The organism is uncultured Ruminococcus sp., from assembly GCA_902785355.1.
Classification (GTDB): Bacteria; Bacillota; Clostridia; order Oscillospirales; family Acutalibacteraceae; genus Ruminococcoides.
Genome location: CACZYF010000006.1, coordinates 1 through 53444, shown reverse-complemented (window position 1 = coordinate 53444; position 53444 = coordinate 1). Strand labels below are relative to the sequence as shown.

Annotated in this window: 48 protein-coding genes and 2 tRNA genes; 11 read left to right on the top strand and 39 right to left on the bottom strand. The window is 50.3% G+C overall.

Annotated features, from left to right (window positions below):
- Window positions 1–173 precede the first annotated feature (173 nt).
- The 23 genes from R2I50_RS02345 to R2I50_RS02235 form a co-directional block, all read right to left on the bottom strand.
- Entirely contained in the window at window positions 174–3461 is a 3288-nt protein-coding gene (locus R2I50_RS02345) for an alpha-amylase family glycosyl hydrolase (protein WP_316607492.1), read from the bottom strand.
- A 34-nt stretch (window positions 3462–3495) separates the two neighbouring features.
- The gene (locus R2I50_RS02340) at window positions 3496–4740 is read right to left on the bottom strand and encodes an AI-2E family transporter (protein ID WP_316607491.1); all 1245 of its coding nucleotides are present in this window, start codon (window positions 4738–4740) and stop codon (window positions 3496–3498) included.
- Between the two features lie 110 nt (window positions 4741–4850).
- Entirely contained in the window at window positions 4851–9197 is a 4347-nt protein-coding gene (locus R2I50_RS02335) for a PolC-type DNA polymerase III (RefSeq protein WP_316607490.1), read from the bottom strand.
- Between the two features lie 62 nt (window positions 9198–9259).
- Window positions 9260–10303: a flavodoxin-dependent (E)-4-hydroxy-3-methylbut-2-enyl-diphosphate synthase gene (ispG, locus tag R2I50_RS02330; RefSeq protein ID WP_316607489.1), complete on the bottom strand. Its 1044-nt coding sequence runs from the start codon at window positions 10301–10303 to the stop codon at window positions 9260–9262.
- A gap of 1 nt (window position 10304) precedes the next feature.
- Window positions 10305–11633 (bottom strand): RIP metalloprotease RseP, encoded by a 1329-nt coding sequence (gene rseP / locus R2I50_RS02325; protein WP_316607488.1) that lies wholly within the window; start codon window positions 11631–11633, stop codon window positions 10305–10307.
- Window positions 11634–11687: 54 nt separating this feature from the next.
- The gene (locus tag R2I50_RS02320; RefSeq protein ID WP_316607487.1) at window positions 11688–12839 is read right to left on the bottom strand and encodes a 1-deoxy-D-xylulose-5-phosphate reductoisomerase; all 1152 of its coding nucleotides are present in this window, start codon (window positions 12837–12839) and stop codon (window positions 11688–11690) included.
- A gap of 8 nt (window positions 12840–12847) precedes the next feature.
- Window positions 12848–13663 carry a CDP-archaeol synthase gene (locus tag R2I50_RS02315; protein ID WP_316607486.1) on the bottom strand — a complete coding sequence of 272 codons (816 nt, stop codon included), beginning with the start codon at window positions 13661–13663 and terminating at the stop codon, window positions 12848–12850.
- A gap of 85 nt (window positions 13664–13748) precedes the next feature.
- Window positions 13749–14495: an isoprenyl transferase gene (locus R2I50_RS02310; RefSeq protein ID WP_316607484.1), complete on the bottom strand. Its 747-nt coding sequence runs from the start codon at window positions 14493–14495 to the stop codon at window positions 13749–13751.
- 1 nt (window position 14496) lies between these two features.
- Window positions 14497–15051 (bottom strand): ribosome recycling factor, encoded by a 555-nt coding sequence (frr, locus tag R2I50_RS02305; RefSeq protein WP_316607483.1) that lies wholly within the window; start codon window positions 15049–15051, stop codon window positions 14497–14499.
- 54 nt (window positions 15052–15105) lie between these two features.
- A complete protein-coding gene (gene pyrH / locus R2I50_RS02300) occupies window positions 15106–15813 on the bottom strand; it encodes a UMP kinase (protein ID WP_316607481.1) in 708 nt (235 codons plus the stop codon).
- Between the two features lie 301 nt (window positions 15814–16114).
- Complete coding sequence (gene tsf / locus R2I50_RS02295; RefSeq protein WP_316607480.1) at window positions 16115–17038, bottom strand: translation elongation factor Ts; 924 nt, start codon at window positions 17036–17038, stop codon at window positions 16115–16117.
- Between the two features lie 81 nt (window positions 17039–17119).
- Window positions 17120–17854: a 30S ribosomal protein S2 gene (rpsB, locus tag R2I50_RS02290; protein ID WP_316607479.1), complete on the bottom strand. Its 735-nt coding sequence runs from the start codon at window positions 17852–17854 to the stop codon at window positions 17120–17122.
- Between the two features lie 195 nt (window positions 17855–18049).
- Complete coding sequence (locus R2I50_RS02285; RefSeq protein WP_316607478.1) at window positions 18050–18730, bottom strand: hypothetical protein; 681 nt, start codon at window positions 18728–18730, stop codon at window positions 18050–18052.
- 420 nt (window positions 18731–19150) lie between these two features.
- Window positions 19151–19456 (bottom strand): YlmC/YmxH family sporulation protein, encoded by a 306-nt coding sequence (locus tag R2I50_RS02280; RefSeq protein WP_316607477.1) that lies wholly within the window; start codon window positions 19454–19456, stop codon window positions 19151–19153.
- Between the two features lie 95 nt (window positions 19457–19551).
- Window positions 19552–20199 (bottom strand): V-type ATP synthase subunit D, encoded by a 648-nt coding sequence (locus R2I50_RS02275; protein WP_316607476.1) that lies wholly within the window; start codon window positions 20197–20199, stop codon window positions 19552–19554.
- 64 nt (window positions 20200–20263) lie between these two features.
- Window positions 20264–21634: a V-type ATP synthase subunit B gene (locus R2I50_RS02270; protein ID WP_316607475.1), complete on the bottom strand. Its 1371-nt coding sequence runs from the start codon at window positions 21632–21634 to the stop codon at window positions 20264–20266.
- Window position 21635: 1 nt separating this feature from the next.
- A complete protein-coding gene (locus R2I50_RS02265; RefSeq protein ID WP_316607474.1) occupies window positions 21636–23405 on the bottom strand; it encodes a V-type ATP synthase subunit A in 1770 nt (589 codons plus the stop codon).
- A 97-nt stretch (window positions 23406–23502) separates the two neighbouring features.
- Window positions 23503–23823 (bottom strand): V-type ATP synthase subunit F, encoded by a 321-nt coding sequence (locus tag R2I50_RS02260; protein ID WP_316607473.1) that lies wholly within the window; start codon window positions 23821–23823, stop codon window positions 23503–23505.
- Window positions 23816–24784: a V-type ATPase subunit gene (locus R2I50_RS02255; protein ID WP_316607472.1), complete on the bottom strand. Its 969-nt coding sequence runs from the start codon at window positions 24782–24784 to the stop codon at window positions 23816–23818. The genes R2I50_RS02260 and R2I50_RS02255 overlap by 8 nt, the downstream gene beginning before the upstream one ends.
- A 13-nt stretch (window positions 24785–24797) precedes the next feature.
- The gene (locus R2I50_RS02250) at window positions 24798–25379 is read right to left on the bottom strand and encodes a V-type ATP synthase subunit E family protein (protein ID WP_316607471.1); all 582 of its coding nucleotides are present in this window, start codon (window positions 25377–25379) and stop codon (window positions 24798–24800) included.
- A 12-nt stretch (window positions 25380–25391) separates the two neighbouring features.
- Entirely contained in the window at window positions 25392–25880 is a 489-nt protein-coding gene (locus R2I50_RS02245; RefSeq protein ID WP_316607470.1) for a V-type ATP synthase subunit K, read from the bottom strand.
- 1 nt (window position 25881) lies between these two features.
- Window positions 25882–27900, bottom strand: coding sequence for a V-type ATP synthase subunit I (locus R2I50_RS02240; RefSeq protein ID WP_316607469.1), 2019 nt, complete (start codon window positions 27898–27900; stop codon window positions 25882–25884).
- 32 nt (window positions 27901–27932) lie between these two features.
- Complete coding sequence (locus tag R2I50_RS02235; protein ID WP_316607468.1) at window positions 27933–28244, bottom strand: hypothetical protein; 312 nt, start codon at window positions 28242–28244, stop codon at window positions 27933–27935.
- 240 nt (window positions 28245–28484) lie between these two features.
- Here R2I50_RS02235 and R2I50_RS02230 point away from each other — a divergent pair, with 240 nt between their 5' ends.
- Together R2I50_RS02230 and sigE are read left to right on the top strand one after the other, a co-directional pair.
- Entirely contained in the window at window positions 28485–29267 is a 783-nt protein-coding gene (locus tag R2I50_RS02230) for a sigma-E processing peptidase SpoIIGA (RefSeq protein ID WP_316607467.1), read from the top strand.
- Window positions 29268–29273: 6 nt separating this feature from the next.
- Window positions 29274–29975, top strand: coding sequence for an RNA polymerase sporulation sigma factor SigE (gene sigE, locus R2I50_RS02225; RefSeq protein WP_316607466.1), 702 nt, complete (start codon window positions 29274–29276; stop codon window positions 29973–29975).
- 52 nt (window positions 29976–30027) lie between these two features.
- On the opposite strand, the gene R2I50_RS02220 is transcribed toward sigE, so the two are convergent.
- The 14 genes from R2I50_RS02220 to thyX all read right to left on the bottom strand — a co-directional run bounded on the left by R2I50_RS02220 (window position 30028) and on the right by thyX (window position 45429).
- Window positions 30028–30387, bottom strand: coding sequence for a hypothetical protein (locus tag R2I50_RS02220; protein WP_316607465.1), 360 nt, complete (start codon window positions 30385–30387; stop codon window positions 30028–30030).
- Window positions 30388–30465: 78 nt separating this feature from the next.
- Complete coding sequence (locus R2I50_RS02215) at window positions 30466–31827, bottom strand: hypothetical protein (RefSeq protein WP_316607464.1); 1362 nt, start codon at window positions 31825–31827, stop codon at window positions 30466–30468.
- A gap of 18 nt (window positions 31828–31845) precedes the next feature.
- Window positions 31846–32829, bottom strand: coding sequence for a 6-phosphofructokinase (gene pfkA, locus R2I50_RS02210; RefSeq protein ID WP_316607462.1), 984 nt, complete (start codon window positions 32827–32829; stop codon window positions 31846–31848).
- A 108-nt stretch (window positions 32830–32937) separates the two neighbouring features.
- Window positions 32938–36453 (bottom strand): DNA polymerase III subunit alpha, encoded by a 3516-nt coding sequence (locus tag R2I50_RS02205; RefSeq protein WP_316607461.1) that lies wholly within the window; start codon window positions 36451–36453, stop codon window positions 32938–32940.
- 16 nt (window positions 36454–36469) lie between these two features.
- Window positions 36470–37663, bottom strand: a complete 1194-nt coding sequence (xseA, locus tag R2I50_RS02200) for an exodeoxyribonuclease VII large subunit (RefSeq protein ID WP_316607459.1) — start codon at window positions 37661–37663, stop codon at window positions 36470–36472.
- A complete protein-coding gene (locus tag R2I50_RS02195; protein ID WP_316607458.1) occupies window positions 37660–38595 on the bottom strand; it encodes a peptidase M22 in 936 nt (311 codons plus the stop codon). The genes xseA and R2I50_RS02195 overlap by 4 nt, the downstream gene beginning before the upstream one ends.
- Window positions 38592–39026: a transcription antitermination factor NusB gene (gene nusB / locus R2I50_RS02190; protein ID WP_316607457.1), complete on the bottom strand. Its 435-nt coding sequence runs from the start codon at window positions 39024–39026 to the stop codon at window positions 38592–38594. The genes R2I50_RS02195 and nusB overlap by 4 nt, the downstream gene beginning before the upstream one ends.
- Before the next feature lie 111 nt (window positions 39027–39137).
- Entirely contained in the window at window positions 39138–40364 is a 1227-nt protein-coding gene (locus R2I50_RS02185; RefSeq protein ID WP_316607456.1) for a U32 family peptidase, read from the bottom strand.
- On the bottom strand, window positions 40357–41898 hold the full coding sequence (gene mltG / locus R2I50_RS02180) for an endolytic transglycosylase MltG (protein WP_316607455.1): 1542 nt from the start codon (window positions 41896–41898) through the stop codon (window positions 40357–40359). Before mltG ends, R2I50_RS02185 begins: the two co-directional genes overlap by 8 nt.
- 44 nt (window positions 41899–41942) lie before the next feature.
- On the bottom strand, window positions 41943–42530 hold the full coding sequence (locus tag R2I50_RS02175) for a 5-formyltetrahydrofolate cyclo-ligase (RefSeq protein ID WP_316607454.1): 588 nt from the start codon (window positions 42528–42530) through the stop codon (window positions 41943–41945).
- Window positions 42530–43069 carry a DJ-1 family glyoxalase III gene (locus tag R2I50_RS02170; protein WP_316607453.1) on the bottom strand — a complete coding sequence of 180 codons (540 nt, stop codon included), beginning with the start codon at window positions 43067–43069 and terminating at the stop codon, window positions 42530–42532. The genes R2I50_RS02175 and R2I50_RS02170 overlap by 1 nt, the downstream gene beginning before the upstream one ends.
- Window positions 43070–43102: 33 nt before the next feature.
- On the bottom strand, window positions 43103–43972 hold the full coding sequence (locus R2I50_RS02165) for a phosphatidylglycerol lysyltransferase domain-containing protein (protein ID WP_316607452.1): 870 nt from the start codon (window positions 43970–43972) through the stop codon (window positions 43103–43105).
- The gene (locus tag R2I50_RS02160) at window positions 43965–44645 is read right to left on the bottom strand and encodes a thymidylate kinase (protein ID WP_316607451.1); all 681 of its coding nucleotides are present in this window, start codon (window positions 44643–44645) and stop codon (window positions 43965–43967) included. Before R2I50_RS02160 ends, R2I50_RS02165 begins: the two co-directional genes overlap by 8 nt.
- Entirely contained in the window at window positions 44626–45429 is an 804-nt protein-coding gene (thyX, locus tag R2I50_RS02155) for an FAD-dependent thymidylate synthase (protein WP_316607493.1), read from the bottom strand. The genes R2I50_RS02160 and thyX overlap by 20 nt, the downstream gene beginning before the upstream one ends.
- Before the next feature lie 180 nt (window positions 45430–45609).
- Here thyX and R2I50_RS02150 point away from each other — a divergent pair.
- The 4 genes from R2I50_RS02150 (at window position 45610) to R2I50_RS02135 (ending at window position 47140) form a co-directional block, all read left to right on the top strand.
- Window positions 45610–45684, top strand: a tRNA-Gly gene (locus tag R2I50_RS02150).
- A gap of 57 nt (window positions 45685–45741) precedes the next feature.
- Window positions 45742–45990 carry a TIGR03905 family TSCPD domain-containing protein gene (locus R2I50_RS02145; protein ID WP_316607450.1) on the top strand — a complete coding sequence of 83 codons (249 nt, stop codon included), beginning with the start codon at window positions 45742–45744 and terminating at the stop codon, window positions 45988–45990.
- The gene (locus R2I50_RS02140) at window positions 45990–46766 is read left to right on the top strand and encodes a YdcF family protein (protein WP_316607449.1); all 777 of its coding nucleotides are present in this window, start codon (window positions 45990–45992) and stop codon (window positions 46764–46766) included. Before R2I50_RS02145 ends, R2I50_RS02140 begins: the two co-directional genes overlap by 1 nt.
- A gap of 149 nt (window positions 46767–46915) precedes the next feature.
- Complete coding sequence (locus R2I50_RS02135; RefSeq protein ID WP_316607448.1) at window positions 46916–47140, top strand: hypothetical protein; 225 nt, start codon at window positions 46916–46918, stop codon at window positions 47138–47140.
- 45 nt (window positions 47141–47185) lie between these two features.
- Here R2I50_RS02135 and prfB read toward each other — a convergent pair whose 3' ends face one another.
- Complete coding sequence (prfB, locus tag R2I50_RS02130; RefSeq protein WP_316607447.1) at window positions 47186–48304, bottom strand: peptide chain release factor 2; 1119 nt, start codon at window positions 48302–48304, stop codon at window positions 47186–47188.
- 192 nt (window positions 48305–48496) lie between these two features.
- Here prfB and R2I50_RS02125 point away from each other — a divergent pair, with 192 nt between their 5' ends.
- The 5 genes from R2I50_RS02125 (at window position 48497) to R2I50_RS02105 (ending at window position 53157) form a co-directional block, all read left to right on the top strand.
- Window positions 48497–49516 (top strand): RING finger protein, encoded by a 1020-nt coding sequence (locus R2I50_RS02125; protein WP_316607446.1) that lies wholly within the window; start codon window positions 48497–48499, stop codon window positions 49514–49516.
- A gap of 21 nt (window positions 49517–49537) precedes the next feature.
- On the top strand, window positions 49538–50410 hold the full coding sequence (locus R2I50_RS02120; RefSeq protein ID WP_316607444.1) for a UTP--glucose-1-phosphate uridylyltransferase: 873 nt from the start codon (window positions 49538–49540) through the stop codon (window positions 50408–50410).
- 172 nt (window positions 50411–50582) lie between these two features.
- Complete coding sequence (locus tag R2I50_RS02115; RefSeq protein ID WP_316607443.1) at window positions 50583–50852, top strand: ACT domain-containing protein; 270 nt, start codon at window positions 50583–50585, stop codon at window positions 50850–50852.
- 7 nt (window positions 50853–50859) lie between these two features.
- Entirely contained in the window at window positions 50860–52218 is a 1359-nt protein-coding gene (locus tag R2I50_RS02110; RefSeq protein ID WP_316607442.1) for a PFL family protein, read from the top strand.
- A gap of 102 nt (window positions 52219–52320) precedes the next feature.
- Window positions 52321–53157, top strand: coding sequence for a transglutaminase domain-containing protein (locus R2I50_RS02105; protein ID WP_316607441.1), 837 nt, complete (start codon window positions 52321–52323; stop codon window positions 53155–53157).
- A gap of 188 nt (window positions 53158–53345) precedes the next feature.
- On the opposite strand, the gene R2I50_RS02100 is transcribed toward R2I50_RS02105, so the two are convergent.
- A tRNA-Lys gene (locus R2I50_RS02100) sits at window positions 53346–53421 on the bottom strand.
- Between the last annotated feature and the right edge of the window lie 23 nt (window positions 53422–53444).

The window sequence follows — 53444 nt, the reverse complement described above, 5'->3', positions numbered from 1 at the left end:
GGCTCCTTGACAGGCGCCAGCCTGTCTGCGTCTCCCGTCGCGCTATCCGAAATATATCACTAATATCTGATTAAATCTTTTTATCAAGGATTAGTATTATAATAAAAAGTCAGGGGCAGAACGAAGTCTGCCCCTGTTTTGGTTATTAATCAAGCAATAGATGAATCAACAGATCAGTCCCAAGCGGTTACGATATAGTGACCTAAATCATTCTTAGAGCCATCCATCCAATAACCTGCATGGTTGAAGTCTTTGATATCTTCAGTCTGAGCACCGTTGCCGTTGTTCAGGATAACGCCGGTAGCACCTGCGGGAACGTGGCATAAGAACTGAGTCTCGCCGTACTCGTTAACCTGAGTTTCAGCCTGGGCGGAACCCGGCCATGCGCCGTTCATTTCGTTGCCGTCGTCGTCCCAAGCATAGACATAAGCCTTGCCCCAATTGAAGTTATCGGTCAGAAGGAAGGTGTGCTCGGTCTGGCTACCGCCCTGAGTGGGATCGGTGTTGCCGCCGGTACCGGGATCCTTATAATTGCCGTCATACTCTAAGGTGTAGGTGTCACCGGAAGCAGGCTGCAGATACAGAGTATGAGAGCCGGCAGGTACATACATCTTATCGAAGGTAGAGGTCAGGTTTGCCTGATTCACCAAAGTAGCGGGATTTGCGAAGTTAGACCAGCCGTCGGTGCAATACTGAACGCCGGTATTGTAGTTGCGGACAAACACATAGCTGTCGCCGGGGAAGTCATAGGTCAAACGACCGTAGGCATCCATCGCGACCTCTTTTGTTCTGTCAGCGTCGGAAGTACCGAATTCCTCACAGTAAATCAGAGCGACGAACTTGTTGGGCAGCTTGACCAGATCCTTTGCTTCACCGGAAGTAGTCGGCTCAACAATAGCCTGAGTCGGCTGAGGAGCGGTAGTAGGCTCTACGACCTCACCGCTGCCGGTGTAGAAGTACTCATTGACCTTATAGGGGTTACCAATACCCGCAAGATAGCGCTGGAGATAGGTAACATCGGGCATATCCAAACCGTCCACACCGTCGATATCAGCAGCAAGAACACCGTCTTCGGTCAGCTGAGAAATCTCAGCGATATGGCGCTGCATCAAAGTAGCGTCGAGGATGTTGACGTCACCGTCGAGGTCAGCATCACCGCGGAGCAGTTTCTTGCCGACAGGCTGAGTAGCGGGCTGAGTAGCAGGCTGAGTAGCGGGCTGTGTGGGAGGATTCGGATCGTCGCCGCCGCCCAGAGAGGTATCGGCAGCAGTCAGGGTAGCAGCCGGATAGTCGCCGTAGTCCTCGAAACGAAGGTCGCGCAGAATCATAGAGCCTACAAGCTCATAACCGCCGTTCTCACGGTTAGCAGCGCTGTTGGCAGTACCGTAGTTAACAACCGTCTCAGGCATGGTACGACCGCAATAGCCGCCGCACTCATTGAAAGTGTGGAACAGATGGCAACGTCCGTATGCGTCAACATGGGACTTGTCGGTATAGGTAGAAGCGATAAAGCCTTCATTAAATTTAACATAATTGGTGTTCGCGGGAACATCGAAGTAATACAGATCGGTCTGTCCGGAAACAGCGAGCATCTTGTTAGAATCATAGCTTCCGATTTTTGTGGACGCAGCAACACCGGTCTTGCAGAATACATAGATTCCGGGAGCGCCGGTAGAAGCGACAGGCCACTTCATAACGCTGTTGTCAAAATAGACTCTCTTAGCCTCGCTGGCATTTTTCTTCTTAATATTATAAGTACGGGAAACAGTCTTGGAGCCGTTGGTAGCAGTAACCGTTACATCAACGCTCTTGCCATAAGGAATGGTGCTGTTCAGGGTGAAGGTCTTACCGGCTGCGGGGATCTCAACGGGAGCCAGGTTAGAAACCTTTACGGTACCAGAGGTCGCGTTCTTGAGGTCAACCTTTACGGTAGCGGTAGCAGCGGTGTAACGGCTCAGAACCTCGGGAGTCAGCTCGGTGTTGTTCAGGGACAGAGTGATCTCGGGCGCAGAGTTCTCGGCTGTAGTGTTGTAAACAACAGCTACACCTGTAGCACCGACGGTACCGGTGATCTTGCCGCCGGATACCTGGAAGGTAGCGCCGGAAACCTGATCCTTATAGGAGCCTGCGGTCATTGAGCAGGACTGGCTGATAGAAGTAGAGGAGCCGTTCAGGTTAACGATAACCATACCGGTAGTGCCGCGCTGTACGAACAGGTTGGCGCCGGAAGCGGTGGTGGTCTCGTTCTGACCTACAAACGCATTCTTAAACTTATTGACAGCAACAACGGTGGGATCCTTCCAAAGATCAAGAGCACCGGGGGCACCCATCAGATCATCATACTTGATGAAGCCGGCGCTGTCGAGAGCCTCGTGCTTAGGACGAACGAAGAACAGAGCGGGAGCATCGGCACGGGAACCGACAACAGCCCAACCCAGGATCTGCTGAGTGTGCGACAGAGAAGTGGACTTGTTGTCGCAGAAGGTATCGTGAGACTCAACCCACAGAACGTTCTTGTTCTTTGCTGCTTTGCCTTCATAACCATAGTTGATAAGACTGGAAGCGTTCTTGGAATTCAAAGCGTTACGCACAGTATCGCCGAAGGAATAATCAGTGACATTCATGTACTGCGTGTAAGCGCTGATGTTAAACTTACCGGCGGAAGCGAGAACCTCACCGTAAATGAAAGCATTGGAATTCTTTGCTTTAATCGCGTTGGTTACGGTCGGCCAGTAATCGGAACCGCTGCTGTCGCTGGGAGTCTCGATGTGCTTAGCAGCATCGAAACGGAAGCCGTCGACACCGTTATCAGCCAACGGGTCAAGCAGGTTGCTGATAACATAATTCTGATAACCCTTTACACTGGTATCGATATCGGGAAGCTGTCCGCCCAGGTCCTTCTGAGTCTGATCCTCACGACTGCTGTCGCTGGAGGTGGTATTAGATGTCAGCGAGTGACGAGCGTAACCACCGGATTTAACGAGAGTTCTCAGAGGCTGCGCTACAAGATTCGCTTCAGCCTTGGTAGTGCAGTTCGCTACATGGTTGGTAACGACGTCGGCGATAACCTTTATGCCGTACTTATGCAGCTCAGTGGTAGCAGCCTTCAGCTCCGCGGCGGTACCGAGAGCATTACCGACAGTCATGTCGATAGGCTGGTAGAACGACCACCAGTCAGTTGCGTAGGAACCGTCATTTGCGGTCACCTTTGTCTTCTGGATCGGAGATATCTGTACGGAAGTGTAACCGGCCTTAGCGATCTCGGGAGCGTACTTCACGAGATCACGCATGCGCCAGTTAAACGCGTGCAGAATATTACCGCTCTGGATGTTGGGTGCAAGAGCATAGTCCGATGCGCCGTCTGACGTCGCGGCAGTGTCTGAGGGAGCAGCCATACCGGGAATGACGCAGATGGTCAGCATCATAGCGATGACCATGATCAAGCTAACTACTTTTTTCATTTGCATCTTAAAACCTCCTAATTAAACAAATGATTTATTTGTTTTTGCCTTTATTTATCAGCTCGGACGCTTTCTCCAGAATCGGATTATCCTTGATCTTCAAACTCTTTTTAGGAGCCTTCGGAGGTTCCTCCGGTTCGGGAACAATATCGTCAGCTGAAATTTGCTTTTTACGTAATCTTTGCACAGCGCCTTCCTCTATCAGCGTATAGATCGCGGCAAAGAACGGAACGCCCAACAGCATACCGGGTACGCCGAACAGTCCGCCTCCGACGATGACCGAGATCATGATCCAGAAGCCGGAAATGCCAACCGTTTCGCCGAGGATCTTGGGTCCGAGGATATTTCCGTCGAACTGTTGCAGTATGATCAAAAATACGATGAAGCCCAGAGCCTCCATCGGGTTGATGATCAAAAGCAAGAACGCAGCAGGAACCGCGCCGATAACAGGTCCAAAGAACGGGATCAGGTTAAATACGCCGATGATAACGCTGATCAAAAGCGGATAATGGAAGCGGAAGATAGTCAAGCCGATAAAGCACATCACGCCGATGATCGACGAGTCAATGATCTTACCGACGATAAACTTACCGCATTTATTATTGAACACATCCGCAATCTTGAAGAATCGTTTGTGGAACTTTTCAGGCGTATATGCGACGATTGCGATCTTAAACTGGCGGATCAGTTTCTCCTTACCGGCCAAGAGGTAAATGGAGATAACGATTCCCAAGCCCCAGTTATACAGACCGTTACCGATACCCATGATGGTTGAGAACGCCGACGGAATGTAATTGGTTGCGATATTTTTGATGAATTCAGTCGTATCGTTACCGGTGATCAACGCAATCAAATTGCTGTATGTAGCAAACTCGTAGATGTTGTATCCTGTCCAGTGCTGAATAAAATCAGCAACACTGTCGGAGGCGGATTTAACCGCCTGCTCATACATGGGAATATTATCGATCAAGGTTGTTACGCTGGAAGAGAGCTCAGGGATCAGCGTGCTGATCAAAAAGCTTATTATACCAAATACTATAACATAAGATAGAATCAAAGACAAGGGGCTCCGTAGTTTTTTTAGCCACGCATGTTTGTTCCCCATCTTCTTGAAGGCATGATCCTTGAACGCTTTGTAGGGATAATTCAGCAGATAAGCAATCACCAAACCATACATCACAGGCGCCAGAACGGAGAAGATAAACTTCAATACCTTTGCCACGTCGCTGATGTGGATGAAAAAGAAAATTATCGCAACAGTATATAGGATTACTAACATTATATGCTTTAATTTTACATTTTTCAATATATCACCTCAAATTTTGGCAAAATCATATAGAATTTTGTGTGTTTTTTTGAAAAATAGAATTTGTCCAAAGGGTAATCAATTCAGAACAAACTCATCTGTGCAGAATCGGGTAAATCACCGAACGCTCCACATTCCTTAAGCGTTTCGATAACAGCCTTGGTGACCTTGGAGCGGGATACGACATCGTCAATACACAGATACTCGCCCTTTTTAGCGGCTTCTGCGAGCGAAATAGCCGCGTTCTCTCCAACGCCGGCAAGCGAGCAGAAAGGCAGACGAATCTTTCCGTCCTCGATAGCAAATTTCTTCGCCTCGCTTTTGTAGATATCTACCGGCAATACCTCGATTCCGCGAGCCAGCATTTCGTTCATGATCTGCAGCATCGGTATCTCGGCTTTATCTTTGGCAGACGCCTCAAAGCCCTTTTCCTCTATGCTCTTGATCTTACCCCTGACCGCCTCTCTTCCCTTTAAGAGGGTCGCGCCGTCAAAGTTATCGTTACGAACGGTAAAATATGCCGCGTAAAATGCCAGCGGCTTATGTACCTTATACCATCCGAGTCTGAGAGCAGAGATCATATACGCTGCCGCATGCGCTTTAGGAAACATGTACTTGATCTTCATACAGGAGTCGATGTACCACTGAGGAACGTTATGCTCCTTCATTGCGTTCAGGTGTTCCTCGGTGAGCAGCTTAGTTGACTTTCCCTTACGGACGATCTCCATAATCTTGAACGCCATAGAGGGATCGAGCCCCTTGTGCATAAGATATGTCATGATCGAATCTCGCGTACCGATAACCTCGGATATCGTGCAGGTACCGTCCTTGATCAGATCGGCAGCGTTACCGATCCAAACATCGGTACCGTGCGACAATCCGGAGATCTGTAATAAGTCGGTGAAGGTCTTAGGCTTGGACTCAACAAGCATCTGACGTACAAATCCCGTACCCAGCTCCGGCAGAGCAAAGGTGCCGGTCTCGCTGTCGATATCCTCCGGTGTTACGCCTAATGCAGCAGGAGATGTAAAGAGGGACATCACATCGGGATCGCTCATGGAGACGTCCATGACCGGGATACCGGTATTTTCCTCAAGATAGTGATAGATTGTCGGAACATCATGACCGAGCTCGTCGAGCTTAGTGATGGTATCATGGATAGAATGGAAATCAAAGTGAGTCGTAATATTATCCGAATCACTCTTATCGGCAGGATGCTGAACGGGACAGAAGTCATAGACCTCCATACCGCGCGGAACAACGACCATTCCGCCGGGATGCTGACCCGTTGTGCGCTTTACGCCGGTACAGCCTGCCGCCAAACGATTCATTTCCGCCTTGCGTAAGGTGCGATTATGCTCCTCACAGAACTTCTTGACGTAACCGTAAGCGGTTTTATCGGCTACAGTCGAGATCGTGCCTGCCTTAAAGACGTTTTCACGGCCGAAGAGTTCTTCCGTATATCGGTGGGAGGCGCTCTGCTGTTCGCCGGAGAAGTTCAGGTCGATATCGGGAACCTTATCTCCCTTAAAGCCGAGGAAGGTCTCGAAGGGGATCTCATGCCCGTCGCGCTCCATCGGCGTGCCGCAGTCAGGACAATTCTTCGGCGGCATGTCAAAACCGGAGCCATATTCGCCGTGTTCAAAGAAAATACTCTTCTTACACTTAGGACACAGATAATGCGGACACAAAGGGTTGACCTCGGAGATACCGGACATCGTTGCGACAAAGGACGAACCGACGGATCCTCGTGAACCGACCAGATAGCCGTGCGCCTCACTGTCGGCGACCAATTTCTGCGCGGTCATGTACAGCACGGAAAAGCCGTATTTCGTGATAGAATTAAGCTCTTTATCCAATCTCGCCTTGACGATCTCAGGAAGCGGATCGCCGTACTTATCCTTTGCTCGCTGCCACGTAATGGAGGTCAGCTGTTCCTCAGCGCCTTCTATGAACGGCGGGAAGTTGCCCTCCGGAATCGGACGGACATACTCGCACATATCGGCGATCAGGTTGGTGTTATCGATGACAACCTCCTCCGCCCTGTCGCCCAGATACGCAAACTCTTCAAGCATCTCGGCGGTCGTTCGAAAATACAGCGGTGCCTGATCCTCAGCGTCGTCAAAGCCCTGAGCCGCCAAGAGGATCATGCGGTAATCCGCGTCATGCGGATCCATGAAGTGAACGTCACAGGTTGCGACAACCGGTTTACCCAGCTTATCTCCGAGTTCGACGATCCGACGGTTAACGCTCTGCAGATGCTCCTCATCACGGAACGCTCCCTCTCGCAACAGAAAACGGTTGTTGCCGGAGGGCTGGATCTCTAAATAGTCATAAAACGAAGCAATACGTTCGATCTCCTCATCACTGCTATTATGAAGAATCGCACGATAAAGCTCGCCTGCTTCGCAAGCCGAACCGATAATCAGACCCTCGCGATGCTTCATGAGCTCCGATTTCGGGATCCTCGGACGGCGGTGGAAATACTTCAAATGAGAATAGGAAATCAACTTGTACAGGTTCTTCAGACCTGTCTGATTTCTGACCAGAATAATCTGATGATAGGTCGGCAGCTTACGATAATCGCCGCCGATAATCTTCCTACGCATGTCGTCCAGATCGTGAACGTCATGATTCTTTTGTAGGAGACGGACCATATTTAAAAAGATATTTGTCAACATCTCGGCGTCATCTACCGCACGATGATGGTTAAACTTTCCGAGACGAAAATGCTTTGCTAAAGTATCCAGCTTGACGTTATTGATATCAGGTAGGATATTTCGCGCGATTGCAACAGTATCAATAGAGGTAAAGTCATATGTAAAGCCAAAATCCCGGCAAGCTTTGCGAATAAAGCCGGTATCAAAGGGCGCGTTGTGCGCGACTAATACAGAGCCTTCACAGAATTTTAAAAAGCTACTGACAGCCTCCCGCTGAGAAGGAGCATCCTTTACCATGCTGTCGGTGATTCCGGTCAGCTGAACAACCTTCGCGGGAATCGGGCGTTCGGGGTTGGCAAAAGTCGAAAACGTATCGATAATACTGCCGTTTTTGATCTTTACAGCGCCTATCTCGGTAATCTTATCATTCGTCGCGTATAAGCCGGTAGTCTCCAGATCGAAGCAAACGAAGGTACCGTCGAGCGGCTCGTTGCCGCTTCCGTCCACAGGAGTACACAGGTCATCAATAAAGTACGCTTCTGTTCCGTAAATGACCTTGATCTCCTTACCGTTGCGCTCCAGCCCCTCCGCAGCGTTCATAGCGTCGGGAAACGCCTGAGCGACGCCATGGTCGGTGATGGCGATCGCCTTATGTCCGAAGTCGGCGGCACGCTTGACAAGCTTACCCGCCTCGGTTACGGCGTCCATCTGGCTCATATTGGTATGCAGATGGAGCTCTACACGTTTCTTAGGCGCATCGTCAACGACCTCGACCTTCCTGACGGTCGATATCGACTTCGCGCTGATGATCGTATCGCCTGCAAACTTATCAAATTCTACGTCGCCGGATACAATGATAGTAGAGCCCTTGCGGATACCTTCGAGCACCGAACAGTTCTGTATGGAATCAAAGACCTTCACGGTAACGGAACCTGTGTAGTCGGTGATATCGATGTTGATAATGTTTTTATCACCCGAACGTGTGACCTTAGTCTCAACGGCAAACACATCGCCCCAGACCGTCGCCCGTCCGGTATCGTAAGCGATCTTCTCGATCGGAATCATCTTTCCCTTAGTGATTCTGCCATAGAGCGGTTTCACACTCTCGGGAAGGATCTGAGGATACAGGTATCGGTCTTTGCGTATCTCGATACTCGAAACACTTTTCTCGCTTTCTCTTTTAGTCGAGGAGCGTTCCTCGCCTTCAAAAAGCTGTGTGAGTTCTTCAAGCTTCTCACGCGCGATCTTCTTCTGCGCGTTGTCAATACTCTCGGTGAACTGCTTATCGTCGACGCCAAGCTCCGTCACACCGGAAAAGATTATTTCAAAGCTCAGTCCAAACTCGCGAAAGATCAAATCGGAAAGCAGAACATCAAACTCCTTGGACTTTAATAACGCCAAACCGCCGTGCGCCAATTCAACATTCAGCCTGTCCTCTCCCTCACGCTTCAAAACAGCGTCATTCAGGGTACCGTTAAGACTCGGATTGCGCTCCTTTAACGCGGCGATCAACTCGTCGAAATAGTCCGTATCAAAGGCAGAGGACGGAAAATGAGGATGGATAATCACCTTATCTACGCCGATCTCTGCTTTAGCGATCTGCTTTTGCGTTTCAAAGATCGCCTTGCGGGTCAATAATATATCGGAATATATATCAATATTCAGTATTCGTTTGTCTTTATTAACACGGATTTGATTCACCGTCGCGTCAGCCATCGTACTGTCAAGCGACACGAGATACGGCGAAAAAACCTCACCTAGTTTTATCATTCATACACCTTTATTCAAGATTCGTGACATCGGCCATAAAAATGCCGAAAATTAAATAATGATTATAGTTTTTCGATCTCCTGCATAAGACGGTCGATCAGTTCATCTTCAGAAACCTTGGCGATAATCTCGCCTTTCTTGAAGATCAAGCCTTCTCCGTCGCCGCCGGCAATACCGATATCTGCTTCTCTTGCTTCACCGGGACCGTTCACCACACAGCCCATCACGGCTACGGTAATATCCTTGGTACAGTTTCTCAGCCGATTTTCGGCTTCATTTGCAAGAGAGATCAAATCTATCTTGGTTCTGCCGCAGGTCGGACAGGAAACGAATTTGACGCCGCTGTCCCCCATTCCGAGTGATCTCAGAATATCCTTCGCGGCATAGACCTCCTCGACGGGGTTATCGGTCAACGAAACGCGAATAGTATCGCCGATACCGTCGACAAGTAACGCACCGATACCGACTGCCGACTTGATGATACCCATACGTCTGGTACCCGCCTCGGTCACGCCGAGGTGCAGCGGATAGTCACAGCGCTGCGCAGCGAGACGATACGCCTTGACCATCGTATTGACGTCCGACGACTTCATTGAAAGAACAATATCGTTAAAATCGAATTTTTCAAGTAACGAAGCATGATAGAGCGCGCTGTCACACAACGCATCGGCAGTAGGATGACCGTATTTTGCCAAAATATGCTTCTCGAGAGAGCCGGAGTTAACACCTATGCGGATCGGGATATTCTTTGCTTTACAAGCGTCGGCAACTGCCTTAACGCGGCTGTCATCTCCGATATTACCCGGGTTGATACGAATTTTATCCACACCCGCCGCAATCGACTCAAGCGCTAATTTATAATTGAAATGGATATCGGCGACGATCGGAACCCCTACAGCTTCTTTCAATGCCGCGATCAGCCTGACCGCTTCCATATTCGGAACAGCGACTCGGATGATCTCACAGCCCGCCGCCTCGAGTTCCTTAGCCTGTGCAACAGAGCCTTCAATATCCTCGGCGGGCTTATTAAGCATCGATTGTACCGATACCTTCGCGCCGCCGCCTATTTTTGTATTCAAAGCGGTTACATACCGTTTACTAGCCATATTAACCTCCGCTGAACAGCTTCCAGACATCCTTGACTGCAATTACAGCCGAAAGTCCCAAAAGCAAAATCAGACCGACAGTATTGATAATCTGTTCCACTCTGCGCGGTACCGGCTTACGGAAGATCCACTCGATCAGCAGCATCAGGAAGCGCCCGCCGTCAAGCGCCGGGAACGGCAGCATGTTGACAACGCCGAGGTTGACGGTAATGATCATCATGATATAAACGATGGAATTTACAGCGGCGCCGAAGCCGTTGGTCTTTAGTGACTCTCCGGCAACCTGCGTGATTGTGGAAGCTATACCGACAGGACCGGACATTTCATTCAGACTGAACTGTCCCTTTATTAATCCGATCAGGCTGCCCCAGACCATTCTGACTACCGAAACGGTGTTCGCAAAAGTTTGTTGTATCACGGTTCCGAAGTCCTTTTCCATCGGCTCGATATAGAAATCCACCTGGAGCTGCGGAGTGTCATCATCGGCGCTTTTCTTAAGCGTCAGCAGATCGACATTCTTAAGCTCGATCATTTCGCCGTCGCGGATGACCTTCATATTAGTACGAAAACGACTTCGGGTATCACGTATTTCAATAGTGGGGATCTTGTCTGACTTTTTCTTTCCGAGCGTCTCGGCAATCCTGTTATAATAATCGCCGAAAACAGCATAGGCTTCACCGTTCGACTTTGTATCAGACAGCCTGATCTGCGCTTCACCGAGAAGCTTGACAACCGCTTCGTTCTGCTCCTTGGTGGTGTTCTCATCGACCAGTTCAGTCGCACGGACGTATAGATCGAAGGCGCAATCCTCTTTATAGACGCTCAGTTCGTTACCGTCTACCTGAGTGACGGGCAGTGTATAAAGCGCAAAGGAAAAATCCGTGGAGGTATTGACCGCGTAATCATTGATCTCAACGATCTTATCACCGCTCTTGAGTCCGGTTACCGCCGTAAAGGACGAAACGGAAAACTCAGATACTGTCGTAGACGCAAAGCTTTCCTGCGGGAGCAGTGTGATCAACATCAACACCAGTCCGAACAGAATATTCATTACCGCTCCGGCGATAATGACAATCATGCGCTTCCATATTGCCGCATTATTAAAAGCGCGGGGATTATCGCTGTCCTCATCCTCACCCTCCATGGCGCAGTAGCCGCCTATCGGGAACAGTCGAAGCGAGTAAGTGGTCTCACCCTTGGTAAAACTGAATATCTTGGGACCCATACCCAATGCAAATTCATTTACCTTGATACCGCTTTTCTTAGCAGTTATGAAATGTCCGCCCTCATGTAAAAATATAATCAGTTCAAACAGCGCTACCGCAATCAATATCAGCGCTATCGTAGTCAGTACGGTGATAATACCATCTCCAAATTGTGTTATTTATAGTTTATGATAGTTTTCGTTTACAAATTCACGCGCCATCGCATCAGCCTCAAGCACGTCATCCAGACATGAAGCCTTACCGACGTTCAGCTCATCGACAGCGGCAGAAACCAACTCACCGATAGCGAGGAAGGAGATCTTCCTGTCACGGAACAAGCGGTTAGCGACCTCGTTCGCGCCGTTAGCAACTGCGGGATACAGTCCGCCCTTCTTCATCGCGCGCTTGCAAGCTGCAAGGCACTTGAATGTTTTATCGTCAGCGCTGAAAAAGGTCATCTGCGATAATGTTTTCCAGTCGATCTCAGGAACGAGAGACGGATAACGCTCGGGATATGTGATCGCATATTGGATCGGGATACGCATATCGGGCATACCCAGCTGCGCTAAAATCGAATGATCGGTAAATTCAATCATTGAGTGGATAATACTCTCACGATGAACAACAACCTCAATATCGTCGGGATCGATATCGAACAGCCAGGCAGCTTCTATGATCTCGAGCCCTTTATTCATCATAGTAGCGCTGTCGATAGTGATTTTTGCGCCCATATCCCAGTTAGGATGGTTGAGAGCCTGCTCGACGGTCACGCCGCGAAGTTCATCGGTTGTCATTCCGAAGAACGGGCCGCCTGACGCAGTGAGCAAAATCTTCTTCAGCGCTTTATGCGGCGGTGAAGCCTGCAGGCACTGGAAGATAGCGCTGTGCTCGCTGTCAACGGGAAGCAGCTTAACGCCGTTTTCCCTCACGGCGTTCATGACCAATTCGCCGCCGGCGACCAACGTTTCTTTATTTGCGAAAGCAATGTTTTTCTTCGCATTGATTGCTTCTAAGGTAGGAGCTAAACCAACCATACCGACAACCGAATTAACCAACAGTTCGGAATCGTCGTGACAAATCTCGAACAATCCGTCCATACCGCTTAGCACCCTGGTATCGGTATCGGCGATATTTATTTTCAGCTCCTCTGCCCTCTTCTCATCAAAAACGACAGCCAGAGCAGGCTTGAACTCGCGAATCTGTTCTTCCAATAAACCGATACTGCTGTGAGCAGACAGTGCCTTGACAGTCAAATTCAGCTTACGAACTACGTCGAGCGTCTGAGTGCCGATCGAACCCGTCGAGCCTAATATAGAAAGTGTTTGTACCATATCAAAAATTATAAGATAAAATAAAAATAAATCGAGAAGATGTAGAGAACGGGGATGCAGAATACGACGGAATCAAAGCGGTCGAGCATACCGCCGTGTCCGGGCATGATCGAACCGTAATCCTTGATCTTGCAATTGCGCTTGATGACGGAGAAGGTCAGATCGCCGAAAATGGAAACGATGGAATTGATAAAACCGACCATCAGGAGTACCCAGAAGTAAACGGTTACCTGACCGTAGATCAGCTTGAAAATCAAACCGATCAAAAGCGTTACGAGCGTACCGCCCAGTACGCCTGCTATCGCTCCTTCAACAGTCTTGTTGGGGCTGATCTCGGGACAAAGCTTGCGTTTACCGAACTTGACGCCGGCAAAATACGCGGCGGAATCAGCGATCCACGGAACTCCCAGCGCAAATACGATCCAGAACGCAGCATGCTCCTTATCGCTCCATACCAAGGCGTTTAACGCCGAGAGCGATACCGACAGCAGTACAACGCCGGTCATTGCAAACATCACGTCCTCTGTCTTGACGGTCTTATGAAAGACGACCGAAAGCACAAACATGCCAAAAACATAGACAAACAGCGGGATGAGCCACGCCTCAGTCATCGAAAGCATCGGGATCAAAAACGCACAGATCAAGCCGGGGATAAACAGCTTCATATCCTTATGAAGCTTCTTTGCAGAAAGATATTCCCCGCAGATCAGAACATTCACCAGCGAGAGCGCGATCGTCACTACGATCGTAGCGAACGAACCGATGACGATCAGTACGATCGCCAACGCCGCCCATATGCCGGCGGTTATCAATCTCGTTTTCATCTCCATCCTCCTCTAATCAACTATACTAGTTGAGAATGTCATGGGGTAAAACAGGAATTCACCCCAATAAACAAATAATCATTAATCATACGCCGCCGAAACGTCGGTTTCGCTTCGCGTATTCTATCAAAGCAGCATCAAGATCTTTTTCCTTAAAATCGGGCCAGAGCACATCCATGATGACATACTCGGCATAAGCGCTCTGCCATAAAAGGAAATTCGAGGTGCGGTTCTCACCGCTCGGGCGAATGATCAGGTCAGGATCGGGCTCACCTTTCGTATATAGGTGATCGGACACGACCTGTTCGTCGATCGAATCGGGATCAAGCGTGCCGTCAGCCGCTTCGCGCGCCATCTGACGCATCGCGGTGATCAGTTCCGCTCTTCCGCCGTAGTTCATGGCGATATTGAGCACCATGCCGTCCCTATCCTTGGATTCAGTCTCGTTTTCCTCCATCAGAGCGATCAGTTCGGGAGAGAAAGCCGAGCGGTCTCCGATGAATCGTAGGATGATGCTGTCATCCTTGAAATCCCTGATTGCTTCCTCCAAATAATCCTTGAACAGGCGCATCAGAGCGTCGACTTCGTCCTTGGGACGTTTCCAGTTCTCGGTGGAAAAGGCATAAACCGTCAGATAGCGGATGCCGATATTGCTGCAGTAGCGGGCGATCTTACGGAAAACCTGAGCGCCTGCGGTATGACCCGCCGAACGCGGCAAGCCGCGTTTCTTTGCCCAGCGACCGTTACCGTCCATGATGATACCGACATGCTCGGGCAGGATAATATCCTGCAGGCTGATCTCAGCCTCCGGCTTCTTTTTAAACAAAGCCATATCAGATCTCCATGATCTCTTTCTTCTTCTTATCGGTGATGCTGTCGATCTCCTTGATGAAGTTATCGGTCGACTTCTGAACCTTCTTCTCGCCTTCCTTGAGGTCGTCCTCAGTCAGCTCGCCGCTCTTCTTCATCGCCTTGAGCTTCTCCATAGTGTCACGGCGGACGTTACGGATCTGCACCTTGCTGTCTTCGGCGATATGCGCGATATCCTTCGCGATCTCTTTACGCTTATCCTCGGTAAGGGGCGGGAAGATCAGGCGGAGTACTTTGCCGTCATTCTGGGGATTAATACCGACATCGGACATCTGGATCGCCTTCTCAATGGAACGCAGAGAACTCGCGTCGTAAGGCTGGATCACAAGCGTTCTCGCCTCGGGAACAGAAATGGAAGAAAGCTGATTGATAGGAGTGGGAACGCCGTAGTAATCAACAGTGACCTTATCGAGCACGGCGGCATTCGCTCTGCCGGCACGAATCGACTTAAACTCATCGATCAGGTGGTTGATGCGGCGCTGCATACGCTCGTCATTCTTCTTTAATACTTCTTTCATGGTAAATCCTCCTTATGTTAAGTGTTAATAATAAACAAAACAAAACAAAGCAAATCAGTTCGTAACTAAGGTGCCGACCTTCGTGTCGCAAACCGCGTCGTAGATATTATCGGGATCAAGGATACTGAACACCATCAAACCGATGCTGTTGTCCTTACAGATCGCGGCAGCGGTGGAATCTATGACCTTCAGATCTTTTTCGAGAACCTCATGGAATGAAAGCTGTTCATATTTCACAGCGTCCGCATAGGTATTGGGATCTTTATCATAAACGCCGTCGACCAAGGTCGCCTTGAGGATGATCTCCGCTTCGATCTCTGCAGCTCTGAGTGCAGCGGCTGTATCGGTCGAGAAGAAGGGATTACCGGTACCGCAACCGAAGATCACGACTCTGCCCTTCTCCATGTGACGGATCGCGCGAGCACGAATATAAGGCTCAGCGACCTGACGCATGGTGATAGCAGTCTGGACGCGGACATCCACACCGATCGACTCAAGTGCATCGGCTACGCCGAGAGCATTGATGGCAGTCGCCAGCATACCCATGTGATCCGCGCGGGTGCGATCCATATCGCCGCTGGAACGGCCGCGCCAGAAGTTGCCGCCGCCGACAACGATCGCAACCTGCACGCCGTCGTCAACCAGTTTCTTGATAGGAATACAATACTTCTGCACGGTATCAAAATCAATACCGTGCTTCTCCGCTCCCGCAAGAGATTCACCGGATAATTTCAATAAAATTCGCTTGTATTTTGGTTTCATGCATATCACTCCACATTAAATTCATAATTATATATTATTTTACTACAAAGTGACATTTTTGTAAAGTCAATCTGCACAAATCTTGTTCGGATAAAGCAACAAATATTCATCCTTAAATTCTATGATAATACACAAAAGATTTTAACAGGTTATGAACAGTTTTCAGTCGTGCTAAATTCCATTCATTTTTGTTGCTTAGCCGCAAAAGAGCGGCAAAATAACTTTTCCATATGTGATACGGGCAATTTCTTATAAAGAAAAAACGGGAGCAGTTGCCTGCTCCCGCTTAATGGATGTTGAATTATTTTACCATGCTGGCAACTTCTGCAGCGAAGTCGTCCTGACGCTTCTCGATGCCCTCGCCCTTCTCAAAGCGGATGAACTTCTTGATAGCGATGGAGCCGCCGAGCTTCTTGGCGGTAGCGTCGGTGTACTTGCCGACGGTCAGGGTGTTGTCCTTGACGAACTCCTGATCGACCAGGCAGTTCTCCTTGTAGTACTTACCGAGCTTACCGGAAACGATCTTCTCCAGAACCTGCTGGGGCTTGTTAGCCATCTTGGGATCGTTCTTCATCTGCTCGACCATGATGCTCTTCTCATGCTCGATGACCTCAGCGGGAACCTCCGCCTCGTTCAGATAAGGAGTATTCAGTGCAGCGATCTGCATCGCGATATCCTTACCGTAGGCAACGAACTCGGGGCTTGCAGCGTCGATATCGGTATCGAAGTTAACGATAACGCCGATCTTGCCGCCCGCGTGAACGTAAGCAACGCAAGCGCCGTCAACCAGCTCGAAACGGCGGATCTGGATGTTCTCACCGATGGTGAGAACCTTCTCCTGCAGGAGCTCGGCAACGGTCATCTCGGAACCGACAGCCTTAGTAGCGAGGAGAGCCTCGACGTCAGCCGGGTTCTCTGCCATTACGGTCTGAGCACAGGTGTTTACAAAAGCCTGGAAATCAGCGTTCTTAGCTACGAAGTCGGTCTCAGCGTTGACCTCGATGACAACGCCCTTGGTATTGGTCTCGTTGGTGATCGCCAGAGCGATACCCTCTGCCGCGATGCGGTCAGCCTTCTTAGCCTGCTTAGCCAGACCCTGCTTTCTTAATACGTCAATAGCGGTGTCCATATCGCCGTTAGCCTCGGTCAGAGCCTTCTTGCAGTCCATCATACCGCAGCCGGTCTTCTCGCGAAGCGCCTTTACATCCTGAGCTGTAAATGCCATATATACCATTCCTTTCGTTATTATACTATAAGGTTAAGATTGTTACAGGGAACCTTTGTCCTTTGCGATAACAATCAAAAATTACTCTTCTACGATCTCCTCAGCCTCGGGCTCAGCAGCGGCAGCGCCCATCTGGCCTTCTTTACCCTCGATGATCGCGTTAGCCATCGCACCGGAGATCAGCTTAACGGCACGGATCGCGTCGTCGTTACCGGGGATGATGTAGTCGACATCATCGGGATCGCAGTTGGTATCAACGATCGCAACGATCGGAATACCGAGCTTCTTCGCCTCAGCTACGGCGATCTTCTCTTTTCTCGGGTCAACGATGAACAGAGCACCGGGCATCTCGGTCATATCCTTGATACCGCCGAGGAACTTCTCAAGCTTCTCGATCTCGAGGTTGAGCTTGATGACTTCCTTCTTGGGCAGAAGATCAAAGGTACCGTCGGTCTCCATGGTGCGCAGCTGCTTTAAGCGAGCGATTCTGCGACGAATGGTGGTGAAGTTAGTGAGCATGCCGCCCAGCCATCTTGCGTTTACATAGTAAGCGCCTGCACGGGTAGCCTCATCCTTAACAGACTCCATCGCCTGCTTCTTGGTACCGACGAAGAGAACGTTCTTACCCTCCATAGAGATCTCACGAACAAAGTTGTACGCTTCCTCGAGCTTAACAACGGTCTTCTGCAGGTCGATGATGTAGATACCGTTACGCTCAGTGAAGATGTAGGGAGCCATCTTAGGGTTCCATCTTCTAGTCTGGTGGCCGAAGTGTACGCCTGCCTCCAGAAGCTGTTTCATAGAAACTACTGCCATTTTGTTTTCCTCCTTAGGTTATAAACCTCCGTTGCGGCGGGTATTTTGACAGGAAAATCGCAGGAAAATCCGCTGCGACACCCGACTGTCAAGCCGTCAACGTGCGTAATGCCTGAATATTTTACCACAAATAAAAAAAGAAATCAAGCATTTTCAGAGGAAAAAGCTTGATTTCTCAAAGTTTTTATTCAACAATTACCACATATCGAAGTATCTGACGTAGCCGTAAGAGCAGACATACTGCTGAGACTCATGCCAGGGGCTGGAGCAAAGGTTGCTCGCGTAGAACACGCGGATGCTGTGCTGTACGGCAGAACCGCCCTGATCGAAGATGTAGTTGACAACTTCCTTAGCAGTCTGAGAAGGGGTGATCGAGGTAGAACCGTAGTAACCGTTCTGAACCAGGAGCTGCTTCATGCTGCTGTAGCTGCCGTTGACGTAAGTATCTCTGATACACTGTGCGACCAGCGCCATGCCGTCAAAGCCCTGGCTGCCTGCCTCACCCATCAGGATACGCTCGGTGATATCTCGGTCAGCGTCGTTGAGATATACCGTGCAACCCGTGTAATACGGGTCGGGGTTGTCGATGTCCATCAGAAATTGTGATGAACTTGATGCCGCCGGATATGAGCTCTCATAGGACTCATAATCCTCGTCATCGGATGTCGAGCTGTAGTCGGCGTATTCATCATCGGAGGAATAGGACTCAGAGGAAGAATCTGCGGCAGGCTTAGACGCCTTGCTGCTCTTCTTCGCGGTCTCCTTGGAAGCGGCTTCTGTAGCAGCCTCCTCGGCGGCCTTCTGGATCGCCAACTGTTCGGTGACGACCTCCTGAGCCTCTTTCTTTGCCTCGTCGATGGTGATGGCTCGCTTCATCAGGAGCGCATCCTCAGCCGACATTATATTTGCACTGTCTTTCGTAGCGGTTTCTGTTTTATTGGTATCACTTGCTGCTCCTACACCCGGCGCGAGAATCAGAGAGTATGACATGAGCATTGCTGCACACATACCTACGGAAGCTATCCGACGGAATAATCGAATCGTTTCTGTACTCATTTGAATCTCCTCCTTTCATAGAGTTATCGGTGATCCGATAAGTAAAATGTCGCGTAAATCCTAAGTTGTCGCTTCATTTCGAGTCTTATTTAACCACAAAATAACAAGAATTGCAAGTTTGTTACTTTTGCGTTTTAGTTCTTTTAAAGCACTATAAAACGCTTTTATTTCGATTTTCGAAGATTATTTTAGAAAAACTGTACATAATCAACAATATTATATAGTGCAATTTGCTAAGGTTCACAAAAATATTTGGTGACAAAACGTTACAAAAGTATGACGGTTTTTTGCTTTATTTACCTTTTTTTGCACACAATTTTCGACAAGGATCGCGTCCTCCCCTATCAGGCGGATATTCTCCCACTTGATCAGGCAGTCGTCAGACCTACCGAAAAGCCCGAAAAACTTCGGTCTGCCGTAAACGATCAACGCTACGACTTTTGCACAGGTCGTATCGACCTCCAAATCGTCCACAAAGCCTATACGGCACCCGCTTTTTGCGTTGATGACTTCCTTTTTTCTCAACTCTTGCAATCTGCAGGGCAAGAATCATCACCTCCCTGCATTATGATATTCATTATATAATAAAAAAATACACCCTCATGAAGAGGGTGTGAACAAATTATGAATTTTACGACCGATTAATATCCGTGAGCCTGCTGCAGCATCATATCCTTGACCTTCATCAGTCGGGTCTGGGTCGAGCGCTCGTTTTCATCCAGCTTACGGGTGATATAACGGATCTGCTCTCTGGTCTCGGGGATCATGACGTGCTCGAGAGCGTTGACGCGGCGGCGGGTCTTCTCGATCTCATCCGCCATCAGCTGACAGCTCTTCTCGATCTCGGCGAGTTTGATCAGGTCGGGCAGGATTTCGGAGAGCGACAGCACCGCGTCGTCAAGATCCGCAGAGGTGAACGCGAATCCGTAGGAATAGATATCGTTGGGGTCGGGCGTTCGCGTCTCGGTATCAAAGACGGGAATATCCACGCTCATAACGTTGCGGTAGGAGGTGCTGACATAGACCTCCTGCTTCGGCGCAAGCAGCGCAGCCTTCAGCGTTTCATCGCTCATGGCGGCTTTCGCGAGAACAAAGTTGCCGTTCGCCTTAGCGAGAGCCTGCTCGACCTTAACTCTGAGAGCACGGTTCTCGCGCACCATCTCCAGAAAGCGGCGCATCAGCTCGTCGCGCTTATCCTTGAGGAGCTTGTGTCCTCTGGTGGCCGTATTCAGTTTTTTCTTGAGCCTCGTGAGCTCCATACGGGTCGGATTGACCTGCTTGACAGCCATATATTATCACCTGAAATTCGGAAAATGGAAAATAGAGAAATCGGGTGCGGATAAAGTCCGCTCGTCACTTCTCGTAATAAATATCGAGGTACTTATCATCGATACGCTTGAGTTCGGATCTCGGGAGGATGCGTAAGAGCTCCCAGCCGAGATCGAGGGTCTCTTCGATCGAGCGATTTGTCTCATAGCCCTGAGAGACATATTCTTTCTCGAAGCGATCGGCAAACTGTGCGTACAGCTTGTCGATATCCGTCAGAGCGGACTCACCCAGAATGACCATCAGTTCCTTAGCGTCTTTACCGCGGGCATACGCGGAGAACAGCTGATTCATCGTGTTCGCGTGATCGGCACGGGTCTTTCCCTCGCCGATACCCTTATCCTTAAGTCGGGACAGGGACGGCAGAACGTCGATGGGCGGCGCGATATTCTTGCGGTACAGCTCACGGGAGAGGATGATCTGACCCTCGGTGATGTAACCGGTCAGATCAGGGATGGGATGGGTCTTGTCATCCTCGGGCATGGTCAAAATCGGGATCAGGGTGATTGAGCCCTTCTTACCCTTCTGTCGTCCGGCCCTCTCATAAAGCGTTGCAAGGTCGGTGTACATGTAGCCGGGATAACCGCGACGACCGGGGACTTCCTTACGCGCGGCGGAAACCTCACGCAAAGCGTCGGCGTAGTTTGTGATATCCGTCATGATGACGAGAACGTGCATATCGGCTTCAAAAGCGAGATATTCAGCGGCGGTCAGCGCCATACGGGGCGTAGAGATACGCTCGATCGCAGGGTCGTTCGCAAGGTTCACGAACATGACGGTACGGTCGATCGCGCCGGTCTCCTTAAAGCTTTCGATAAAGTAGTTACTCTCTTCAAAGGTGATACCCATCGCGGCAAAAACAACAGCGAACTGCTCATCGGTACCGCGAACACGCGCCTGACGGGCAATCTGAGCCGCCAACTGAGCATGCGGCAGACCGGATGCGGAGAAAATCGGAAGCTTCTGGCCTCTGACGAGCGTATTCAGTCCGTCGATCGCGGAAACACCCGTCTGGATGAACTCCTGAGGATAATTACGGGCATAGGGATTCATCGGCAGACCGTTGATATCCATGCGTTTGACAGGCAGGATATCGGGACCGCCGTCGATCGGCTTACCCATACCGTCGAATACACGAGAAAGCATATCGGTGGAAACACCGAGCTCCATCGACTTGCCTAAGAAACGGACTTTAGAATTGGAGAGGTTGATACCGGCGGCGGAGTCGAACAGCTGGACCAAAGCTTCCTCGCCGTTGATCTCAAGCACCTTACAGCGGCGAACTTCTCCGGAGGCGAGTTCGATCTCACCGAGGTCGTTATAGCTGACGTCACTGACGCCCTTGACAAGCATCAGAGGACCCGCTACCTCTTCGATAGTTCTGTACTCCTTCGGCATATCACTCATCCCCCTTCTTGATGATCTGATCGATATCGATATCGAGATTGTGGAGAATGTCATCATAGACAGTCTCGATCTCGTCTTCCTTTACATATTTGAAACGACCGATGCGCTCACGGATCGGCATGTTAATCAGCAGATCGAGCTGAGCACCCTTTGACAAAGCGGCAGTGCTCTTATCGTAGAACGCCATGACCAGCTGCATCATATGATACTGCTTCTTGAGCGTGGAATAGGTATCGGTCTCATGGAAAGCGTTCTGGTGGAGGAAGTCCTCGCGGATAGAACGAGCCGCCTCGAGCTTGATACGATCGGTATCTGACAGAGCATCCATACCGACGAGCTTAACGATCTCTTCAAGCTCACTCTCCTCCTGCAGCAGATGCATGATGCGCGCACGCAGATCCATCCAGTCAGACGCGACGTTCTCCTGATACCACTTCGCCATCGTATCGACATACAGCGAGTAGGAGGTCAGCCAGTTGACTGCCGGGAAATGGCGCTTATACGCCAGTCCCGCGTCGAGACCCCAGAACACCTTGACGATACGCAGGGTCGCCTGAGATACCGGCTCGGAGATATCACCGCCGGGAGGCGATACCGCACCAATAACGGACAGGGAACCTTCCTCTTCGTCAGAGCCGAGTGTGATAACGCGACCGGCACGCTCGTAGAACTGAGCAAGGCGGGAACCCAGATAAGCGGGATAGCCCTCTTCACCGGGCATTTCTTCCAGTCGACCGGACATCTCACGCAGCGCCTCAGCCCAGCGGGAGGTGGAATCCGCCATCAATGCGACGGAATAGCCCATATCGCGGAAGTACTCGGCTATGGTGATACCGGTGTAGATCGAAGCCTCACGTGCCGCAACGGGCATATCGGAGGTGTTGGCGATCAGTACGGTACGCTCCATCAGGCTGTGACCGGTCTTAGGATCAAGCAGCTCGGGAAATTCGTTCAGAACGTCTGTCATTTCGTTGCCGCGCTCGCCGCAGCCGATGTAGACGACGATATCAGCCTCAGCCCATTTCGCGAGCTGATGCTGTACGACGGTCTTACCCGAACCGAATGGACCGGGTACGGCAGCGACGCCGCCCTTAGCAATCGGGAACAGCGTATCAATGACGCGCTGACCGGTGATCAGGGGCATATCCGGCGAGAGCTTCTGCTTATAGGGTCTGCCGATACGGACAGGCCACTTCTGCATGAGAGTGAGTTCAAAGCGCTCGCCCTTCTCATTCTCCGTAATAGCTACGGTATCGGTGACATGATACTCACCGCTCTTGATCTCTTTAATCACACCGCCCATTCCGACGGGAACCATGATCTTGTGTAGGACGATCTCGGTCTCCTGGACGGTACCGATCACGTCGCCGGGCTCGACCTTATCGCCGACAGCCTTCTCAGCCTTGAACTGCCATACTCTGTCCCGCTTCAGAGCAGGCACAGAGACGCCGCGGCTGAGGTTGTTGCCGCTGACCTTCATGATATCGTCCAAGGGGCGCTGGATACCGTCGTAGATGCTTTCGATCAGTCCGGGACCGAGCTCAACGCTGAGCTGGTTGCCGGTCGACACCACGGGCTCTCCGGGACCTAAACCCGAAGTCTCCTCATAAACCTGGATAGAGGCGCGGTCGCCGTGCATCTCGATAACCTCGCCGATGAGGTTCATATTCGATACATGTACAACGTCGAACATATTACAGTCGCGCATACCGTCGGCGATGACCAACGGACCCGCTACCTTCTTAATTACACCTGTACTCATAAATATCAGTCCTTTATTAAAGTCAGAAGTGAAAAGCTGACGCTATCTGATCCAAAGCAGCGTCATTCCGTGCTGAATTCTGATTACCGACTTCTGACTAATCGTTAAATATATCACTGCCGACTGCCTTTTCGACAGAACGGCGAACCGCGCTGAGTCCTTCTCCGGTGTTACCCGACACGCCGGGTATCAGGATAATCGCGGGCGAAGGCGCGCTGCGGTACTTCTCTATTTCTTTATCAAGGGTCATGGCGGCTGCCTCGGTCACGTAGATGATGCTGTAGCTCTCGTTCTGGCAGAGCTTCTTGAACATCAAAGTTCCCTCTTCCCCTTCTTCATAGACATAGGGGTCGAGTCCAAGGGCAGCAAAGCCGTAGATGCTCTCTTTATCGCCGACAACGGCAATCCTGTTAGACATACATGCTCCTCAGTCTTTCTTTGACGGTTTCCTCAGAGAGGTTGTTAATCTTTGCCGAAAGGATCAAACGCACCGCCTTCATCTCATTTTCACGCGCTAGAATATAGGCAACGATAGGACCGATTCCGAATGGCTCCCATTTCTGGGAACGCATCACCTCGGTCAGATAATCGTCACACCACTTTTCAAAAGCGGACATTGAGGTGCGTATCGCCTCGACAGCGCCCTTATAATCGGTCAAGTTCAAATACGAGATGATCGCGTCAAAATCAAGCGCCGCGGCTGCGGAAAGCTTCTCAATATCAAGGGAGTCGCACTCCGCCATTGCTCTGAGGATAAAGTCATGAGATTTCTTGGTTTTCGCCGAGCGTACAGCGATCTTTATATCGCCCGAAGCCGCGAACAGCTCGCAGTACAGACGAATGATCTCATTATCGCTCTGCTTTCCGAGAGCGACAACATGCTCCATACACGCTTTGTCGATGATCATATCACAAAGCTGACCGTCGGAGGTCTGGAGCAGCACAGTCATCGCTTCACGGGCACAGTTCTGCAAAAACTCAGGCAGATGTTGATATTCACGCTTGCTGATACTGTCGAATATCTCTAACGGATCGCATACCGCGTTATAGAGAAGCATGCCGTCGGGCTTTTCATTTCGGGTCACGCACTTGATTGCGACCTTAAGGTTATGAAAATCACTCGGAACACGCAGAAAATCAAAAACTCTCTGCTCGGTGACAATTTCATCGATGAAATCCCAAAGCTTCTTCTCTTCGAGAGAAAGGAGTGCTTCGGAATCCTTGACGTCGTTATTATCGCCCCAGCCCTTATCGCGGAGCAAACGGATCGCAGACGGCGTATCCTTCGCGGAAAGAAGCGAAAGAAGATCGCCGTCATTCAGAAGCCTTGTCTCACGGAAGCGGATGCGCGCCACAGCATAAGTGTAGTCCTGCTGCATAGTCATCCTCCGATCAGAAAAGCAGCTTGCCCGCTCTGTCGGACAGCGACTCCGCCTCACCGGCGAAGATCGCGTCGAAAGAGCAGTTCTGCTCAATGCCGCCGTAACGCAGAATGAATCCCGCGTCGATCGGGGCACATTCATCGGAAAGTGCTAGCGAGCCCTTAGCGATACCCGAGAGCTTCTCCGGCAAGTCGGCCGGCATTCTCCTGCGATCCTTCTCACCGAAAAGTATCTCGCCGTTCTCAGGCATCGAGTACTTCTCGACCATCTTAGCGATCAGGTCGAAGTACTCGTCGTCGGGAAGCTGTTTTACAGCGCTGAGTCCTTCGTTGAGCATCGTTTGGATGATGCTCTGCTTGGTGTAGAGCATCACGCGCTTTTCTTCGAGGTCAGCGGCGGATTCGCCGCGCTTTTTGATATCAGCCACACGGGCGGCAGTTTTATCCTTACCGTCTGCGGCAATAGACTGAGCCTTTACCTGAGCCTCGGCGATGATCGCGTCAGCCTTCTTCTGCGCTTCGGCAATCACCTTATCACAGATATCCTTGGTATCAAGCTCGATCTGTTCGATTATCTTATCAATACCGGACATATTCTTCTCCGCTTACATGCCGGCGATGCCGATGATCGCAAGCATCGAGATCAGCAGTGCAAGGATCGCGTAAGTCTCGACCATTGCCGGCATCAGGATCGCTTTACCGAACTGATCGGGCTTTTTCGCTACCGTTCCGATACCCGCAACGGCACACTTGCTCTGATAGATTGCGGAATACAGTCCGCAGAATGCGATCGGCAGAGATGCCGCGAAATACAGCAGACCCTGCAGCGCAGTGACCTCCTTTGCACCGCCGATCAGGCCGACATTAGAAAGGATGAGGATACCGACAAGCAGGCCGTAAATACCCTGTGTAGCGGGCAGCAGCTGGAAGATCAGTACCTTACCGAAGAGCGAAGGCTCCTCAGCCAGTACGCCGGAAGCTGCAACGCCTGCTTTGCCTACGCCGATTGCGGAACCGATGCCCGCCATGAGTGTCGCAAAAGCTGCGCCTAAAAGTGCGAAGAATAAACCTGAATTCTGAAAAAACGCTGACATATTATTTGTCCTCCTTGACTGTATAATGCTTTGTATTGATTTTATACGGGTTGAAACCTCTTCCGCCGCCTGTATAGAACTTGCCGAAGAATTCAACAAACTGTAATCTGTTGGTGTGTACATACGCGCCGAGCGCGTTGATACCGATATTCACCGTATGTCCGATCAGGAACACGAGGATGAAGACGACCACGCCGATCGGGCTGTCTCCGAGAATCGTGCCGACCAGATTGAAGACCTGAGCAATGATACCGGTCGCCATGCCTAAAGCCAGTAATCGGCTGTAGGAAAGGATATCGCTCAGATAACCTGTAGCGCCGTACAGTCCGTAGACGCCTTTTAAAAGCCGGATGAACGGATTGGAACTTTCCCTTCCGGAGAACAGGACGATGATCACGGCTCCCACGGCAGCCATGATTCCGCCGATCTTTAGGTAGATACCCGGTAAAGTGAAGCCTGCGATATCCCCCATCATGTCGGTCGAAAGCAGCGCCAGAATCGCGCCTCCTACGAGAAGATACCAGCTGACCACATCATAGATGACCGCCGGGTAATTCTTGTTTCTGATATTGTTATATGCCATGATACCGAGACCCACAAACAGATGGATAATACCTAAGAGGAATGAAACCATCAGCACCTTCATGGGATCGGACACAGGGTTGAGCCACAGCGGTACGACCAAACCGGGGATAGCGGGAGGCTCGGTGTGGAAGAAGGTATTCGAAATGACCGGGATCGCGTCGCCGAAGAACGAGCCGAACATCAGTCCCCAGAACGTGGTGGAAACGCCGCACCAGAAGAACATCTTCATCGAGCGTTTGAGCCCCGGTTCCATTCCCTTGAACTTCAGCAGGCATATACCGCACGCGAGCGCCATCACAATACCGTAGCCTGCGTCGGAAAACATCATTCCGAAGAAAAGGTAATAGAAGATCGCCATGATCGAGGTCGGATCGGCTTCATGGTGATCGGGGTAGCTGTACGATGCGAGAACGCCTTCAACCGGCTCCGTAAATCTGTTGTTTTTCAACTTTACGGGAGCGTTATCGCCCGCTTCCTCCAGCTCGACCTCTGCATCGTAGGTAGTTTCGAGGTAATCCTTGAGCTTCTTTGCGTCGGGCTCGGGGATGTATCCCGTCATCACGAAGGTGTTGTTCGAGGTCGCGATATCGTCATAAGCCTTATACCGTTCGGACTTCATGGTGTAGTAGTCCTCGAGGAAGGCGAGCTTATCGTAGTACTTCTCGAGTGCCTTGATATTTTTTTCGTTCTCCAAGATCCTACCGTCACGGTTGCTGATATGGCGGTTGATCTCTTTCTCCCGCTTCTGCGGCGTAACGGTCGAGACATAAGGCGGGTATTCGAAGCCGATCCGCCTGAGCGCGTCGCCGACCGCATCCGAATCCTTCTTGGAGGTCAGGACAAACACACAGCTCTGGTTATTATCGCTGTACACGGTCTCGATATCAAACGCTTCATCGCCCGAAAGATACTCCGCAAGCTGCGTCGTAATCTGTTCACTCGTCTTCGGCGGAGCAAACTTACCGATAAAAGCTTTGGTCGTTGCGGTTCCGGAGAAGTTCATTGGCACATCGAGCGCCAGCCATGGCTTAATCATCTCGAGCTGCTGTTGATACTTGATCTTCTCCGCCTCATTCTGTTCAATATTCTTTTGATACGATAGGATATCGTAGGCTGCGCGAAGGATATCCGGCGCGTCGTCGGCAAGCTTATTATACTCCGCCCGGGTAAGTTGTTTTCGACCCTTGAAGGAATCGAGCAATCCCTTCTTCTGCGGCGCGTACTTCGCGAGGATCTCGCGCGCCTGCTTGGCGGTATTTGCTATGCCGTTATACTGTGCCTGAAAAGCGGAGGTATCGTCTTTATAAAAGACGCTGTCCTCGATATCGACGTTTTCGATCTCGATAACGCCTCGCCTTTGCAGGTCCTCCAGAATATCCTTGCAGTACTTGAGCAGCGCATACACGTTGACGCGCTGCATTCTGAGCATTGCCATTATGCCCTCCTTACTGCTTTAAGCTTATCAAATCAAACCAATGTTTCTCGGATAAGCTTATTGATCACATTCTGTTTATTCTTGATCGTTTTTTCTGTCAGAGCCTGAGCATCTGCCTCAGCCTGAGCCTTGCGTTCCTTTACGATCGCATCGGCGCGGTTCTTTGCCTCATCGGCAGCGCGGGTATCAAGCTCAGCTGCCTTGACCTTAGCCTGAGCAATCAGCTCGTCGGCGTGTCTCTCGGCGTCGGCGATCAACTGCTGCGCCCTGAGTTCCGCGTTTTCTCGGGCTTCATTTGCCTTCAGCTCCGCCTCTCTGACTCTATCTATTGTGGAACCAGCCATCTAATCACCACCATATAGCGTATTCTAGTTTATAATAACCTCTAAAGTCTGTTAAGTCAAATGTTTTTTCTGATTTTTGTACAAATTCTGCATATTGTCAATAAAATCAGCATGACTTTCCCGATCAAAACGGTATTATACGCAATCCAATCATATTATTACAAGAAAATGCAAAGGCGCTTTGACATGAACTGCAAATCTCCTGTGTCATAATAACTACAAACAATAACGGAGGTCGGCATGACAGTATATGTAGATGTTCTGTTATTTATCAATACCGTTTTCAACTACGCTGTGCTGATGACAGCGGACGCACTGCTCAAGCGGCGATGCCGCTTGTGGAGGCTGATTACGGGAGCGTTTATCGGGGCGCTGTTCTCGTTAAGTATCTTTTTGAATTTTGACAGTTTTTGGTTTCTGCTGTTGATCAGGAGCGTATCATCATGCGTGCTGACCGCGGTAACCTTCGGTTATCACGGAAAGGGAGCTTATCTCAGAGCGCTGCTGATGACCTTCTGTGTATCGATGGTTTACTGCGGCGCGGTGATATTATTCTATCAGATATTCAAGCCGCCGCGAATGCTGATCGTCAATGACGTTCCGTACTTTCAGGTCAATCCGCTTGTTCTCGTTCTTTTATCGGCAGTAATCTATCTAATCTTATTGTTATGTAACAAACTCTTTCGCGAAAGAATCAAATCAACCGTCGTACCGCTGTCATTTAAGGTAAACGGTCGAGACTATTTCTGTATCGGGAAGATCGACACGGGCTGCAACCTGATCGAGCCGTTTTCCAAAGCCCCCGTCATTATCGTTGACAGCACGGTCATGACCTTGTCCGAGGAGCTTCCGGCACGGATCGTTCCCTACTCTACCGTCGGCGGATCATCCTATCTGAGAGCAGTCAAAGCCGCTTGCGTAACCATCGACAAAGAATCCGTCGATCAGCAGGTCTACATCGCCTGTATCAGCGAACTGAACCATAACTTCCATGCAATTATCAATTCTGACATCATAAGGTGATACAACATGCAATTTATACGAAATCTGATCTTTAAGCTGCGTTTTCTCTTTCTCTCTAACAGCGTTTACTACATCAACAGCGCCGGCGCTCTCCCGCCGCCCCTTACCAAGAACGAAGAAGCGGTTATCCTAAAGCGAATCAGGGAAGGCGATGATAAAGCGCGAGAACCGCTGATCGTACACAACCTGAGGTTAGTCGTTTATATAGCGAAAAAGTTTGAGAACAGCAACGTCAATATCGAAGATCTGATCAGCATCGGGACGATCGGACTGATCAAGGCGGTCAACACTTTCTCACCCGACCGCAATATAAAGCTGGCGACCTACGCCTCACGCTGTATAGAAAACGAAATCCTCATGTTTCTGCGTAAAACTACCCAGAGCAAGTATGAGATTTCAATAGAAGAACCCCTTTCAACCGACTGGGACGGCAACGAACTTCTACTCAGCGACATTCTCGGATCAGAGAGTGATACCGTCAGCGCGGATATCGAACAGGAAGCGGAGCGCACACAATTACTGGAGGCTGTCAGTCGCCTGAATACCCGTGAAGCAATGATTATGGAACTGCGATTCGGACTTAACGGTAACCGAGAGCATACGCAAAAGCAGGTCGCCGACATGCTCGGCATCTCACAATCCTACATCTCCCGACTGGAAAAAAAAATCATCGGCAAGCTGAAAGCCGATCTGGAGAAGGTGGTATAAGCATATCGGCTGCCGTGATAAACGCGGCAGCCGATATCTTATGTGATTCTGCTTATTCGTTCTCGGAAGAAGCCTGATCCTGTGCATTCTCATCAATATTTCCGTCACCGTCACGGTTCTCCATATCTCCGACGTTACCGTCGCCATCCTCAACCTGACCGTCCTCGATCATGCTGTCGACAGCGTCTTCGATATTTTCACCCAAATCGCGCTCAGTCATATTCTCACCATCGGTGGAGGTGATCCTACGAGTACCGGGATCGTCTATCCCCATCTCGGTCGCGGCCTTCTTCAAACCGGAAGACGCCTCACTGGCGACCTCCTTGACCTTGTGCTCCGTCTCGGTCATGCAGCCGGATAACACCGTAGCCAGCATCAGAGCGGCACAGATCAAGCCTAGTAATCTTCTCATAATAATTCTCCTTACAGTAAAAAATTACCGTCGCTTATTACAGCGACGGTAATAGTATTTACTATAGATTACAAATTATTAAAAATCGAGTAAAGAAACGGTTTTTTCAGAGATTTTCTTACCTTCCCGATCATACTTGGTGATCAAAACGGTTTCATCGGGCAGATAATGCATCAGCACCGTCTTGCCGTCCTCGAGCACCTTGCAGACAAAGAGGATCTTACCGTCAGCCGTCATGCGGACGCCGTTGCCCTCGGGCTTATTGTTCTTCCAGTTGCCCATATGCATCGAGCCGTCGCGTGCGCTGACGCCGATACCGATACCGTGGCGGGCGTTCTGTGTCCAATCACCGCTGTAGCAGAGGGTACCGTCCTTATAAAAGTAAGCGCCTTTTCCGGAACGCTTATCATTGACGTAATTACCCACATATGCAACTTTGTCGAGATCGGTCATCGTTCTGCCGTAGCCGGAACGGTTGCCGTTATCATCAAGATTGCCGAAATAGCTGTACATCGCACCGTCAGCCATGATCATCTTATCGGGCTCAGCGGTCTTCTTATCCTCGGTCTCCTCAATCTCTTCCTCTTCGGGAGCGGTTTCTTCATCAGCTGAGATTTCAGGAACAGGCTCAGGCTCTGCGACGTTCCCGGACTCAGAAACAGGTTCGGGTTCAACTACAGGTGCTTCTGCCTCTTCAACAGGTGCTCCGAATACAGCCGCATGACTGATATCAAGCGAAGCGGAAAGATTACGTTTGACGTTGAAATCCTTGGCGTTGATCTTCTCGAACAGGGGCATATCATCGATAAAGCTCTCTTCACCCTCACTGTTCAGCTCCGCTTGAACCTCTCCCAATAATGCTTTGAAAGATGAAGTCTGCTGATCGGACAAGAAGTAAACGATACCCTCGTTGGTCGAAGCGACAGCGGAATAGTCGGTAAAGCGTTCTCTCATTCGCTCAGAAAGGATGGGATCGCTCACATCCGGTGCGGGAGACAGCACAAGCGGTTCCTTCAATTCCTTGCTCTCATAGAGCAGGCAAAGTCCACCCTGAACCTTTCGCGGTTCGATCGAGGCGCAGACAGTACCGTCGTCATCGGTATATTCCGCCTTTAAAAGCGTATGCAGGCGGCTGAACAGCAAGCGTTTGTACAGCTTTTGATCCCGGTAGAAGTACAGAAAATACTTCCCCTCGCCTGCCGGAATAACCTCCTGTAATACCGTACCGGAACTGTTTTTGACAGTCCAGCGCAGCAGCTTGTCCTTCTCGATCGCATAATCATAAAACAGCGGTTCATCCTCACTGCCGACGGTTATTTTGTCCCTGATACGGTCAAATCTGTCAAAGTAACGTTTTCTTACCGCAGAAAGGATATCGCCGCGCAAATCTGCGCGGTCGATATCGGAAATACAAAAGTTATAAAAATAATGAATACCCATTTTATCCGTAATAAAGCCTTAGATCGATACTTTCATCGCGACTTCATAGAGATGCTTATTGAACACACGCGGCATCTCGAGCGCTTCGGTGATATCATAATCGACGATCTTACCGTCTCTCCAACCGATGACACGATTGCCTACGGTACCGTCGGCGTTGCCCTTCTGGAGCAGTTCAACCGCCGCTACGCCCATGGTGGTCGCCATCAATCTGTCGCGCAGGGACGGAGAACCGCCGCGCTGAACATGGCCGAGGATGGTAGCGCGGGTCTCGATACCGGTACGGTGCTGAATATAATGAGAGATCTCCTGTGAACCGCCTACGCCCTCAGCGACGATGACGATGAAATGCTTCTTTCCGGTATCCTTCTGCTCATAAATACGAGAAATAACATCCTTTTCGAGATCATACTCTACCTCGGGAACGATGATAGAGGTAGCGCCGACAGCGATACCGGTCTCAAGCGCAATGTCGCCGCAGTGACGACCCATGACTTCGACGACAGAGCAACGATCGTGGCTCTGGGCGGTATCGCGAATCTTATCGATCATCTCGACCGCGGTATTCATCGCGGTATCGAAGCCGATGGTATAATCGGTACATGCAATATCGTTATCAATGGTACCGGGCAGCGCTACACAGGGAATGCCGGCGTTCGATAATGCACGAGCGCCGCGGAAAGAACCGTCGCCTCCGATAACGACAAGACCGACGATACCCAGTGAGCGGCAGAACTCAGCCGCCTGCTGCTGATACTCGAGCTGCATGAACTTTTTACTGCGAGCGGTATAAAGGATCGTACCGCCGCGGCTGAGGATATCGGAAACCGAGCGAAGATCCATCTTCTTGACGTCGCCGTTCAGCAGACCGTTGTAGCCCTTATATACGCCGTAAACGTCAAAACCGCTGTAGATACCCGCTCTAACGACCGCACGGACAGCCGCGTTCATACCCGGGGCATCGCCGCCGCTCGTTAATACTGCAATTGATTTATTAGCCATAATAAAACCTCCGTTCAAAGAGAAATGATAGTTAACCAATAATATTATACAACAAACCGTCGGTTATAATCAAGTATTTCAACAAATTTCATAAGAAAATTCGCAAGATTATTTCAGAATGACATTTCCGTCACCGAGCTGAAACCTGAGTTCATCCAACATAGTGGGATTAACCGACGTCCAGAGAGACTGCGGCGCGAGCATCTGCTGACGGGTCTCGCTCAGATAAAAAACCACCTTCGTCGTGCCGTGGAAGATCTCGAGGATGTTCTTTGCCTTATGATATTCCCGACAGTCAAGCGACGGAACCTTCAGATAGAGCTTCTGTTCACCTTGCGGCTTTCGCACTGTCTGTTGCTTCGGCGTCGTTTGCGTTTGAACAATGGACTGCTGATCGCGAATCGAAAGCTCCTTCGCGGGAGGTAACGCAGTGATCCTCTCCGCAATCACTCGGGGCGCTTCATCCTCCTTGTAGCTGAGCGTGCCTTCTATATCGAGCGCAGCGCCGACGTAAAGCGCCTCACGACATTCTTCGAGCACATTCGGAAACACGATCGCTTCACACGAACCGAAGCGGTCTTCTATCTCTGCAAAAGCCATCATCTTGTTATTCTTCGTGATCTGAGTACGGTTTTTTGTCAAAATCGCGATCAGACGCACTTTGGAACGGTCATGATAACGATTCTCCTCGGTGTTAAGGATATCGCTGATGCGATCGGCGTTCACCGCATTGCTGAAAGCGGCATATTCATCGAGAGGATGACCGCTCAGGTACATCCCCGCCATCTCTTTCTCCATGTTAAGAAGCTCGATCAGCGGGTATTCCTCCAATGTAGGAACGGCGATCTCCTCGGCGGACGAATCCACGCCGCCCATATCGAACAGCGAAATCTGACCTGCTCCGCCCTTACGACGCTCATAGTCGAGATCATCAAGGATGGTTTTGGATACTGCCAGCATCTGACGTCGGTTATAGCCGAGGTGATCGAGCGCGCCGCACTTGATCAAGCTCTCTAGCGATCGGGCGTTGAGTCCTCTGCCGTTGAGCCGCTTGCAAAAATCATAGAAGGAGCGATAAGACTTTAACCGACGTTCAAGGATGATCGCGTCGATAAAGCCGTAACCGAGATTACGTATAGCAGAAAGTCCGAAGCGTATATTGCCGTTATAGACTGTAAATTTGCTGTCGCTCTCGTTGACGCTGGGGGGCAATACGGCGATTCCGAGGCGATGACATTCGCCGATATACTCGGCAGTCTTGTTCTGGTTATCAATAACAGATGAAAGCAGCGCAGCCATATACTCGCGCTTGTAGCGACATTTCAAAAAAGCTGTTTGATATGATACCGCGGCATATGCAGCCGCGTGGCTTTTATTAAAGGCATAAGAAGCGAAGCTCTCCATCTCGGCAAAAATCGCGAGAGCGGTCTGCTCGTCAACACCGCGCCTGAGGCAACCCTCGACCTCCACTTCTCCGTTCTCGTTTAACAGTCCATGGACGAATATCTGCTTCTCACGCTCCATAACGTCATGCTTCTTCTTGCTCATGGCGCGGCGGACAATATCCGCACGACCGAATGAGTAGCCGGCGAGAGTTCGGAAAATTTGCATGACCTGCTCCTGATAGACGATACAGCCGTTTGTAACGTTCAGAATCGGTTCAAGCAAAGGGTGTTTATAAGTTATTAATCGAGGATTATGACGGTTACGGATATAGGTTGGGATAGAATCCATCGGACCCGGACGATAGAGGGAAATAACGGCGATCAGATCCTCAAAGCGTTCAGGCTTCAACTGAACGAGGACATTCTTCATACCTCCGCTCTCAAACTGGAACACACCGTCGGTCTTACCGGTCGCCATCATGGCATAGACCGCCTTGTCGGTATAGTCGATATCGTCGATATTGAAATCGGGCTCCAGTCGACGGATCATCTTCTCGGCGTCGTGAATAACGGTAAGGTTTCTGAGTCCGAGAAAGTCCATTTTAAGAAGTCCCAGTTCCTCAAGCGTTGTCATCGTGAACTGGGTCACAACGGTGTCGTCAGACTTAGCGAGAGGTACATAATCACTGACGGGACGATCGGTAATCACAACGCCCGCCGCGTGCATGGTCATGTGGCGCGGAATACCCTCCAGACCTCGTGCAATATCTAAAATCTGTTTGACAACGGGATCCTGATGATATGCGGAACGCAGTTCAGTCGAGAGCGTCAACGCCTTATCAACGGTCATATCAATACTGAACGGAATCATTTTCGCAATCTTATCAACCGTAGCATAAGGAACGTCCAAGACCCTGCCGACGTCGCGTACCGAACCGCGCGCTTGCATCGTACCGAATGCCACGATCTGAGCCACATGATCGGAGCCGTACTTACGGATTACATAATCGATGACCTCTCCTCTGCGTTCCTTGCAAAAATCAATATCAAAATCGGGCATACTGACACGCTCGGGGTTTAGAAATCGTTCAAACAGCAGGTTGTAACGAATCGGATCGATACCGGTGATACCGATGCAGTATGCGCACAGAGAGCCCGCTCCGGAGCCTCTTCCGGGTCCTACGGGGATATCCTGGCTTTTGGCGTAACGAACAAAATCATGCACGATCAAAAAGTAATCGACAAAGCCCATCCGCTTGATCACGGACAGTTCATATTCAAGCCGATCGATAAGCTCCCGGTCGGGGTTTTCGCCATAGCGTCGGTAGAGTCCCTCATAGCATTTATCGCGAAAAAAGGAATAGTGATCCTCTCCGTTCGGCGTTTTGAAATCGGGCAGCTTTCGCTTACCGAACTCGATCTCCACCTCACAGCGTTCGGCGATCTTCACTGTATTATCAAAGGCCTCATCAAGGTCGGGGAACAACTCGCGCAGTTCATCCTCGCTTTTCAAATAGAACTCCTCGGTCTCGAAGCCCATCTTCTTATCATTAACGGTCGAATTCGTCTGGATACACAGGAGGATATCATGGAGCTTATGATCCTCCTTATTGATATAATGGCAATCGTTGGACACGACAAGACCGGCGCCGATCTCGCGCGCGATGCGAATCAGCTGAGGATTGGTCTGCGCCTGCTCACGTAAGCCGTGGTTCTGTAACTCAATAAAGTAGTTATCAGCACCGAAAACATCTTGGTAGTACTTAGCGATTTCCAAAGCGCCGTCATAATCGTCCGAGAGCAATCGCTTCGGGACCTCTCCCGATAAACAAGCCGAGAGGCAGATCAAACCCTCATGATAGCGCTCCAACAGCTCGTGATCAACGCGCGGTTTGTTGTAAAACCCTTCGGTAAAACCAAGTGATACGAGTTTCATCAGATTACTGTAGCCCTGATTATTCTCACATAGGAGAATAAGATGGCTGTACTCGCGGTCGAGTTCAAAGGTCTTGTCAAAACGCGAGCGCGGGGAAACATATACTTCACAGCCTAAGATCGGCTTAATCCCCTGCTTCTTACATTCTTTGTAAAAATCAATCACACCGTACATGACGCCGTGATCTGTGATGGCAAGCGCGCTCTGACCCAGCTCCTTCGCCTTTTCGACAAGGCGGGAGATACGACAAACGCCGTCAAGCAAGCTGTATTCACTGTGTACATGCAGGTGTGTAAAAGACATGGTATATTATTCCTTATTATTGGATTTTGGCTTTGACTGAGCCGTCCTTGAAGATGATGTCGATAACATCGCCCTTCTTTAACATTTCGGAAGAGCATATCTGAATCTCTTCCCTCTTTACATATGCAAATCCGCGGTTCAATACCGCTACAGGGTTGAGAGCTTCAACCTTGGAGAACAGTTCCTGAGCTAATGCGGACGAGCGTTGCAAGGCACCTTCCGTCGCTTTCTTGGCACGAAACGAAAACTGATTAAGCAGCTGTAAGTGATTTTCAACGACAGGCATCGGTGAATGAGCCGAGATCAGACGAGAAATCTGATCGACTTGTTGATTCAGGCTGTCGTTCTTTGTGTTAAAAGCGTTAATACCGCGGCGATACATCGAAATCAAATTCGCATACAGATCAACTCGGTTCGGAACAGCAAGTTCGGCAGCAGCAGAAGGGGTCGGTGCACGTAGGTCGCTGACGAAGTCACAAATAGTCGTATCGGTCTCATGACCGACAGCAGAGATCACGGGGATCGGGCAGTCATAGATCGCTCTGGCAAGCCCTTCATCATTAAATGCCCACAGATCCTCCATCGAGCCGCCGCCGCGACCGATAATCAGAACATCGGCGGCATGATGCTCTGAGAACATCTTGACCGCACGGATCAGCTGTTCGGGAGCGCCGTCACCCTGAACAAGAACAGGCGCGAGTATAATCTCAACGCTCGGAAAGCGTCGTCCGATGATATCCATAATATCGCGTAACGCCGCACCGGTCGGAGAGGTGATAACGCCGACGGTCTCAGGGATCGCAGGGATCGGCTTCTTGTGTTCGGGATCAAATAGTCCCTGAGCGCCAAGCTTCTTTTTAAGCTGTTCAAGCTGCATGGCCAGGACTCCGACGCCGTCGGGCTGCATATCTTCAACGCGAAGCTGGTACTGACCGCCCGCTTCATAAACAGTCACCTGAGCACGCATGATGACCTTCATACCGTCCTCGGGCTTAAATCGCAAATTACGCACTGCCCAAGAAAACATTACCGCGCGTATCACACTGTCCTTATCCTTCAGCGAGAAGTACAAATGACCGCTTTTGAGATTCATATGAACATTGGAAAGCTCGCCCTCGATGAAAACAATCTGCAATTCCGGATCGGAGGCAATAAGCGCTCCGACACGCGCGTTGAGTTGTGTTACGGTATAGACCTTGGGAGTCATCATGATTCATTATCCTTTATATACGCGAGTACCGCTGTACCGGCAGCGTTATCGCATGAAAATTCAGGTTTTGCGAATAAGCAGTCGAAGCGGCTGCACAATTCTTCCCTTATGATCGAGTCAGACATAACGCCGCCCGCATAAACGAACGGCAGATCGCCGTAGGTTTCCCTGATACGTTCGCTCATTCCTACGATCGCTGAAGCGGCATATTCCATCGCAAAGCGCGCGAGATATGCAGGGCTTCTGCCTTCCTTTAGATACTTTTCGGCAATATTCTGACCGCCGCTGAGACAACAGTCCATCCCCTTTAAGGTAGGTCTGACCTTGATCTTTTCCTCGCAGGAAAGCGCAAGCCGCTCAAGCTCAGCACCGCACGGGAAATGCAGTCCGAGCATAACGCCGATACGGTCGATCAGCTGACCGGCATTCAAGTCGAGGGTCTTCGCAACGATATCGGTAGTTACAAAGCCATCTGCACCGTTGACCAACAGCGCTTCTGTTGTACCGCCGCTGACATGGAACGCGATATGCTTCTCATGTAACAGATCAAGTCGATCAATACTGTATAAAGCCGCGGCGATATGTCCCTGCTGATGCGAGAATTCATACAGCGGAACCTTCAACACACTTTGCAGTACCTTTGCGACCATCAGACCGACAGTAAAGCACGGCATATACGAGCCCTCGGCGGTACGAGGCGCATAAGAGACGCCGATCGCATTTATCTGAGCCTTAAAGCCGTCAAAAGCGGAATCAAACAGCTCGGAAAGCTGCTGTACATGGTGAAAGACCGCGTCACTCTGCCGAAGTCCGAGCTCACCGTCACGAACAGGCAGAAGCTTACGTCGGCTGATGACCTTGCCGCTCTCACTGTCATACAAACAGACGGATGTCGTATAATTGCTGGTGTCGATGCCCAGATATGCACTCATAGAGTCTTCGCCACCGCACCGAGCACGCCGTTGACAAAGGCGGCGTCATCCTCGGTGGTATATTTCTTGGATAGCTCGACCGCCTCGTTGATCGATACGGAAACGGGGATATCCTTCTCATATAACATCTCATATATCGCAAGACGCAGAAGTGCTAACGATACCTTCGAGATACGTGTGATCTTCCATCCTTCTTTCAGATTCGCACTGATTCTCTCATCGATGGTCACATTATTCGCCATCGTTCCGCGGGCGCGCTCTACGGCGATATCGCTGAGGATCTCATCACGCGCGTCACCGGCATTATCGGCAAGCTCATCGATATCGGTATCGGAAAACAGCGACTCAAAGCACAGGAAGAACGCCTGTTCACGAATCTTGTAACGCGATAGCTTCTTTGGATTTTCGGGGTTGATATCATTCTGACACATTAATATCCCTCGCTTTTACAGATTTATACATATTAAGTATAGCACATAATATCCACGATGTAAACAAAAATATCCGCCTGCGGCTGTACCGTAAGCGGATAATAAACATAGTCATATATTCTTTTTGCGAATGACAGAACCCTGCGGGATAGGGCGGTCGGTCGTCATAAACAGCCTCTGCATCGGATGCGGCGCAGAAGGTACATCCTCGCCGTCTGTATTCATCAGCCTAAGGCATTTCACCTCATAAGAAAAACCGTCAGGCGGAAGAATATCAAGCGTATCGCCGACCAAAAACTTGTTGCGCTGAGTCACGACAGCAACGTTACTGTCATTACTGCCCTCCACACAGACAGCGACCGCATTATAACGGCGAATATAACCGCCGTTAACGGTTTCCTGACCCGGCTCGCCACCAAAGAAAAAACCTGTCGAATAGGCGCGATGGCTGATCTTCTCAAGTTCCTCGACAATCCACGGGCTGACGTGATAATCGGGATCATCGAGATGATCAAAGTATTCATCGACCGCATGACGGTAAGCGTTTGTGGTCACACCGGTGTAATAGTAAGTCTTGGCTCTGCCCTCGATCTTCAAGCTGCTAACCCCCGCTTTAATCAACTCGGGGATATGCTCGATCATACAAAGATCGCGGGAGTTGTAGAGATAGGTACCTTTCTCGGTCTCCTCAATCGGAAAGAACTGCCCTTCCCTGCTCTCCTCCATCAGGTGATACTTCCAGCGGCAAGGCTGAGCACAGTCGCCGCGGTTCGCGTCACGTCCCGTCATGAAGGAAGAGATCAGACAGCGTCCGGAAAAGGACACACACATCGCACCGTGAACAAAACACTCGATCTCAAGCTCATCGGGGATCTTCGCTCTCAGCTCGGCGATCTCATCGAGCCGCATCTCACGCGCAAGCACCACACGCTTTGCACCCATATTATACCAAGCTACAGCGCTCTCGTAGTTCATTACTCCGCCCTGGGTGGAAATATGGCGCTCTACAGAGGGAGCATATCGCTTCGCCATCTCGAAAACACCGAGATCTGCTATGATGAAGGCATCCACACCGCATCTTTCTGCTTCACTCAGAAAATCGGGGATTGAAGGGATATCGGCATTACGCGGGAGAGTGTTGGTGGTAAGATAGACCTTCTTATGCAAGGCGTGTGCCTTTTCACATGCAATCTTTAATTCTTCATTAGAAAAATTTTTGGAAGCGGTACGCATACCGAAGCTTTTGCCGGCAAGATATACCGCGTCGGCGCCGAATCTCAGAGCAGTATCAAAGCTCTCCATATCGCCCGCGGGCGACAGTACCTCGGGTTTATTCATAATCGGAGTCAACATTCTCGCCGGTGTAGGTGCCGGAGGTATCCTGATTAGCCGCAAGGTTACTGTTCTTATTCGCCTCGATAACAGCGAGATTAGCTTCGTGCTCAGAGTTGGTGGTCGCGTAGTACGGAATCGAACCATTCTCCGGCGTGTCGTGACAGAAGAAGAGGAAATCACTCTCATAGGGACGAATCGCCGCCTTGATCGCCTCTGCTCCCGGATTGCAGATCGGACCTGCCGGCAGGCCCTCAAAGTCGTTTGTATTATAGGTGGAGTGGAAGGTCGCGCGCTCAGTCTCGGGAATGTTCTCCTGATTACGGTAGGGATAATACACGGTACAGTCGCAGTTTAGTTTTCCGACGCCCTGGGACGCACCGTATTTCAGACGGTTATGGATGATAGACGAAATGTAATACATGTCGTCACGGGAAGCCGCCTCAGCCTGAATGATCGAAGCAATCGTAAGGATCTCGTCGGTCGTGTAGCCTGTCGCCGCCGCTTCCTCCGCAAGCGTGGAACGCTTGGAATTGCTGAAATACTTCTCCTTATGTAACTCAACCTTATTATCGTAGTTGTTGAGGAACTTACTGATAACGGATTTGGGATTTTCACCGACATAGAAGTCGTAGGTATCGGGGAAAAGATAGCCTTCGAGCTTGTAATAGCGCTTATCTGAATTCTTGATGCTCTGCAGGAATTCGAAATCCTCATCAAAGTAGGTGCTGTTACACAAATCATAGAATTCATTGATATTATTCAAAACCTTTTTCTCAGTAAGGGTCTGAGCGATCTCCTGGATATTCATACCCTCGGTGATCTGTACCTTAACGATATCGGTACGGTTGACGTTACTCTGCAGGAAGTTAATGATCGCCTCATAGTCCTTATCGGTAGAGATCTCAAATTCACCCTGACGGAAATCCGACTCCGAGGAGGTAAAGCGCGCATAGAGCTTAAAGAAGGCAGGCTGCTTGATGACGCGGGACTTGTACAGGGTATCGGCGATGATATCCAGCGTGGGATTCTCGGGGATGCTGACATTCACCTTGGTTGCGTTCTCCTCGCGGGAAATACCGAGCAGATCGTTTACACCGACAAGCAGAAACTGAGACAGAACGATCGCTACAATCGCGATCATAGCGATCCAAACGATCTTGAAAATACGGCGATTGCGCTTCGCCTTTGTCTTCTCAATCTTCTTTTCTTCCTTCTTCTGCTGTTTAAGGGCCTTTTTAGAATCGCGTTCAATACGCTTCTTGGTATCGTCGTCAGAATAGGAATTGATCTCCATATTGCGTTTGCGGCGACGCTGGGAACGCTCCTCAACAGGCTGCAGGTTTTCTTCGGCAGGCTGTCTGAGTTCTTCTACAGGCTGTCCATGAACAGGCTCAGAAACAGGCTGTTCAGCTTTTCTCCCATCATATTCACCGCGGATCGCGTTCATATCGACAGAACGCCTGAACTCTTCCATCTTCTTACGGCGGGTCGCCTCGATAGAATCCTCGGGTATCCGGTTGCGTGAAGTATCACTCATATTATTACTCCTTAATCTTACTGACAGCAGGCGTCAGCCCGGTATCAGCATATCGTTCTGATGAAGCTGTCGGTCACAACAGCATTCATCGGAATATCATAGTCATCGCTTTCGATCACGGGCAGAACGCTGTCGCCGTAGCACAGCGCGACCTTTACGCCGATAAAATCCGTGAGAAAACGGTCGTAGTATCCTCCGCCGAAGCCAAGACGAACGCCGGTCATGTCGCAACATAAACTGGGACAAACGCAGAGCGTATGCCTGTCGGGGACGATCTCCTCGCTGTTTTGGGGCGGTTCGAGAATTCCGAAACGTCCGGGACGCAGTTCGGCAACCGAGGTGATCTTACGAAATATCATACGGCGATCATCTAGACAAACAGGCAAACCGACAGTCTTATTATTCGCTAAGGCGGCATAAATAATCATCGAGGTCGAAATCTCAAACGGACGCGCCATATAGACAAGCACCGTATCGGCAATACGATATGCGGAGCTGATAATCAGACGGGTTTGTATCTCGTCATCCAGCGCCGTTTTACAATCAAAATCTGCTGCAAGCTTTTTTCGCTTTTCAAGATAAAAATCGCGCAGATATGCCTTATCAAGAGAGGCGGGATTAGACAGATTCATCAGCACTGCATTGAGGCGGCGATACGCTCCGCCTTGACCTCTCCCTCGAGTTGTTCGACAATCTTAAAACCAAAGTCGAGCGCAACACCCGCGCCTTTCGCTGTAATGATCTTACCATCGACAACAACTTTATCGGCGCTGACCTTCGCGCTGAGCAGCTCATCCTCAAAGCCGGGATAACAGGTGGCACGCTTGTCCATCAGTACGCCCATACGTCCGAGAATAGAGGGCGCAGCGCAAATGGCGCAGACATACAGATTGCGGGATATACAGAAAGATACAGCATCCCTGACGCGTTCTTCAGCATACAGGTTCTTCACGCCGGGCATACCGCCGGGCAAGATCACACCGGTGATATTCTCGTCGATCTCAAAATCATCGATATGCATATCCGCCTGCACCTTGATATCATGGGTACCGCGGATCATGTCACCTCCGACGCCGACCGTAGTAACGGGAATATCGGCACGACGCAGAATATCGATAGTTGCCAGAGCTTCGATCTCTTCAAAGCCGTCGGCTAAAAAACAATAAAACATAAACAACCTCCAAATCAGAATGTTGAAACATAATCATTTGAATCTTGCGATACTTTTTGAATACAGGATATCGGGATGATAGCTGAGCTTTGCCTTACGGAGTCCCTCAAGTCCCATATCCTCTTCTCTGTTCACCAGCGTATATTGATCAAAACGCTTAGTAAATTCATTATTGATCACGGCATAAGCACCTTCAAAATCGAGCGCCTTCTCGAAATTCACATCACAGACACAGCAATTGAGTTCACTGGCGATACACATCGCGGCAGGTTCACCCTCCACATAGAGCGCCAGTCCGAACATCCCGAGCGCATCGAAATTCTCAAACGCTTCACGAATAATGGACAGCTCGCCGGTATCCTCGGCTCCCTGCTGCCAACGCTCCGCGATCAGCATCGCGTCGGAAAAGTTATCCGCACAAAGCTCCCTGATCTCATAATCCTCATAGGTACGCAAAAAGCGAGAAATATGATTGCGCTTTGCGTGGTATTTCTTGCCGGCAAGCTCTGCGAGGTGAGTACGCTCATAGATATAATCGGCAGCATCCCTGTCGTTCTCAATCATGACCTGCCCTGCGTAAAGATGACTCAGTCTCTCAGCGTTCGTATCATTCAACAGACCAATCAACGGCTTGATACCGCGTTCCTTCGCGTCAGCGAGGACTTTATCAACGGCGGTTCGAAGGTCGCCGCGCGTCATAGGCAGCGCATATCCGCTGACATTACCGTTCATACTGTAGCATTTATAATAGCTGTCACCGTCAAAAGCGATCTTGATATGATATTTATGCCGCCATAAAAAGGTATTTGCGAAGCTGACGTCACAACCGATCTGTCCGCTCTCACGGACAAAGCTGTCGATAATCTCCTTATCTGCTAGGGTCGGTGTTCTGAAATCAAGCATCCTGACCTTCCTTTATCTTCGCTATCAGCTCATCGTTGATATCCTCGATGGTACGCATCTCGCCGTTGCGGGAACAGCAGATCCTGAGCCAGCCGAGCTTCTCAATTGCGTAAAGAGCCGATTCACGGCAACGAAGTAGATAAGCCATGTTGCTCTCGTGGATATCCTTCTTGCTTTCATCACCCTTATATCGTTCTGCCATCAATCTCTGGCTGACGTCGGGATCGACGTCAAGGAAGAACACCATATCGGGCGCAGGGAGCGCCAAGCGATTATATTCGTAGTCAAAGAGCCATTCGGTATAGCTCTCGCGTTCATTTTCGGCAACCTTCGCCATCTGGTGAATGATGTTCGAGGTGGTGTAGCGGTCGGCGATGATATAATCGTACGCAACGTAATCCTTCCCCCACTCGTTGAGATAAGACACCACACGATCGACAGCATAAAAAGATGACGCGGCATAGGCGTTCACATCATCGGGACTGGTGCCGAGCTTTCCAGCCAGATACATTTTTACCAAGGCGGAGGAATCGCTCTCATAGTCGGGGAAGCTGACGGTACGCGCTTTGTATCCCTGCTGCTGTAATCTCTCGCAAAGCAGCTTCGTCTGAGTCGCTTTACCGGAACCGTCGAGACCGTCAATAACGATCAGCTTACTGTGATTTTGCGCCATATAATTCTCTCACTTCTTTCATTTTTCCGCAGGACATCTTCCCTTCGGGGCATGGACCCGTCAGACATGAGGGGCCGGAGTTTTTGAAGATGATCGGCGCAGCTTCACGACAGAGCATCAGCATCTGACGCGCCACCTCGCGAATCTCCCACTGAGCGCGGTTGCAGCAGCGTATGGCAAAGAAATGATTCAGCGTACGCGCGTTGAAGGTGCAGATGATCTTAGTAGTGCAGGCGTTCGGCAGAATAAAGCGAGCGTCCTCGTTCGCCTTTTTGATGAACTTATTATACATCGCCTTATCCTGTTCCTTAAACTGAGCGAGGATCTCGGCATCGGTGCCACTTAATTCTTCTGTAGAATATTCCTTCACATATCCTACAGCGAGTGCGTCACGAATCTCGCTGTAAGCCTCGCTCATCTTATCGATCAGATCATTATAGATACCGCTCGCTTTCTCGTTCTTCGCAATTTCGGGCGGAGTAACATATTCGAAACGGTTGCCGTCTACGTAGCGCTGGCTTTGCTGAGAATAGGAGGCGATACGGTGGCGCACCAGCTGATGGGAACATGCGCGGGAGATGCCCTCGATACCGAAGGTGAAGTTCGCATGCTCGATGGGGCTGGCATGACCCAGATCGGTCAGCATATTCAAAAATCGCTCGGTATTCTCCTCGTCGAGACCGTCACGGATGTGGTCGATATCGGTCGCCGAATAACACAGCTTCGCCGCCATTGCAACGGTCTGCTCCGGCATCGGCGTATAAGCCAGCAGCTCAACCTTAATAGCCATAATAATCCTCCCAAATGTCAAAAGCACAGACTTTTCTTTTTAATCTTATATATTGTATCACAAACATCATCAAGATTCAATAGCAAGTTTGTAACCAAGCAGCAAAGGTGAATGTAAAGAATTTGTTAAGTTCTTGACTTCACAGAAATATCGTACTATAATAAGTGCGTAAATGCGGATGTAGTTCAATGGTAGAGCGCGACCTTCCCAAGGTCGATGTTGCGGGTTCGAGCCCCGTTATCCGCTCCAAGGCTTGCTTTAGCAGGCCTTTTATTGTATCTGTATAAAAGGAAATGAGGAATGATTATGAAATATACTTATATCCCCCACGGGGTCTGCTCGCGTTTAATCGAGCTTGAGATCGAGGATGACGTAATCAAAAGCTGTCGATTCTTAGGCGGCTGTAACGGCAATCTGCAGGGTATCGGTAAGCTTGTAGCCGGAATGGAGGTCGACACGGCAATTGAAAAATTGCGGGGTATCGATTGCGCCGGCCGAGGTACCTCCTGCCCCGATCAGCTTGCAAACGCGCTGATCGCCGCACGTGAAGCGTGATGAAGCGTGTCGTGCATATCATCATTACGGTCGTTGCTGCGATCTTACTCATCTGGTTCATAGCTCCGCTGACCTATCGGATATTTAACCACGGCAACGCGCTGGGAATCACAATCTGTCTGGTTTTGATATTTCGCTTTGGTTTTTCAAAACACTATGATAAGCTCAAAGCGCTGATGCTCACAAACGGAATCGGTAAGACAATCATACGGATCATACAAATCGGAGCTTCTGCTTTTTTGATCTACGCTGTGATCATCTCGGGACTTATGGTCTATGCCATGGTAAAAAAGCCCGCTCCCGACAGCACCGCCGTCGTACTCGGCGCTCAGGTCAAGCCGTGGGGCGCAAGTGCCCTGCTGCGTCAGAGGATCGAAGCGGCACAACGCTATCTGGAGGATAATCCGTCTGCTGCAGCTGTCGTATCCGGCGGTCAGGGACCGGACGAGCCCATGAGTGAAGCGCAATGCATGTTTAACAACCTAACCGAAGCGGGAATCACAGCAGATCGCGTTATCATGGAGGATCGGGCAACCAACACCGACGAGAACATCCGTTACTCCCTATCCCTTATTCGTGAAAAAGAGTTGAATCCGGATATTGCTGTCGTCACAGACAGTTATCACCAGCTGAGGGCACGAATTATCCTCCATAAAACGGACAGTCAGGTAAAAGCGGGAGCAATCAACGCACGCAATAACCAAATCGGGCTTCTCGCATATCCGACCTATTTCGTCAGAGAATGGATCGCTATACCGGTAGAATTGATTAAATAAAACGCCCCTCCTGTCAAAGATAATTTGATGTTTTTAAAATTTTTTCAAATTCAATGCAACAGTTTCGGAAAAATCTGACACTATATGAGTGTAAAACATCAAAACAGTAAGGCAGCTGCAAAATCGCCTTACAGATCAAGGAGGAAATCATGATTTTTTACAAAGTTTATCCCAAGGCTCTCAGCGCAACACTCATCAGCGTGATCGCAGGCGCTCTGATCGGAGGCGGCATCGTCATTACCATCACCGCGTTTACGGGAGGCAGCGCAGAATCAATTCTTGCCGCAGTCATCATGGCCGGCGTCGGTATTCTGCTCAGAAAGCTTGCCGATAAACAGGCCGTGCGCGTTTGGCGAAAAAAGAACTTGATGTAATAGTTAAGGCTGTCGTTTTTAATTCGACAGCCTTTTTTCATGATATTAAGCTTGCAACTCGCCGAGCGACAGCGCTTTCAGATAAGCGTTGATAAAGCCGTCGAGGTCGCCGTCCATCACGGCGTTGATGTTGCCGGTCTCGTAGGAGGTGCGATGATCCTTAACGAGCGTATAAGGCATGAATACATAGGAACGAATCTGGGAACCCCATGTGATCTCCTTCTGCACGCCCTTGATATCCTCGATCTTCTCGAGGTGCTCACGCTCCTTGATCTCCATGAGCTTAGAAATCAGCATCTTCATCGCGACATCACGGTTCTGATACTGAGAACGCTCGACCTGAGAGGCAACGACGATACCCGTCGGAATATGGGTCAGACGAACAGCGGAAGAGGTCTTGTTGACCTTCTGACCGCCTGCGCCTGACGCACGGTACACATCCATTTTAATCTCCTCGGGCGGGATCTCAACCTTGATATCATCATTGATCTCCGGCATGACCTCTAACGAAGAGAAGCTCGTGTGACGCCTGCCCGCGGAATCGAACGGCGATACACGCACCAGACGGTGAACACCGGCTTCGCTTTTCAGGTAACCGTAAGCGTTCTCGCCTTCAATCAGGAGGACGGCGCTCTTGAGACCGGCTTCATCTCCGTCGAGGTAGTCGATCTCCTTAACGTTAAAGCCGTGAGCAGCTGCCCAGCGGGTGTACATGCGGTACAGCATCTCCGCCCAATCCTGAGCCTCGGTACCGCCGGAACCGGCGTGGAAGGTCAGAATGGCGTTGTTCTTATCATATTCACCGGTCAGAAGTGTTTCCAGTCGCTGGCGGTCGATATCGGCGCGGATGGCGTCGATCTCCCCCTGCGCTTCTTCGATCAGACTCTCGTCCTCGGCTTCATCACCGAGCTCGATCAACGCAAGAGTATCCTCATAGCGCGCCTCAAGTTTCTCATACTTCTCGACCTTGGCTTTCAGGTTGGAGGTGCGCTGGAGGATCTTCTGCGAATTGTCCATATCATCCCAGAAGCCCGGTTCGGCTGCGCGATTCTCCAGCTGCTGGATCTCCCGGCGCATCGACTCGAGTCCGAGCGCGGAAGCCAGATCAACGATCTCGGGCTTCATACCCTCCAGCTTAAGTTTTAGTTCTTCAAATTGCAGCATAATTATCCCTCATTAGAAATTCATACTGTACTATTATAATACATCTCTTCGATTCTGTAAAGAAGAAATCTTGCATAATTGCGCTCTTTGGGCGGAATCACATATTATGCAAATTTGTTCACAAAAATTTTGGTTGCATAAAACATTCTTTTTTGTTATACTATATAAGATAATATAAGTAGGAGTATGCATATGGATTATATCGGTCATATTTGCCCCGTATGTGATAAGCGCTTTCACGCTGACGATGACGTTGTGGTATGCCCCGAGTGCGGTACGCCGCATCACCGTGAGTGCTATGAGAGCTTAGGTCACTGCGCGAACAACGATCGTCACAGCGAGGGCTATGATTATACAGCTGAACAGCACGAGCTGCCGAAGATCAAGAAATGCCCGTCCTGCGGCAAGGAAAACGACGAGAACAGCTTCTTCTGCAAATATTGCGGCGCTTCCCTGACCACGGGTCAACAACGATCGGAACAGGAACAGCAGCAAGGCAAAACAGGAATCCCCTTCGGTCCGTGGAGCGTTCAAGCCTCGACTGAGTATCAAGACGAAAACGGTCAAACCGTCCCCTTCCTTGATCCCTTGGCAGGCGTGCCGAGGGACGCCGACTTCGGTGACGGCGTGAACGCGGGAGAAGCGGCGAAGTACGTCAAGCAGAATACGCCTTACTTCATCCGTGTATTCTCGAACATCTGCTCCTTTAACCGCAGTAAGTTCAACTTTTCGGCTGCACTTCTGACCAGCGCTTACCTGCTGTACCGAAAGATGTACAAGGTCGGCGCGGCACTGTTCACCTTACAGCTCGCGATTTTCTCGATCGTGCTGTACTTTACGATCGTCTACCGCTCGGTATTCGAGAATTTCACGAGCAACGTCATGGGACAGGATCAAGACTACATGACCATGGTCAACAACTACAGCGTCTATCTCTCGAAGCTGTCCTCTACCGACCTAATGATCCTGTATCTCCCCGTTATCGCCATGCTGGTGTTTTTTGTGATCAAGATCGTAGTGGGCGCATGCTTCAACAGGCTGTACATGAAGCACTGCAAGCAGCAGATCACACAGATCAAAAATCAGGCAACCGAAGGTGAGAACCCGGAGACACTACTGCAGACCAAGGGCGGCGTCAACATGGCGCTTGCCGCGTCGGTCTTCGGCTCCGCCATGATCATCTATTACTTTACAAACATACTCATCATCTAATGAACGAAAGGGTTTATTAACATGAAAATCACAAAAGCCGTTATCCCTGCTGCGGGTCTGGGCACCCGCGTACTCCCGGCGACCAAATCAATGCCCAAGGAAATGCTCCCCATCGTGGACAAGCCCGCGATCCAGTACATTGTCGAAGAGGCTGTCGCCTCCGGCATCACCGATATCCTCATCATCACCAACCGCGGCAAGGGCGTTATCGAAGATCACTTCGATATCTCCGTCAGCCTCGAGGAGATCTTAAAGAGAGCCGGTAAGACCGAACAGCTCGACTCCATCAAGGATATCCACAAGCTTGCGAACATCCACTATATCCGCCAGATCGAAACCAAGGGCTTAGGTCACGCGGTATCCAGAGCGCGCACCTTCATCGGTGATGAGCCTTTCGTCGTCATGTACGGCGACGACGTAATCATCGGCGATATCCCCGCGACCAAGGAGCTGATCGACGCCTACGGCACCTTCGGAAAGGGCGTTCTGGGTATCAAACCTGTATCTGAGGAAGCGATCAAGAAGTACAGCTCTCTCAAGGTCGAGAACATCCACGACAATGTATTCAAGTGTACCGACATGATCGAGAAGCCGCAGAGAAGGGAAGATATCTTCTCTCTGTACTCGATTTTAGGCAGATGCGTTCTGCCTCCCGATATCTTTGAGATCCTCGACCATACCGAGCCCGGAGCAGGCGGGGAAATCCAGCTGACCGACGCGATGGCGGAGCTTGCCCGCAAAGACGGTATGACCGCTGTCGAGTTCACCTCGAAGCGTTACGACATGGGCAACAAGCTCGGCATTCTGCAGGCGAACATCGAGGTTGGCTTGAAGCACAAGGAAGTCGGCGAAGGACTCAGAGAGTACATCAAGGAGCTTGCAAAGACCTTATAATCACGAAAAAGTTTAAAAGCAAGGAGCGGTTCGTCCGCTCCTTTCCATTTGGTTACAAAAATATCATCTTTTAATTCCCGACAATTAATATATACGGAGCTTATAGTAGTATAATAATGTGGATAATGAGGGCAGTATGCAGAATTCTGCCCGAACTTAACGGGAGGTTAATATGAAAGCAGTCATCACCGTACTAGGTAAAGACAGCGTCGGCATCCTCAGCAAGGTCAGCACCGCCTGTGCCGAGGTCGGCGTCAACATCATCGAGGTCACCCAGAGCGTTCTGCAGGATATGTTCGCCATGATCATGCTGGCGGATATCGGCGGCGCTACCGTAGCTTTTGACCAACTCCAAAAGAATCTGGAGAAGGTCGGTGAGGATAACAACCTGAAGATCCACGTCATGCACGAGGACATCTTCAACAGTATGCACAAGATCTGAGGTACCTATGCTGGAAACGAAAGATATACTCGAAACCATCAATATGATAGATAACGAGAACCTGGACGTGCGCACCATCACGATGGGTATCTCGCTGATCGACTGTATCGACAGTGATATCGATAAAGCATGTGATAAGATCTACGATAAGATCTGCCGCTACGCGAAGGATCTCGTGAAAACCGGCGAGGATATCACACGAGAATACGGTATCCCGATCATCAACAAGCGCATCTCGGTCACCCCGATCTCGATCATCGCGGGCGTATGCCAGACGCAGAAGATCCTGAAATTCGCGAAGGCGCTCGACCGCGCGGCGGATACCCTCGGCGTCAACTTCATCGGCGGCTACTCGGCGCTGGTGGAAAAAGGCTTTGCCGCGGGCGATTACGCGCTGATCGAGAGCATCCCCGAGGCGCTCTCCGTCACTGAAAAGGTTTGTTCCTCTGTCAATATCGGCTCGACGAAGGCGGGACTGAACATGGACGCGGTACGGATGATGGGTAAGGCGGTAGTCGACTCAGCGAAGCTGACCGCCGACCGCAACTGCATCGGCGCAGCGAAGCTCGTCACCTTCTGCAACGCGGTACAGGATAATCCCTTCATGGCGGGTGCGTTCCACGGCGTAGGTGAAGCGGACTGCGTCATCAACGTCGGCGTTTCCGGTCCGGGCGTTGTCAGGGCGGCTCTTGAGAAAGCGAACTGTAAGGACATCACCGAGGTAGCCGACCTCGTCAAGAAAACTGCCTTCAAGATCACCCGTATGGGTCAGCTGGTAGCGAAGCAGGCGTCTCAGAGGCTCTCCGTGCCCTTCGGTATCGTCGACCTCTCCCTCGCCCCCACTCCCGCTGTCGGCGACTCCGTTGCGCATATTCTTGAAGAGATGGGACTTGAAATATGCGGCTGTCACGGTACGACCGCAGCATTAGCTCTGCTGAACGACGCGGTCAAAAAAGGGGGCGTCATGGCGTCGTCGCATGTAGGCGGACTGTCGGGCGCGTTCATCCCCGTATCCGAGGATCACGGCATGATCAACGCCGTCAAGCAGGGCGCGCTGGATATCACGAAGCTCGAGGCGATGACCGCCGTATGCTCCGTGGGTCTCGATATGCTGGTTATCCCCGGCGACGTTACACCCGAAACGGTCTCTGCGATCATTGCGGATGAGGCGGCGATCGGTATGGTCAACAGCAAAACCACTGCTGTTCGCGTGATCCCCGCGATCGGAAGGAAAGCGGGCGATGAACTTAACTTCGGCGGACTCTTAGGCGCAGGTCCGGTCATGCCGCTGCGTAAAGGAAGTGCCGAAAAGTTCATCAACCTCGGCGGCAGACTTCCCGCGCCGCTTCAATCCTTAAAAAACTGATCGATCACTTGCCCGAAGCGAGAGGCTTCGGGCGTTTTCTTTTATTGACAAATTCCGCTATATCCGTTACAATTTTACTATACCGATCAGAAGGAGGTAATGATGGATAAACGATATAAAACGCTCTTGATCCTCCTCTACCTCCTCCTGATACCCGCGATCATATTTATCTGGGTCAAGCCTCCTACGCCATACATCTCGGGCGCTTCTGCCGATGAAAAGACTAAACCGACAGAAAAAACAGGCTTTTTTACCGAGGGTGGTAAGCTCTATTATTATGCGAACGGTATAAAACAGAAGTGCGGTATCGTCGGACCCGCTACGCCCGATATGAACCTTGCAGATGAAAAAGGCGTTTGCTGCACGAGCGAAGAAATACGCCTCGCAGCAAATTACGTTGAAGAATACGGCGAGGGAAATACTGCCGAGGAGAAACTGGCATCATGCTTTACACAGCTCTCCTACTGTGATTACGAGCGCGATCACTTTCATCCATCTCAAGCGGAGGATATTCCCTCTCAGGCGATCAGCATGTTCAAGTCGAATGCCGGAAACTGCTATAAGTTTGCCGCGTGCTTTGCTTGTATTGCAAGGGTCCTTGGTTATCCCTCTCGAGTCATCATCGGTACACTCCCGCAGAGCGACGGCGATACAATGCCTCATGCCTGGAACGAAGTCTATATTGACGACTACTGGTACTCCTTCGACGCGAACGCTCAAATGCAGGAGTACTGGAACGACCTGTATTATTTCAAGATGACGTACCATAACTGGGATACGATCGTCTACGACAGCTTTGAGCTTTCTGTCAACGATGATGGTATTGCTGTATGGGAATCAATCTATACCGACGGCTACGACCACTCCGAAGAATACGCCGTCGATGAAGAGGACTACGGCTATTACGATGAGTACGGAGATTTTATCTACTATGAATAACACCGTATGACGGAAGACTGTCATACGGTGTTTTTATATTAAAAGGCAGCTTTCAATCACAAAAAACTGACTTTTATCATGAATCTCTTATCGGGACACAGGACGTCGGGGCGCCTCCCCTACAAGTACCGCCGCAAGAACACTGAGCACAAAAAAGAAAAGCCCCGTTGAAGAACAACGAGACTTTCTGGTGACCCATCGGAGATTCGAACTCCGGACACCTTGATTAAAAGTCAAGTGCTCTGCCAACTGAGCTAATGAGTCATGTGGGGTGAATAGTGGGAGTC

What these genes read in the sequence shown, in the direction of transcription:
- R2I50_RS02345 (WP_316607492.1), bottom strand. Translation starts at nt 3,461, where the DNA reads ATGAAAAAAGTAGTTAGCTTGATCATGGTCATCGCTATGATGCTGACC.
- R2I50_RS02340 (WP_316607491.1), bottom strand. Translation starts at nt 4,740, where the DNA reads ATGTTAGTAATCCTATATACTGTTGCGATAATTTTCTTTTTCATCCAC.
- R2I50_RS02335 (WP_316607490.1), bottom strand. Translation starts at nt 9,197, where the DNA reads ATGATAAAACTAGGTGAGGTTTTTTCGCCGTATCTCGTGTCGCTTGAC.
- ispG (WP_316607489.1), bottom strand. Translation starts at nt 10,303, where the DNA reads ATGGCTAGTAAACGGTATGTAACCGCTTTGAATACAAAAATAGGCGGC.
- R2I50_RS02320 (WP_316607487.1), bottom strand. Translation starts at nt 12,839, where the DNA reads ATGGTACAAACACTTTCTATATTAGGCTCGACGGGTTCGATCGGCACT.
- R2I50_RS02315 (WP_316607486.1), bottom strand. Translation starts at nt 13,663, where the DNA reads ATGAAAACGAGATTGATAACCGCCGGCATATGGGCGGCGTTGGCGATC.
- R2I50_RS02310 (WP_316607484.1), bottom strand. Translation starts at nt 14,495, where the DNA reads ATGGCTTTGTTTAAAAAGAAGCCGGAGGCTGAGATCAGCCTGCAGGAT.
- frr (WP_316607483.1), bottom strand. Translation starts at nt 15,051, where the DNA reads ATGAAAGAAGTATTAAAGAAGAATGACGAGCGTATGCAGCGCCGCATC.
- pyrH (WP_316607481.1), bottom strand. Translation starts at nt 15,813, where the DNA reads ATGAAACCAAAATACAAGCGAATTTTATTGAAATTATCCGGTGAATCT.
- tsf (WP_316607480.1), bottom strand. Translation starts at nt 17,038, where the DNA reads ATGGCATTTACAGCTCAGGATGTAAAGGCGCTTCGCGAGAAGACCGGC.
- rpsB (WP_316607479.1), bottom strand. Translation starts at nt 17,854, where the DNA reads ATGGCAGTAGTTTCTATGAAACAGCTTCTGGAGGCAGGCGTACACTTC.
- R2I50_RS02285 (WP_316607478.1), bottom strand. Translation starts at nt 18,730, where the DNA reads ATGAAGCGAGCCATCACCATCGACGAGGCAAAGAAAGAGGCTCAGGAG.
- R2I50_RS02275 (WP_316607476.1), bottom strand. Translation starts at nt 20,199, where the DNA reads ATGGCTGTCAAGCAGGTCAATCCGACCCGTATGGAGCTCACGAGGCTC.
- R2I50_RS02270 (WP_316607475.1), bottom strand. Translation starts at nt 21,634, where the DNA reads ATGCCGAAGGAGTACAGAACTATCGAAGAGGTAGCGGGTCCTCTGATG.
- R2I50_RS02265 (WP_316607474.1), bottom strand. Translation starts at nt 23,405, where the DNA reads ATGAGTACAGGTGTAATTAAGAAGGTAGCGGGTCCGTTGGTCATCGCC.
- R2I50_RS02260 (WP_316607473.1), bottom strand. Translation starts at nt 23,823, where the DNA reads ATGTCTAACAGGATTGCCGTTGTCGGCGATAAAGAGAGCATCTACGGC.
- R2I50_RS02255 (WP_316607472.1), bottom strand. Translation starts at nt 24,784, where the DNA reads ATGCAGCAGGACTACACTTATGCTGTGGCGCGCATCCGCTTCCGTGAG.
- R2I50_RS02250 (WP_316607471.1), bottom strand. Translation starts at nt 25,379, where the DNA reads ATGTCCGGTATTGATAAGATAATCGAACAGATCGAGCTTGATACCAAG.
- R2I50_RS02245 (WP_316607470.1), bottom strand. Translation starts at nt 25,880, where the DNA reads ATGTCAGCGTTTTTTCAGAATTCAGGTTTATTCTTCGCACTTTTAGGC.
- R2I50_RS02240 (WP_316607469.1), bottom strand. Translation starts at nt 27,900, where the DNA reads ATGGCAATGCTCAGAATGCAGCGCGTCAACGTGTATGCGCTGCTCAAG.
- R2I50_RS02235 (WP_316607468.1), bottom strand. Translation starts at nt 28,244, where the DNA reads ATGGCTGGTTCCACAATAGATAGAGTCAGAGAGGCGGAGCTGAAGGCA.
- R2I50_RS02230 (WP_316607467.1), top strand. Translation starts at nt 28,485, where the DNA reads ATGACAGTATATGTAGATGTTCTGTTATTTATCAATACCGTTTTCAAC.
- sigE (WP_316607466.1), top strand. Translation starts at nt 29,274, where the DNA reads ATGCAATTTATACGAAATCTGATCTTTAAGCTGCGTTTTCTCTTTCTC.
- R2I50_RS02220 (WP_316607465.1), bottom strand. Translation starts at nt 30,387, where the DNA reads ATGAGAAGATTACTAGGCTTGATCTGTGCCGCTCTGATGCTGGCTACG.
- R2I50_RS02215 (WP_316607464.1), bottom strand. Translation starts at nt 31,827, where the DNA reads ATGGGTATTCATTATTTTTATAACTTTTGTATTTCCGATATCGACCGC.
- pfkA (WP_316607462.1), bottom strand. Translation starts at nt 32,829, where the DNA reads ATGGCTAATAAATCAATTGCAGTATTAACGAGCGGCGGCGATGCCCCG.
- R2I50_RS02205 (WP_316607461.1), bottom strand. Translation starts at nt 36,453, where the DNA reads ATGTCTTTTACACACCTGCATGTACACAGTGAATACAGCTTGCTTGAC.
- xseA (WP_316607459.1), bottom strand. Translation starts at nt 37,663, where the DNA reads ATGATGACTCCCAAGGTCTATACCGTAACACAACTCAACGCGCGTGTC.
- R2I50_RS02195 (WP_316607458.1), bottom strand. Translation starts at nt 38,595, where the DNA reads ATGAGTGCATATCTGGGCATCGACACCAGCAATTATACGACATCCGTC.
- nusB (WP_316607457.1), bottom strand. Translation starts at nt 39,026, where the DNA reads ATGTGTCAGAATGATATCAACCCCGAAAATCCAAAGAAGCTATCGCGT.
- R2I50_RS02185 (WP_316607456.1), bottom strand. Translation starts at nt 40,364, where the DNA reads ATGAATAAACCCGAGGTACTGTCGCCCGCGGGCGATATGGAGAGCTTT.
- mltG (WP_316607455.1), bottom strand. Translation starts at nt 41,898, where the DNA reads ATGAGTGATACTTCACGCAACCGGATACCCGAGGATTCTATCGAGGCG.
- R2I50_RS02175 (WP_316607454.1), bottom strand. Translation starts at nt 42,530, where the DNA reads ATGAATCTGTCTAATCCCGCCTCTCTTGATAAGGCATATCTGCGCGAT.
- R2I50_RS02170 (WP_316607453.1), bottom strand. Translation starts at nt 43,069, where the DNA reads ATGTTTTATTGTTTTTTAGCCGACGGCTTTGAAGAGATCGAAGCTCTG.
- R2I50_RS02165 (WP_316607452.1), bottom strand. Translation starts at nt 43,972, where the DNA reads ATGCTTGATTTCAGAACACCGACCCTAGCAGATAAGGAGATTATCGAC.
- R2I50_RS02160 (WP_316607451.1), bottom strand. Translation starts at nt 44,645, where the DNA reads ATGGCGCAAAATCACAGTAAGCTGATCGTTATTGACGGTCTCGACGGT.
- R2I50_RS02145 (WP_316607450.1), top strand. Translation starts at nt 45,742, where the DNA reads ATGAAATATACTTATATCCCCCACGGGGTCTGCTCGCGTTTAATCGAG.
- R2I50_RS02140 (WP_316607449.1), top strand. Translation starts at nt 45,990, where the DNA reads ATGAAGCGTGTCGTGCATATCATCATTACGGTCGTTGCTGCGATCTTA.
- R2I50_RS02135 (WP_316607448.1), top strand. Translation starts at nt 46,916, where the DNA reads ATGATTTTTTACAAAGTTTATCCCAAGGCTCTCAGCGCAACACTCATC.
- prfB (WP_316607447.1), bottom strand. Translation starts at nt 48,304, where the DNA reads ATGCTGCAATTTGAAGAACTAAAACTTAAGCTGGAGGGTATGAAGCCC.
- R2I50_RS02125 (WP_316607446.1), top strand. Translation starts at nt 48,497, where the DNA reads ATGGATTATATCGGTCATATTTGCCCCGTATGTGATAAGCGCTTTCAC.
- R2I50_RS02120 (WP_316607444.1), top strand. Translation starts at nt 49,538, where the DNA reads ATGAAAATCACAAAAGCCGTTATCCCTGCTGCGGGTCTGGGCACCCGC.
- R2I50_RS02115 (WP_316607443.1), top strand. Translation starts at nt 50,583, where the DNA reads ATGAAAGCAGTCATCACCGTACTAGGTAAAGACAGCGTCGGCATCCTC.
- R2I50_RS02110 (WP_316607442.1), top strand. Translation starts at nt 50,860, where the DNA reads ATGCTGGAAACGAAAGATATACTCGAAACCATCAATATGATAGATAAC.
- R2I50_RS02105 (WP_316607441.1), top strand. Translation starts at nt 52,321, where the DNA reads ATGGATAAACGATATAAAACGCTCTTGATCCTCCTCTACCTCCTCCTG.